This is a genomic window from Actinokineospora inagensis DSM 44258 (assembly GCF_000482865.1).
GTDB lineage: Bacteria > Actinomycetota > Actinomycetes > Mycobacteriales > Pseudonocardiaceae > Actinokineospora > Actinokineospora inagensis.
The window spans coordinates 1-56112 of sequence record NZ_AXWW01000049.1 but is presented as its reverse complement, the minus strand read 5'-3'; the positions used below and the strand labels follow the sequence as shown (position 1 = coordinate 56112).

The following is a 56112-nucleotide window of genomic DNA, read 5'->3' as shown; positions in this document are numbered from 1 at the left end:
CCCGCGGCGATGGCCTCGTCGGTGACGCCGGTCGGGTCGGCCGTGCTGACGACCTCGCCCTCCGCGTCGTCGGTGGTGGTGGCCGCGCCGAGCCGGATGGACGCGAGGTAGGTCTTGCGGTCCAGGGCGAGGTGCCCGAGCAGTTTCGTCGCCCGCTCCACCCCGAGCACCAGCACCCCGGTGGCCATCGGGTCCAGGGTCCCGGCGTGGCCGACCTTGCGGGTGCCGATGATCCGGCGCACCTGGGCCACCACGTCGTGGGAGGTCATGCCGGGGGCCTTGTCGACCACGATGAGACCGGGGGGAACCACTGCTCGCTGAGACACGAGCGGCAATCTTAGGCCAACGCAACTATGAGGCCGCTGCTTCCTGTTCGGCTGGGATGTCCCACGGGCGGCGCCTGATCCGCACCGGGACCTCGTCGCCGCGGGTCTCCGCCGCGAACACCGCCGCCCGCGCCCGCCGCCACCACACCGCGGTGCGCCAGGTTCCGAGCAGCAGAATCGCCGCAACGGCAAGGAAAGCGGTACGGAAGGTGCCCAGCCCGGCGGCCGCGGTGTCGCCGCCGATCAGCAGGCCGACGCCGAGCGCGCTGACCGTGGTCGCGGTGAAACCGCCCACGTTGACCACGCCGGTGGCCGTGCCGACCCGGTGGATGGGGTTGTAGTCGCGGGCCAGCGCGAACGCCACGCCGGACAGCGGGCCGCCGACCGCGAGCACCGCGAACGCCACCGCCACAACGGGTCCCGGCGCCCCCGGCCACCCCAGCAGCACCGCCCACACCACTACCGCGGCGAGCAGGAACCCGGCGACCATCGGCACCCGGCTGTGCGGCCACCGGCCCATCAGTTGGCCGATCACCGGTCCGGTGACCATCGCCACGAACACCAGCAGGCTCAGCACCGATCCGGCCCCGGCGGGGGAGAACCCGTGCGCCTGCACCAGGTACGGGTAGCCCCAGAGCAGGCCGAGCACGCCGGGGGAGAACATCGTCGAGAAGTGCACCCAGAACCCGAGCCGGGTTCCCGGTACCCGCCAGGCGACCCGGACCTGGCCGATGACGTCGCGCAGCGCGGTCGCCGGACGCGGGTGCTGCTCGCCCTCCGGGGTGTCCCGGACCCGCAGCAGGACCACCAGCGAGTACGCCGCGGTGGCCGCGCCCGCGATCGCGAAGGTCGCCGTCCACCCCGCGTTGGCGAGCAGGAAGGTCAACGGGACCGTCGCCAGCAGGTTCCCCAGTTGTCCCAGGGCCGCGGTCACCGACGACAGGATCGCGTACTTGCGCGGCGGGTAGTGCGCGGCGACCAACCGCAACACGCTCACGAACGTCAACGCGTCGCCGAGCCCCAACACCCCGCGTGCCACCAGCGCGAGCGGATAGGTGGTGGCGACGGCGAACAAAACCTGCCCGAGGCCCATGCACAACGCGGCCGCCGTGAGGACCCGGCGCGGCCCGAACCGGTCCACCAGCAGTCCGGTCGGCACCTGCATCGCCGCGTAAACACCGATCTGCAGCACGGTGAACGTGCCCAACGCCGCCGCGTTGATGCCGAACCGGTGCGCCGCCTGCAAGCCCGCGACGCCGAGTGAGGTGCGGTGGAACACCGCCAGCAGGTACACCGCGACGGCGGTGGCCCAGATCACCAGCGCCCCGCGACCGGTGGTCCGCACGGCCCGCTCCTCTCCCACTCGCCCACCCGGACCATACGAGTTGACCTCGCGATTATTAGCGTAGCTAATGGTGTGGCTGGTCACACCCCGTGGACCGGCATCCGGTCGGTGTCGGCTGTGGCCACCCGGGCGGTGCCACTAGGCTTCGAGTCGTGCAGCGTTGGCGTGGTCTGGCGGACCTCCCCGGGGGCTGGGGTCGCTGTGTGGCGACCATCGGCGTGTTCGACGGAGTCCACCGCGGACACCAGGAGCTCATCTCCCGGGCCGTCGAGCTGGCCACCGAGCGCGACCTGCCCAGCGTCGTGGTCACCTTCGACCCGCACCCCGCCGAGGTCGTCCGCCCCGGCAGCCACCCCGCCCAGTTGACCACCCTGCGCCGCAAGGCGGAGTTGGTCGAGGAGCTGGGTGTGGACGTGTTCTGCGTGCTGCCGTTCACCCAGGAGCTGTCCAAGGTGGCCCCGGACGCCTTCGTCCACGAGGTCCTGGTCGAGCGCCTGCACGCGGCCGCCGTCGTCGTCGGCGAGAACTTCACCTTCGGCAGCCGCGCCGCGGGCAACGTCGCGCTGCTCACCTCGCTGGGCCACCGGTTCGGCTTCACCACCGAGGGCGCCAAGCTGGTCACCGCGGGCGAACTGGCCTTCTCCTCCACCTACATCCGGTCCTGCATCGACGCCGGTGACGTCCGCGCCGCCGCCACCGCGTTGGGCAGGCCGCACCGGCTGGAGGGCATCGTCGTGCGCGGCGACGGGCGCGGCCACGAACTCGGGTTCCCCACCGCGAACCTGTCCACCCCGCGGTTCGCCGCCGTCCCGGCCGACGGCGTCTACGCGTGCAAGTTCACCCTGCTCAACGGGCACAAGCGACCGCCGCTGACGGCCGCGACGTCGGTCGGCACCAACCCGACCTTCTCCGGCCGCGAGCGCCGGGTGGAGGCGTTCGTGCTCGACGTCGACGAGGACTTCTACGGGCAGCGGGTGGCGATCGACTTCGTCGAGCGGCTGCGCGCGATGGAGAAGTTCCCGTCCACCGAGGCGCTCGTCGAGGAGATGCACCGCGACGTCGCCCGCACCCGCGACCTGCTCGACCGGCCCACCGAGCCCGACCACCGGCCCACCTAGCCGCACGCTCGGCCCAACGCACAGGTGCCACCCGGTCCAGTGACCGACCCGTCCGCCGGTCCAACCGGGACTGGTCCGACCGGGTGTCCCGGTGGTTCGCCCACGAAACACCCGGGCGGGCCGGCAAGATACACCCGGCGAGTCCGGCCGGGTCCCGGCGCACCGGCGGCTCGGTCGGTGGTCGGCTAGGGGAGAGGCGGCGGGTGGAGGACCACAAGATCGTCCAACGCAACATCGCGTTGCAGCGCGAGTGGTACGGCGAGCCGCTCGGCGACCGGGTGCGCAGACTGGTCGTGGCCTTCGACGTGTCCCAGGCCAACCTCGCCGACGTGCTCGGCATCAGCGCGCCGATGCTCAGCCAGGTGATGAGCGGGCGCCGGGCCAAGATCGGCAACCCCGCGGTGCTGGCCCGGCTGATCATGCTGGAGCGCAAGATCCTCACCCCCGAGGTCGCCTCCGGTCGCCGGGAGGCGCTGCAGCGCGCCCTCGACGACGTGCGCGCCTCCAAACCGGCCGTGACCAGGGACAACCTGCCGGTCGACGTGGGCCGCAGCGCCATCCTCGCGCTGCGCAGGCTGGCCACCGCCGAGGACCTCACCGAGGCCGCGGGCCTGCTCGACGACCGCTTCCCGGACTTGGCCGATCTGCTGCGCCGGGCGGGCAAACGCGCGTGACGCGGCTGTTCTCCGCTTTCGCACTGCCCGACCACGTCGCCGACCACCTGGCGGCGCACCTGCCCCCGCTGCCGGGCGGTCTGCGCGCGACCCCTCGTCACCAGTGGCACGTCACCGTCGGCTACTACCGCGAGGACGACCCCGAACCCCGGCTCGCCCGGCTGCGTTCGCGGGTGGGTGGGCTCCCGGCGCCCCGGCTGCGGATGCGCGGGTCGGGCACCTTCGCCGCGGTGTGCCTGCTGAAAATCGCTACCCCCGATCCGGTGGACTTGCGTAACCTGGCGGAGGCGGCCGACTTCGAGGAGGGCGGCCACCCCGAGTACATCCCCCACGTCACCGTGGCCCGTGCCATCGTCCGCCCGGCGGGGCAGTCGCGCGACTGCGCCGACCTGGCCGCCGCGCTGCGGGGATACGAGGGGCCGGAGTGGGTTCCCGAGGCGCTGGTGCTCTACGCCAGCGACCAGGGCGCCTACACCCCGCTCGGCCGCGTGCCGCTGCTCACCGGGAGCGCCCCCGGGGCAGGGTGCTAGCCTTGGTCTTTGGGTACGGCTGCGGTCCGTGGCGGCCGATACCGACTTCCCAGCACGGCACAAGGCAGCACCGAGGAGTAGACGAGTGGCTCTGTCCACCGAGGAGAAGAAGTCGATCCTGACCGAGTACGGCGTGCACGACTCGGACACCGGATCCCCCGAGGCCCAGATCGCGCTGCTGACCAAGCGCATCAAGGACCTCACCGAGCACCTCAAGCAGCACAAGCACGACCACCACTCGCGGCGCGGTCTGCTGCTGCTGGTCGGTCGCCGCAGGCGGCTGCTGAACTACCTGACCAAGGTGGACATCGAGCGCTACCGGTCGCTGATCCAGCGACTCGGCCTGCGCCGATAGCTCGAAACCCGGGGGGAGCGGCCAAGCGGCCGCTCCCCCCGGGTCCATAACCGAACCGAGAAGGAAACACCGCAGGGCAGCACGCCGCGCCACGGGACCTGGTCGCCGGTCCTCGGTAGTGGTCCCCGCCGAGCCAGAGGGCTCCGGGGGCTTCGATCGAAGACCGGCCTCGTCGCTACCGCGGACCCGTGCCCAGGGCAGTGCGCCCCGCGGCGACAACGAGGAGTAACCGCTACATGACAGACATCGCTGTGCACGAGACCACGGCCGTGATCGACAACGGCCGCTACGGCACGCGCACCGTGCGCTTCGAGACCGGCCGCCTGGCCCGCCAGGCGGCGGGCAGCGTCGTGGCCTACCTCGACGAGGAGACCATGCTGCTCTCGGCCACCACGGCCTCCAAGCAGCCGAAGGACCAGTTCGACTTCTTCCCGCTCACCGTGGACGTCGAGGAGCGGATGTACGCGGTCGGCCGCATCCCCGGCGCGTTCTTCCGCCGCGAGGGCCGCCCGTCCACCGACGCGATCCTCACCGCCCGGCTGATCGACCGGCCGCTGCGCCCGTCCTTCGTGGACGGTCTGCGCAACGAGATCCAGGTCGTCATCACGGTGCAGAGCCTGAACCCGGCCGACCTGTACGACGTGCTCGCCATCAACGCCGCGTCCGCGTCCACCCAGTTGGCCGGGCTGCCGTTCTCCGGCCCGATCGGCGGCGTGCGGGTCGCCCTCATCGAGGGCCAGTGGGTCGCCTTCCCGACCCACGAGCTGCTGGAGAAGGCCGTGTTCGACATGGTCGTCGCAGGCCGGGTCGTCGGGGATGACGTCGCGATCATGATGGTCGAGGCGGAGGCCACCGAGAACGTCATCGACCTGGTGGCCGACGGCGCGGGCGCCCCCACCGAGGAGGTCGTCGCGGGCGGTCTTGAGGCGGCCAAGCCGTTCATCAAGGCGCTGTGCGAGGCCCAGGCGCAGCTCGCCGCGGTCGCCGCCAAGGAGACCCGCGAGTTCCCCACCTTCCCGGCGTACCAGGACGACGCCTTCGCCGCGGTCGAGGCCGCGGTGAGCGACGAGCTGGCGGCGGCGCTGACCATCGGCGACAAGCAGGAGCGCGAGTCCCGCATCGACGAGGTCAAGGCGCTGTGCGTGGAGAAGGTCGGCGCGGTCGAGGGCGGCGCCTTCGACGGCCGGGAGAAGGAGATCGGCGCCGCGTTCCGGTCGCTGAACAAGAAGCTGGTGCGGCTGCGCATCCTGCGCGACAAGGTCCGCATCGACGGCCGCGGCCTGACCGACATCCGGTCGCTCTCGGCCGAGGTCGCGCTGATCCCGCGGGCGCACGGTTCGGCGCTGTTCGAGCGCGGCGAGACCCAGATCCTGGGTGTCACCACGCTGAACATGCTGCGCCTCGAGCAGCAGATCGACTCGCTGTCGCCCGAGACGCACAAGCGCTACATGCACCACTACAACTTCCCGCCGTTCTCCACCGGTGAGACCGGCCGGGTCGGCTCGCCCAAGCGGCGCGAGATCGGCCACGGCGCGCTCGCCGAGCGGGCGCTGGTGCCGGTGCTGCCCAAGCGCGACGAGTTCCCCTACGCGATCCGCCAGGTGTCGGAGGCGTTGGGCTCCAACGGTTCCACCTCGATGGGCTCGGTCTGCGCGTCCACCATGTCGCTGCTCAACGCCGGTGTGCCGCTCAAGGCGCCGGTGTCCGGCATCGCGATGGGCCTGGTCTCCGACCAGGTCGACGGCGAGACCCGCTACGTGGCGCTGACCGACATCCTCGGTGCCGAGGACGCGTTCGGCGACATGGACTTCAAGGTCGCGGGCACCAAGGAGTTCGTGACCGCGCTGCAGTTGGACACGAAGCTCGACGGCATCCCGTCCGAGGTGCTGGCCCAGGCGCTGAGCCAGGCCCGCGACGCGCGCTACACGATCCTGGAGGTCATGGCCGAGGCCATCGACGGCCCGGACGAGATGAGCCCGTACTCGCCGCGGGTCACCAGCGTGAAGATCCCGGTCGACAAGATCGGCGAGGTGATCGGGCCCAAGGGCAAGATGATCAACTCGATCACCGAGCAGACCGGCGCGGACATCTCGATCGAGGACGACGGCACGATCTACGTCGGTGCCGCAGACGGCCCGTCCGCCGAGGCGGCCATCGGCCTGATCAACGCCATCGCCAACCCGCAGTTGCCCAAGGTCGGCGAGCGCTTCCTGGGCACGGTCGTGAAGACCGCCGCCTTCGGCGCGTTCGTGTCCCTGCTGCCGGGCAAGGACGGCCTGGTGCACATCTCCAAGCTGGGCAACGGCAAGCGGATCAACAAGGTCGAGGACGTGGTGAAGGTCGGCGACAAGCTCCGGGTGGAGATCGCCGACATCGACCAGCGCGGCAAGATCAGCCTGGTGCTCGTGTCCGAAGAAGACACGGCCGACACCGCGAACTCGGCGGACCCGGCTGACCTGGACAACGGTGCCGAGGTCTCGGCCGAGGTCGAGGCGGCTCCCGCGCAGTGAGTTCGACCCGCTCGACGGCCGCGGGCGCTTCCGGCGCCCGCGGCCGTTCCACTCCCCAGGGCCACCTGCAGCAGCCCGGCAGCACGGTCACCCTGGAACGCGACGGCGACACCGAGGTCAAGCGCACGCTGCTGCCCGGCGGCCTGCGGGTGATCACCGAGCACGTGCCGGGCGTGCGGTCGGCCTCGGTCGGCATCTGGGTCCAGGTCGGGTCCCGGGACGAACCGGTGTCGGTGGCCGGTGCCGCGCACTACCTGGAGCACCTGCTGTTCAAGGGCACCGCCCGGCGCAGCGCGGCCGCCATCGCCGAGGAGATCGACGCGGTCGGCGGCGAGCTCAACGCGTTCACCGCCAAGGAGCACACCTGCTACTACGCGCACGTGCTCGACGAGGACCTGCCGCTGGCCATCGATCTGGTGTCCGATGTGGTCTTCGACGCCATGTGCGCCCCGGCGGACGTGGAGACCGAGCGGGGCGTGGTGCTCGAGGAGATCGCCATGCGCGACGACGACCCCGAGGACCTGCTGCACGACGCGTTCTGCACGGCGCTGATGGCCGACCACCCGCTGGGCCGCCCGGTGCTCGGCACCGAGCAGTCGATCACCGGGATGACCAGGACCGCGCTCAACGGCTTCTACCGCCGCCGCTACACGATGCCCCGGATGGTGTTGGCCGTCGCCGGGAACGTGTCCCACCGCGGCGTGCTTTCCCTGGTGCGCAAGGCTTTGCGGGACCGGCTCGTCGGTGACCGGTCGCCGGTCGCCCCGCGCGTCGGTCGGGCCAGGCTCGGTTCGGCCGCGCGGCTGGTGCTGCACACCGACGACACCGAGCAGGCGCACCTGATGGTGGGGGTGCGCGCCCTGGACCGCCACGACGACCGCCGGTTCACCCTCAGCGTGCTCAACGCCGCCCTGGGCGGCGGCATGAGTTCCCGGCTGTTCCAAGAGGTCCGGGAGCGCCGCGGTCTGGCCTACCAGGTGTACTCGTCGGTCGCGGCGTACGCCGACACCGGTCACCTCTCGGTCTACACCGGGTGTCAGCCGGAACGGCTCGGCGAGGCCGCGGGCGTGGTCCGCGAGGTGCTGCGCGAGGTCGCCAGGGACGGCTTCACCGACGCCGAGGTGGCCCGCGCCAAGGGCAGCCTGCGTGGCGGCCTGGTGCTCGGCCTGGAGGACACCAGTTCCCGGATGTCGCGCATCGGCAAGGGCGAACTGGCCTACGGCGACCACCTCACCGTCGAGCAGACCTTGGACCGCTACGCCGCGGTGACCGCCGACGAGGTGGCGAAGCTCGCCCGTGAACTGCTCGGCAGGCCCCTCGCCGCCGCCGTCGTCGGCCCCTACGCTCACACCGACGACGTTCCGGTCCAACTGCACGAGGTGAGCAAGTGACGAGCTCCGTTCCCCCCACCCGCTCCGCCGAGAACCCGATCCGGGTGGGTGTCCTCGGCGCGCGGGGCCGGATGGGCACCGAGGTGTGCGCCGCGGTCGAGGCGGCCGCGGACATGGTGGTCGTCGCCCCGCTCGACGCCGGTGACCCGCTGGAGCGGCTGGTCGAGGCGGGCACCGAGGTCGTGGTCGACTTCACCCACCCCGACGTCGCGCTGGACAACGTGCGCTTCTGCGTCGAGCACGACATCCGGCCGGTGGTCGGCACCTCCGGCTTCGACGCCGCCAAGCAGGACGCGATCCGCGGCTGGCTGGCCGCCAAGCCGGAGTTGGGCGTGCTGATCGCCCCGAACTTCGCCCTCGGCGCCGTGCTGTCCATGCGCTTCGCCCAGCTCGCCGCGAAGTACTACGACACGGTCGAGATCATCGAACTGCACCACAACCGCAAGGCCGACGCCCCGTCCGGCACCGCCGCGCACACCGCGCACCTGGTCGCCGAGGCCCGCGCCGCCGCCGGTCTCGGCCGGGTGCCGGACGCGACAACGTCCGAAGTGGATGGTGCGCGCGGCGCGGACACCGAGGGCGTGCGGGTGCACTCGGTGCGGCTGGCCGGTTTGGTGGCGCACCAGGAGGTCCTGTTCGGCGCCCCCGGCGAGACGCTGACCATCCGACACGACTCCCTGCACCGCGAGTCCTTCATGCCGGGCGTGCTGCACGGGGTGCGCGCCATCCTCGGCCGCTCCGGGCTGATCGTCGGCCTGGACAACGTCCTGGACCTCTGATGTCGGCCCGCACGACGTCACTCGCGCTGGCCGCCGTCCTGCTGGTGTATTTCGTCATCCTCGGCGACCGCGCCATCGCCCTGTTCCGCGCCGCCACCCCCCTCACCATCGCCCTCGGCGTCGGTGTCGTCCTGCTCCCACTGGTCGGCGCCTGGGTCGTCTGGTCCACCCTCCGCTTCGGCATCCGCACCCAAACCCTCGGCCGCCGACTCCAAGCCGAAGACGGCCTCCCCGACACCTCCGACCTCCCCCGCCTCCCCTCAGGCCGCGTCAACCGCCCCGCCGCCGACGAGTTCTTCGAACGCTTCCGCGCCGAAACCGAAGCAGCCCCAGAAGACTGGCGCTCCTGGTACCGCCTAGCCGTCGCCTACGACCTCGCAGGCGACCGCCCCCGAGCCCGCGACTCCATGCGCAAAGCCCTCGACCTAGCCGACTGACCCCCGCCACCCACCAGCGGTAACAGCCCCACGCACACAGTGGCGCCCCCACCCCCTCAGACAGCCACCCACTTCCACCTCACCCAATCCAGCGAAAACCACCCCCACCTCTTGACAAGCCACCCCCACCACCCCCAGGGCGGCCCCCACCCTCCCGGGGGCAGCCCTCGATGCCAGTTTACCGAGGTGGGGGCGGGGGAAACAGGTTGACGCTCGGTCTGTGGACGGCGGCGAGCATTGTGGACAACTCAGCGGGGAAGTCGATGCGGGCAGCTTGAGTGTGGTCGTACCGGTGCGTGGGGCAGCGGCCCTTGGTCGCTGGGCGCGTGGAACAGCCCCGCGTGTGCGGGGACGACAGAACGTCGAAGACCTCTACGCCACCGGCCAACGGAACAGCCCCGCGTGTGCGGGGACGACGATCGGGTCCGCGATCACGAGGCGCGCTCGGTGGGAACAGCCCCGCGTGTGCGGGGACGACATGGCCAGCGTCTGCACGTCACGCAGGTACTTGGGAACAGCCCCGCGTGTGCGGGGACGACCACCTGTACTCGTGCGGCGCGATCCGCCACCCGGGAACAGCCCCGCGTGTGCGGGGACGACGGAGCTTCCGGATGACGGTGATGAACTCGTAGAGGGAACAGCCCCGCGTGTGCGGGGACGACGACGCCATCACCCCAGCCGATGCGGTACGTCTGGGAACAGCCCCGCGTGTGCGGGGACGACCGATGGGCGGGCATGGCGCGCCGATCGGGCTCGGGAACAGCCCCGCGTGTGCGGGGACGACCGGGTGGCCGACACGCTCGCGAAGGCGCGACTGGGAACAGCCCCGCGTGTGCGGGACGACTGGTTGTTGGACCTGCGGATCGGTTTGGCCGGGGGAACAGCCCCGCGTGTGCGGGGACGACGTGGTCGCGGTCAAGAACACCGCGTCGGTGGTGGGAACAGCCCCGCGTGTGCGGGGACGACACTTCTTGACCTGCGGCTCTGGAACGCCCGGCCCCATTTCTCATTCACTTCCACCGACCACCGCCACGATCTCCATACCCCTCGACGGCCGCCACCGGGACATCATTCTGTCACCGCTGTGCGTTACCTTCGCGGCATGAGCACGTATGTGTTGATTCCGGGTGCTGCTTCCGGTCCGGAGTCCTGGTGCCTGGTGGCCCCCAAGCTGCGCGAACACGGCCACGAGGTGATTACTCCCGCGCTGCCGTGCGAAGACGACTCGGCCGGTTTCGCCGAGTACGCCGACGCGGTGGTTGATGCTGTGCGCGGCCACGACGACCTGGTTCTGGTGGCTCAGTCGATGGCTGGGTTCACTGCGCCGATTGTGGCGACCCGGGTGCCGGTGGCCGAGATCATCATGGTCAACGCCATGGTGCCCGCTCCCGGGGACTCGGCGGGGGAGTGGTGGGAGACCAGCGGGCAGGCTGCCGCGCAGCGGGCGAACGACCTGCGTGAGGGGCGTGACCCGGATGCCGAGTTCGACGCGTTCGTCACTTTCCTGCACGACGTGCCGGAGGAGCTCTGGCAGCAGCCGCTGCGGCAGTCGGGTACTCCGTTCGAGAAGCCGTGGCCGTTGGACCGGTGGCCGGACGTGCCGACCCGGGTGGTCGCGGCGGTCGGTGACCGGCTGTTCCCGATCGAGTTCCAGCGCCGGATCTCCCAGGAGCGCCTGGGGGTCACGCCGGTCGAGATCCCCGGTGGGCACATGTCGGCCCTCGCCCAGCCGGACGCCCTGGTGGCGGCGCTGTTGTGACCGCCGAGGAACAGACCCGAGAGGACCCCGTGGACCCCAAGATCGAGTACCGGCCCGAGCAGCGGTACGTCTCCATCCGCACCCAGGCCCCGCTGTCCGAGTGGGGCCGGGTCAACGCGCTCATCGGCGAGGTTTACGGCTGGCTCGCGTCGGTGTCGGCCACCCCGGCGGGCCCGCTGTTCTACCGGTACCACTCGGTCGCCGACGACCTGATCGACGTCGAGGTCGGGGTGCCGGTCGACGCGTCCGTCACCGCCGCCCCGCCGGTCGCCGCCGGTGTGAAGCCCGCGGGCGACTACGCCGTGCTCATCCACCACGGCCACCCGGACCGCATCCGCGAGACCTTCGCCGCCCTCGACGCCTGGGCGGCGGCCACCGGCACCACCTGGGACGTCACCGACAACGTGTGGGCGGGCCGGTTCGAGTCGTACCTGGCCGACCCGGCCACCCAGCCCGACCCGGCGACCTGGGAGACGGAGGTCGCATACCGGGTACGGGACTGACCACCCCGGGACCAGCCACTAGCATGTCCCGGTCATCGCCCGCCCCACCGAAGGCGAACCGTGAGCACATTCGAAGTCGAGGACGCACCCGGGGTCTGCCAGTGCCCGGTGTACTCGGACATCCCCGGCCGCCGGGAGCTGCACGACGTCGGCGCCCCGGGCTGCGCCTTTGAGCAGGCCCACGACCAGGAGGAGCAGTTCGACGACTGACCGGCGGCGGGCCGGGCGACCTCGCCCGGCCCGCACCGTTTCGGCCGGTCCGGGGCATGATGGGCGCATGTGTCGAAGCATCAAGACCCTGCGCGCCCCGTTCGTGGACGAAGTCGGCGATGGCGATGTGCGGGCGGCCGCGCTGCAGTACGTGCGGAAGATCTCCGGTTTCCGGGCGCCCGCGCCGCACAACGCCGAGGCGTTCGAGGCCGCGGTGGACGCGGTCGCGGCGGCCACCCAGGAACTGCTGGACAGGCTGGTGGTTCGGGGCCAGTGAGGTGGCGCAAGAGCAGCTTCAGCGGTGACAGCGGCAACTGCGTCGAGATCGCCTACGGTCGCCGTGTGCACGTGCGCGACTCCAAGCGGCCCGCGGCGACGCTGCGGTTCACCGCCGCGGCCTGGGCCCGGCTGCTCACAGGAACCAGCCCGCGAACAGCGCCGGTGACGCCGCCAACGCGCTGAACCGGATGAACCGGCCGACCAGGCCGACGCCGAAGAACGCCGCCAACCGCATCCGGACCAGCCCGGCCAGCACCACCATCGCCATGAACGGCGGCAGCCCGAGCACCGAGCTGATGCTGTAGGTGCCGTAGAGCCAGCCGGGGTGGCGTTCGCAGCGGGCCCGGATCTCGGTGATCCACTCGCGGATCCGCTTGGTCCGGATCTGCCAGGCCGCGCGCCGCGGGGTGAGCGGCTTGGGTTCGCGGCGCCGGTGCAGGAACGCGGGCAGGTGGATCGATCCGCGCCCGGCGAAGTAGAACAGCAGCTTGCCCAGCATCTGCGCCACCGCGACCACCGCGCCCAGCGCCAGCCAGGACACCTGCGGCTCCTGGGCGGCCAAGCCCAGCACGAACAATTCGATACTGACGAAGGGCACGAGGGCGGAGCTGAAGGCGACCCCGAAGGTCACGCACAGCCATCCGAGCACGTGCCGCCCCTTCCGGGTCCGAGCCAGGTCCGACCAGCGACGGTACCCGACGATCACGCCCACGCGGCCCGAGTTGTCCGCGCGGCTCCCCAACCGCCCCCGCCGGGCAACCGTCGGCCGACAAGCCTTGATCGTCGAACCGTCCTGCTCGGGTGGTCATCGCCTCGCCTGGGTGGAGACGCGTGGGTGGTCACCCGAGTTCCGCGCGGGCGGCGGCCGCTTCGGCGCGGTTGTACAGGTCCTTGGCGCGGGTCAGGGCGAACAGCCTGCCGCGCCGGTCCGCGACGCTGTCGGCGACCACCTGCTCCAGCAGGTGCCACGGCACGATCCGCTCGCCGGAGCGGTAGCGGCCCCACAGCGAGGTGCCGGTGCCGAACCGGTCGGACAGGTCGCGGGCGGTCACCCCCGCGGTGAGCGCGCTCAGGTATGCGGCCAACTCGGTGATCTCAGGTGTCGCGCCCTGTGTCATGTTCCCGCCCTCGCTCGAGCGGACCTGGGTCGTCCGCGCCGCACCGCCGCTGACCAGGGGTTCTCCTTGATCGCGGTGAATCCCGTTGGTCAGTATCGCGCGTCCCGGCCGGTGTGGGAACGGTTGGCGGGAGCGGGTCGGGAGCGGTGGAGTCGTTGCGCGGCAAGGCAACCCGGGCGGCTCAGACCAGGTCGAAGGCGAGCGCGCCGGTGACCCGGAGTTCACGCAGCGGTTGCCCGCCCGCGTCGAGGGTGCGTACCACGCCGTCCGGGGTCCAGCCCGCGCGGCGGAAGAAGCCGACCAGGGCGGCGTTGCGTTCGGGCACCCAGCAGATGCCCCTGGTGAGCCCGGCGTCGGCGGCCGCGGCCCCGGCGGCGGCCAACAACCGGCCACCGTGCCCGCGTCGACCCCAGCGCGGCTCGACCAGCAGGGTGCCGACCAGCGCGACCGTCCCGGCGTCCGGCGCGGGCAGGTCGTTGGCCGCGGCCGACTCGGACTCCGGCGACGGACCGGCCACGCAGAACCCGACCGGCCACGGTCCCTCGGTCGCCACGTGCACCAGCGCGGGCCCCTGTGCGATCACCTGGCGCAGTTGGGCGGCGGCCGCGGCGGGGTCGAGGCCCGCCAGCACGTCGGGCGGCAGGAGCCCCTCGAAGCCGGTCTGCCAGGTGCTCACCTGGAGCCGGGCGAGTTCGTCGACGTCTTCAGGGGCTGCGGGGCGCACCGCGGCGTCGGCCATGCGCAGAAGGTAGTGGATAACCGATCTGCCCCCGTCGCCGGTTACTGTCGGGGGTGGCTGCGAGGATGCCGGTACCGCAGACCGGGAGGAGTGCCACCAGTGCTCGAGATGACCGCGGCCGCCGCCCGCCGGACCGCGTTGGCCGCCCAGGGTTTCGCCGACCCGCGCCCCTCGGGGCCGCCCACCCGCAGACACCTGCAGCGGGTGCTCGACCGGGTCCAGTTGCTGCAGCTCGACTCGGTCAACGTCGCCGTCCGCGCCCACTACATGCCGCTGTTCGCCCGCCTCGGCGGCTACGACCAGTCCCTGGTGGACGACGCCGCGTGGGCGCCGACCGCGCGCCGCCCCCGGCTGCTGGTCGAGTACTGGGCGCACGAGGCGAGCCTGATCCCGGTCGCCGACTGGCCGCTGTTCCGCTGGCGGATGGCCCGCTACGAGTCCCGCTACGCCCGGCACATCACCCGCATCGCGCAGAAGTCGCCCGGACTCGTCGACGACGTGCTCGCCACCGTCAAGGAGCTCGGCCCGATCGGCGCGGGCACCCTGGAAGCCGCCCTCGGCGGCGCCGTCCCGCGCGCCAAGGGCGGGTGGTGGAACCGCTCCGACGTCAAGCACGTCTGCGAGTGGCTGTTCGCCGTCGGCCAGTTGACCACCGGCACCCGCCGCGGTTTCCAACGCCTCTACGACCTCGCCGAGCGCGTGTTACCGCCTGAGGTCCTGGCGGCACCACCCGTGTCCGACGAGGAATCCGCGCGGCAGTTGACGTTGCGCGCCGCCGCGGCGCATGGGATCGCCACCGAGAAGGACCTCCGCGACTACTACCGGCTCGAACCCGCGCGCTCGCACCAGGCCGTGGCCGAACTGGTCGACGCGGGCCTGCTGGAACCGGTGTCGGTGTCCGGCTGGCGGCACCAGGCGTACCGGCACGCGGACGCCCGCACCCCGCGCAAGATCACCGGTCGCGCGCTGCTCTGCCCGTTCGACCCGCTGATCTGGGAACGGGACCGCACCGAGCGGCTGTTCGACTTCCACTACCGCATCGAGATCTACGTGCCCGAACCCAAGCGCGTGCACGGGTACTACGTCTTCCCGTTCCTCCTGGACGGTGAGCTTGTCGCGCGCGTAGACGTCAAGGCCGACCGCGCGGCCGGGATCCTCCGCGTACCCGGAGCTTTTCTCGAACCGGGCCAGGACGGGAGCAGGGTTTCCGCCGAACTGGCCGCGGAACTTCGCGTCATGGCCGACTGGCTCGGTCTCGACATCGTTCAAGTGGGTGGACGTGGCGATCTCGTCCCAGCCCTCGGGACGGCGCTGTAACACCGAACCGCGGTGGGACGCTGGAACCAGTGGATGTGTCACCCGGACGAACCAACGGGGATCGCCGGTGTACCACCAGGTGGATATCAAGTGGATGCCCGCATCGATCCGGCGTTTAGTTGCGGTTGAGTCGAACCGGGTATCACTGGCACACCTGGAAGGTGCCCGCCCCGGGCGACCGCCGACCGACCGCTGGAGGACGAGATGACCGACCGGACCCTGGACAGAGTGGACAGACAAGCCGCTGGCGTCATCCCCCTCCCCTCCCCGCGCCCCGAGGTCATCGGCGGCCGGGCCGACTCCTGGCCGGTCGAGGCCCCACCGGAGGACGAGGGCTACGAGCCGACCATCGTCCGCGGCCGCGACTGATCTTCGTCGCAGGAGCGACCGGGTCCGTGGGTCGCGCGGGCGACCGATCCGGTTGGCCCAGCACGAAAGGCCGATGGCGGCGTCCGACCGAGGCCGAACGCCGCCATACCCCCCAACACCCCCGCCGGGCCGCCGACTGTCCAGACCGGACAGTCGGCCCGGCGTGATGTCCGACTGTCGGGCTGTTCCGGAGGACCTGGATCGGATGCGGTCCCCTGCGCCGCATCCGATCCGGCCACGCCCTCCCCGGCGCGGCTGTCCTGTCCGGACTCCGGTCAGCCCAGGTCCTGGGACACGAGCGGGGTCTCCACCCGGCCCCGGGTCGGCAACGGCGCCGGACCGGGCGGCGCCACCGACGCCGCCTGGGTGACCGGCTCCGGTGGGAGCAGGTCAGCGGCGTCGATCTCCGGCCGCAGCCGCGCGCCGTAGAGCAGGCACACCCGCGACCACGACCACACGGGTCACCTCGACGCGGGGGTGACCAGCGCGGAGCCGAGGCCGGTGCGGGCGCGCACCCGCAGGGCCGGGGCGTCGGCGGGTGGCACGCCGACCAGTGGCAGTTCGCTGCGGGCCTCGCCCGAGCCGGAGGAGACGTCGACCTCGGCGGGCGCGCCGGGCCGGATGCCGACCCGCAGCGCGCCGGAGCCCGTGGTCAGCTCGACCTTCCCGGCGACGGCGTCGGCGACGGTGATGTCGCCGGTGCCGCTGCGGACCGTGACGTCACCGGTGATGGTGCCCAGCCAGACGTCGCCGCCGCCGGTGACGACCTGGGTGGAGCCGCCGATCGCGCTCAGTTCGACCTCGCCCCGACCGGTCCGCGCCTGCACCCCGGCGGGCGCCGGGCCGACCTTGATGGCGCCGGTGCCGCTGGTGGCCTGGACCAGCCCGGTGGTCTCGGCGACGTCGATCGTGCCCGCGCCGGTGGTGACCTCGACCCGGTCCGCGACTCCCGCGACCCGTACCGACGCCGCCCCGCTGCGGGCCGAGACCGACGACCCGGCCGGTGCCCGCACGCTCACCGCGATCGGGATGCCGCGCAACTGCGGCTCCTTCGGCGAGCGCACCACGAGCCTGCCGCCGACCAGTTCGATCCGGGTCCGGCGCACCGCCTCGGCGGCAGCGTCGTCCGGACCGGTGGGCTTCTCGGTGCCGAACTGGGTGGTGAACCAGTTGACCAGGTTCGTCATCCCGTCGGCCCACGGGTTGGCGTCCTCCGGCGCGTGCCGGACCTCGACGTCGACGCCCTCGTCCTCGGTCAGCCGCACGTCGATGCGGCCCGCCCCGGTCGCCACGGTGATCTCCACCGGCTCGGTGCCGGTGGCGAACTGCTCCATCCGCGTGTCGCTCATCCCTCGTACCACCCCTGCACTCGCGACGAGCCCGAACCGGAACCCTGGTCCTGCTCGCGGTGACCCTGCTGCCGTTCCTGGTACTTGCGGTGGTGCGCCCCCAGCCCCTGCAGGGCCTGTTGCACCGCCTGCTGCACGTAGGTGTTCAGCGACACCCCCTGCGACGACGCCGCCCGCTCGGCCTTGGACTTGAGCTCGTCGAACATGCGCAGCGTCATCCGGCTCATGTCGCCGCCGAACTTGACGTCACCGGCGTCACCCTCGGCGGTCGGTGGTGATTCGGGTGGTGTCTCGGTGGTGCCGGTCTTGGTGACCACCACCCGCACGTCCCGGCCGTCCAAGCGCACCTCGACCACGTGGTCGGGCAGGTGCGCGGTGACCTCGGCGGCCAGGTCGGCCAGGGCGTTCATGATGGCCAGCCGGGCCGAGGGCTCCAGCGCCGCGGCCAGCACGGCCGCCGACCGCCGGGTGGCCTCGTCGCCCGCGGAGGCGGTGGTGGTCAGGTCGTCGCGGAGGGTGGTGAGGTAGCTGCTCAGATCCATGACACCACTATGACGTCACCGGTGACATCGGTCAAGTCACCCGGTGGTGTCCGATGATGTCGCGTGGTGTCACCACCGGCGGCGGCTACTGTTGCGCCGAGCAGACGAACCGCGCTGACCGACGATGTGAGGATGTGCACGTGACCGAGACGGTGTCGCCGAAGGTGCAGCTCATCGCCAAGACCGAGTTCTCCGCGCCGTCGGACGTGCCGTGGACGACCGACGCCGACGGCGGGGAGGCGCTGGCCGAGTTCGCGGGCCGGGCCTGCTACCAGTCGTGGCGCAAGCCGAACCCGGCGACGGCCACCAACGCGGGCTACATCCGGCACATCATCGAGGTCGGCCACCTGTCGGTCCTGGAGCACGGCAGCGTGTCGTTCTACATCTCCGGGATCTCCCGGTCGCTGACCCACGAGCTGATCCGGCACCGGCACTTCTCCTACTCGCAACTGTCCCAGCGGTACGTGCCGGAGAAGGACGCGGCCATGGTCGAACCGGACGTCATCGCCGCCGACCCGGAGCTGCACGCCAGGTTCCTCGCCGCCGCCCAGGCCGCGCAGGACGCCTACAACGACCTGCTGACCGGCCTGGAGCAGAAGTTCGCCGACGTGCCCAGCGCCACCCTGCGCAAGAAGCAGGCCCGGCAGGCGGCGCGCGCGATCCTGCCCAACGCCACCGAGACCCGCATCGTGGTCACCGGCAACTACCGCGCCTGGCGGCACTTCATCGCGATGCGCGCCACCGAGCACGCCGACGTCGAGATCCGCGGCCTGGCCGTGGAGTGCCTGCGCCAACTGCAGAAGGCGGCGGGCAACGTGTTCGCCGACTTCGTCATCTCGGCGCTGCCGGACGGCACCGAGGTCGCCTCCAGCCCGCTCGTCGCCGAGGGCTGAGCCGTGCGCCGTCTGGTCGTCGACGTGGTGGCGGGCGACTACGGCGTGAGCCGGTTCGACCCGGGGACCGCCGTGGCCGCCGAGGTGTTCGCCACCCCCGGGTTCGTCTCGGTCACCAGCACGCCCACCGAGGTGACCGTGGTCGCGCCGGTCGACCTCACCCCGGCCGGTGGCCGCACCGAGGCCGGGTGGCGGCTGCTGACCGTGCGCGGGCCGCTGGAGTTCACCCTCACCGGCATCATGGCGTCGCTGGCCGGTTCGCTGGCCGCGGCCGGTGTGTCGCTGTTCGCGGTCTCCACCTTCGACACCGACCACATCCTGGTGCACGACTCCGACCTCGACCGCGCGATCACCGCGCTGCGTGCCGCCGGTCACGACGTGCACACGAGTTGACGGGTTCGACCTCCCCCGGCCGATCGGCGGATTAAGATGCCGCCGGCAGAGGGAGGTTTGCCGGGTGTCGCAGGAGCATCAGCAGGATCAGACGGTCGCGCACGGGCCCCGCGTGGTAGCGGGTCGGTACGTGATCCTCAACGAACTCGGCCGCGGCGGCATGGGCGTCGTGTGGCTGGCCGAGGACCGGATGATCGGGCGGCACGTCGCGATCAAGGAACTGCACCTGCCGGACGGGGTGCCGCACGCGGAGCGGGCCGTGTTCGAGGAGCGGGTGCTCCGCGAGGCGCGCACCGCCGGTCGGCTCAACGACCCGGCCGTGGTCACGGTGTACGACGTCGTCCAGGAGTCCGGGGCGACCTACATCGTGATGGAGCTGATCCAGGCGCCCACGCTGTCCGACGTGGTGCGCGAGCGCGGCCCGATGCCCGCCCCGCAGGTCGCCAAGCTCGCCGAGCAGTTGCTCTCCGCGCTGGAGGCCGCCCACCAGGCCGGGATCGTGCACCGGGACGTCAAGCCGAGCAACATCATGCTGGCGGCGAACGGCCGGGCGAAGCTGACCGACTTCGGCATCGCCCAGTCGCTCGACGACCCGCGGCTGACCAGCAGCGGCATGCTCATCGGCTCGCCCACCTTCATGGCGCCGGAGCGGATCCGCGGCGAGGAGGCGGGCGCGAGCTCGGACCTGTGGGCGCTGGGCGCGGTCCTGTTCTTCGCCATCGAGGGCTACAACCCGTTCGAGCGGCCGACCACCGCCGCCACCATGCACGCCATCCTCGCCGAGGTCCCCTACCTGACCAGGGCACAGGGCGCGCTCGCGTCGGTCATCAGCGGTCTGATGGTCGGCACGCCCGCCGCCCGGCTCACCGCCGCCCAGGTCCGCGGCCTGCTCACGCACGTGCCGCTGGGCCCGCCCACCGGCCCGACCCCGGTCAACACCACCGGGCCGACCGCGATGAGCCCCGGCGGCTACCACCCCCAGCGCACCGCCGCGGCGCCCACGCCGGTCAAGAAGGGGCCGGGCGCCAAGGCCCTGGCCATCGCGGGTGCCGTCGTGCTGCTCCTCGGCGCGATCGGCGGGTTCTTCCTGAACCGGGCGATCAACGCGCCCGACTCGACGCAGGCGCCGCAGATCGAGACTTTCAGCTACGGCGACGAGGGTGACTTCGCCCAGTTCTCCCTGTCCGACGGCTACTGCTCGGCGAACTCGCTGCAGAAGGGCGCCTCGTTCGGCTCGTCCGACGACTGCGCCAAGCCGTTCCGCGTCCAGGTCTTCGGCACCCTGGACCCGGCGGGGTCCTCGACCAAGTGGGCCTACGACCGGGATGGCCTGGTTAAGGTCGGCCAGTCCTACTGCGGGTGGTTGTTCGGCACCAAGCGGGTCAGCGACAAGGACAAGACCAACCTCACCTACGCCGTGGTCCTGCCCGCGCAGAAGACCTGGGAGGCGGACGCCAACAAGGGCCGCGACTACACGATCCACTGCGTGCTGCTGCGCAAGGACGGCGGCATGATCACCGACGGCGACCAGATCACCAGCCCGTCCTGACCACCGTACCTGCCGGTACGGTGGTGGCATGGGTGTCGCCAAGGACGAACGCGCCGAGCTCAGCGACCTGTTCGAGCGGGTCGGCCCGGACGCGCCGACGCTGTGCGAGGGCTGGACCACCCGCGACCTCGCCGCCCACCTGGTGCTGCGCGAACGCAGGCTGGACGCGGCGGCGGGCATCGTGGTGAAGGCGCTGGCCGGGCGCACCGAGCGGATCCAGGGCGAGTACGCGAACCTGCCCTGGCCCGAACTGGTCGACCTGTTCCGGTCCGGTCCGGGCAGCTACTCGCCGATGCGGCTGGTCGACGAACCGGCCAACACGACTGAGTTCTTCGTGCACCACGAGGACGTCCGCCGGGCGGCGCCGGACTGGGAGCCGCGCCCGGCCGACCCGGCGCGCGACCGTGCACTGTGGACAGCGCTGTCCCGCACCGCGCGGATGCACTACCGGCGTAGCCCGGTCGGTGTGGTGTTGCGCACCCCGGACGGCCGCTCGGTCACCGCCCACCCGGGGGAGAACCCGGTGACCGTCACCGGCGAGCCGGGCGAACTCCTGCTCGACGCGTTCGGCCGGACGGCGGCACGCATCGAGCGCACCGGCCCGGGGGACGCGGTGGAAGCTGTCCGGGCGCTCAAACGCGGGGTCTAGCGGCTCGACCCGGAATGTTGGTCGCAGGTGGGCAGGTCGAAATGTGGTCAACATTCCGGGTCGAGTCGCTAGGACTGTCCATTTGACTTCGGCCTCGTGCGCAAAATATCCCGAAGGTGGCGGTGGTGGGCGTACTGGGGATGGCCAGCGGGTAGCGTCATCACCATGACCGCATGCCCCACCGCCGCCCCCGGTCGCCCGTTCGGGCGGGTGTTGACCGCCATGGTGAGCCCGTTCGCCGCCGACGGGTCGCTGGACCTCGACCGGACGCAGGCCCTTGCCGAGCACCTCGTGGCGTCGGGCAACGACGGGCTGGTGGTCAACGGGACCACCGGCGAGTCGCCGACGACCAGTGACCGGGAGAAGGCCGACGCGGTGCGGGCCGTGGTCGAGGCGGTCGGGCACAAGGCGACCGTCGTGGGGTCCGTGGGCACCTACGACACCGCGCACACCGTGCACCTGGCCCGCGAGGCCGAGAAGGCGGGCGCGCACGGGTTGCTCGTGGTGACCCCGTACTACTCGCGGCCGCCGCAGTCCGGGTTGATCGCGCACTTCACCGCCGCCGCGGACGCCACCGACCTGCCGGTCATGCTCTACGACATCCCGCCCCGCTCGATGGTGCCGATCGAGGTCGACACGCTGTTCCGGCTGGCCGAGCACCCGCGGATCGTCGCGGTCAAGGACGCCAAGGGCGACCTGCTCGCGGGCAGCCAGGTCATCGCGGGCACCGACCTCGCGTACTACTCCGGCGACGACGCGCTGAACCTGCCGTGGCTCTCGGTCGGCGGCGTTGGTTACGTCAGCGTGATCGGGCACGTGGTCGCGGGCAGGCTGCGGTCCATGGTGGACAGTTACGACAGCGGCGACGTCGCCGCGGCCCGCGAGCTCCACAACGGACTGCTGCCGGTGCTGCGCGCGTTCAGCCGGGTCGGCGGGGTCGTGTTCAGCAAGACCGCGCTTCGGCTGCGCGGCACCGAGGTGGGCGACCCGCGGCTGCCGCTGCCGCCCGCCACCGCCGAGCAGGTCGAGGCCATCGCCGCCGACCTGACCGAGGCAGGCGTACTGCAGGCGCAGGGGGCACTCTCGCCGAGCGCGGTGGGATCGACCATCACCAGCGCCCGGGTGGCGCACGCCGACGCGAACGCCGCGTACGTGCCCGCCACCACGCACACCAGCGCCGGGGCGGTGCACCAGTGACCGTCGTGCTGGTCGAGTCCGGGGCGGTGGGCCGGTGAGGCAGCCGCCGAAGTCAGGCAAGTGGCCGACCAACCCACCGCCCGCGCTGCCCGAGGGCGGCCTGCGCGTGGTGGCGCTGGGCGGTATCGGCGAGGTCGGCCGGAACATGACCGTGTTCGAGTACGCGGGCAGGTTGCTCATCGTCGACTGCGGGGTGTTGTTCCCGGAGGACCAGCAGCCCGGCGTCGACCTGATCCTGCCCGACTTCCGACCGATCGAGTCCCGGCTGCACGAGATCGACGCCCTGGTCCTCACGCACGGCCACGAGGACCACATCGGCGCCGTCCCGTTCCTGCTGCGGCTGCGCCCCGACCTGCCGGTGGTCGGCTCCCGGTTCACCCTCGCCCTGGTCGCCGCCAAGTGCAAGGAGCACCGCCTGGACCCGCGGCTGCGCGAGGTCCGCGAGGGCGAGCACGTGTCCTACGGCGAGTTCGACTGCGAGTTCTTCGCCGTCAACCACTCCATCCCGGACGCGCTCGCCGTCGCCATCCGCACCCCGGCTGGTGTCGTCCTGCACACCGGCGACATCAAGCTCGACCAGCTCCCGCTGGACGGCAGGCTCACCGACCTGGCCGGTTTCTCCCGCCTCGGCGACGAGGGCGTCGACCTGTTCCTGGTCGACTCGACCAACGCCGAGGTGCCCGGGTTCGTCATCTCCGAGCGCGAGATCGGCCCGGTCATCGACAACGTCATCGCGGGCGCCGACCAGCGGGTCATCGTGGCCTGCTTCGCCAGCCACGTGCACCGGGTCCAGCAGGTCCTGGACGTGGCCGTCGCGCACGGCCGCCGGGTCGCCCTGGTCGGCCGGTCCATGGTGCGCAACATGGGCATCGCCGCCGACCTGGGGTTGCTGAACGTGCCGCCGGGCCTGCTGGTCAACCTGGACGAGGCCATGGCCATGCCCGAGGACCAGGTGCTGTTCGTGTCCACCGGCTCCCAGGGCGAACCGCTCTCCGCGCTGTCCCGGATGGCCCGGGGGGAGCACCGGCAGATCTCCATCCGCCCCGGCGACACCGTGGTCTTGGCCAGCTCGCTCATCCCCGGCAACGAGAACGCCGTGTTCGGCGTGGTCAACGGCCTGGTCCGCCTCGGCGCCAAGGTCGTCCACCAGGGCAACGCGAAGGTCCACGTCTCCGGCCACGCCCCCGCCGGTGAGCTGCTGTTCCTCTACAACGCCGTCCGCCCCAGCAACGTCATGCCGGTGCACGGCGAATGGCGCCACCTCCGCGCCAACGCCGAACTCGCGGTCAAGACGGGCGTCCCCACCGACAACGTCGTCATCGCCGAAGACGGCGTCGTGGTGGATCTGGTCGACGGCCGCGCCCGCATCACCGGCCGGGTCGAGGTCGGCCACGTGTACGTGGACGGCCTCTCCGTCGGCGACGTCGGCGAGTCCACCCTCTCCGACCGCCTCGTCCTCGGCGAAGGCGGCTTCATCGCCATCACCGTCGTCGTCGACTCCGCCACCGGCCGCGCCGTCTTCCCCCCCACCATCTCCGGCCGAGGCTTCTCCGACGACCCCAAAGCCCTCGACGACGTGGTTTCGTTGGTGGAAATGGAGCTCTCGCACACCGAGTCCGAGGGCATCACCGACACCCACCGCATCGCCCAAGCCGTCCGCCGCGTAGTAGGCCGCTGGGTCGCCGACACCTACCGCCGCCGCCCCATGATCGTCCCCACCGTCATCCCCGTCTAACCCCCCACCCCAGCACAAAGCACAAGAACAAGAGTAAAGAACAAACATAAATAGAAGCACCACGACCAACCCGCCCCGCGCGCCTCGAAACCCGCCGATACCAACCGCCCGTTGTGGTGGAGTTGTTTTGTTTGGGGGGAGCGGTGGCCTAAGCCGGCTGGCGGGTAAGGCCACGTTTTCCAGTGGCCCCGCCTTTTAGCCTTACCCAGGCTGCCGCTAAAACAACTTCACCACAACGGGCACCCCCGCTTTAATCTGGCGCAATCCAGCGGCGTCGCCGCCAGGCGACAAGCAGTCCCCGAGGCGCAGCCGAGGCCCCAGTGCCCTTCACCAAGATCTTGTACCCTCCCCCCACACCCAGGGGAGGACACATGACCAACCTCAACAGGCGAGCAGCCCTAGCCCTAGCCGCCGCATCGGCGACGGCACTGACCACCGCCACCCCCGCAGCAGCCCAATCCTCATCCCCCGCCCAACGAATCCAACTCGCCTACCGCGCCGCAACCCAAGCAGCAGGCGGCACCTGGCAGGCATTCACCACCCTCAACAGCCAGTCAGTGATCACCGAGAACCCCACCACCCTCACCGAGGCCTACAGCGTCAACAAGATCGCCGTAGCCACCGCCGTCCTCGACAAGGTCGACCGCGGCCTTCTCCAACTCTCCCAACGCGTCGACGTCACCGCCGACATCGTCATCCCCACCGGCGACGGCATCCTCCCCCTCGACGGCGCCTACCCCAGTTCAATCACCATCGGCCACGCCCTCGCCCTCCTCCTCACCGTCTCCGACGACACCGCCGTCCGCTTGGCCGGCCTCGTCTGCCCCGCCAAGGAACTCAACGAGATCTTGGTAGCAAAGGGTTTCCCCAACACCCAGGTCGTCCCCGTCGCCAACCCCAACCGCTTCTACCTCGGCAAAACCACCCCCCAGGAAACCCACGACCTCCTCACCCAACTCGCCGCGGGCACCCTCCTCTCCGCCACCTCCACCGCCTACCTGCTCAAGATCCTCCGCTCCCAGGCCGCTTTCACCGACGGCATCCGCCGCCTCATGTCCTCTGATGAACGCGCCCGGGTCGCCACCAAAGCGGGCTGGTTCAACGACGGCCGCAACGAAGCAGGCATCATCTTCGACAGCGCCGACAAACCAGCACTCGTCTACGCCCTCTTCTGCCAGGGCGCCGGAGACCCCACCAACTTCGGCGGCACCCACCCAGCCGTCCTCGCCCGCGTCGCCCTCGGCCGCGTCTTACTCGACGCAGTCCCAGCGACCACGACGGTGAAAGCCGCGCCCTACCGCCCCACCAACGGCGGATAAGTTCGGGGGACCCAACGGCCCCCCGAACCCCCTACCCCGCTGTCAACGCCTGATCAGCCAACGGGCTGAACCGGTCGCCGTCGAGCATCAGCAGCGCCCCGGACGGGATGTCGAAGAACAGCCCGACCAACCGGACGTCGCTGTCGACCACCTCGGGCAGCCCCGCCAGCCGGTCCAACTGCACCGCCACGTTCACCATGGCCAGTTGGTCGACCTCGGACCACCCGTCGGCCGCCGCCGTGGCGGCCAGCGGGTGGCCGTCGCGCCAGGCGCCCAGGCTCGGCTCGCCCCAGCGCAGCCACCGCGACACCGGGTCGTCGCCGGGCCGACCGGCCAGCAGCGCACCCATGCCGCCGCAGCGGGAATGGCCGCACACCACCAGAGTCGGCGCCGACAGCACTTGGACCCCGTAGAGCACGCCGGCGTGCACCGACTCATCGGCGCCTGCGTCCGGCACCAGGTTGCCGACGTTGCGCATGGTGAACAGGTCACCCGGCCCGGACGCGGTGATCACGTTCGGCACGATCCGCGAGTCCGCGCAGGTGAGGAACACCGCGTGCGGCGACTGCGCCCCGGCGAGCTTGCGCAGGTGCGGCCGCATCGCGGGCGCCCCACTGCGGTGGTACTCGCGGGCACCCGTCACCAACGGCCGCAACACGTGGTCGACGTGCCCGTTCTCCCGCTGCCGCGGGATCACCAGCGCCGCGCCGTTGGTCGCCGTGTCCTGCCAATGCGACCACGGTGAGAACCAGCGCGGCAGCCCGCCGTGCCGGTGCGCGCCGCGGCCGATCTCCTCGACGGTGACCTCGCCGCCGGTGTCCTCGTGCTGCCGCCGCCAGGTGGCCAGGTGTTCATACGCGGTGTGGTCGAGGTAGTCGACCACCAACTCGACCCGGACCGCGGCACCGGCCGGAATCCGGGTGAGCACGCGGGAAAGCCTGGGCACGGACAGGAAGCTCAACGTGCCCTCGACCACGACCGTCCACATCGGAGCGTCGGGGTCGTGCTCCAGCCGCACCCTGGCCCGCACCACCTGGCGCAGCACGCCGAGCAGCGACACGGCGAGCCCGATCAGCACACCCTCCAACAGGTTCAGCGCCACCACACCGACGATGGTCACCACGTACACGTGCAGTTCCCCGTGCCCGCGCGCGGCCCTCAGGTCGGCCGGGCGGACCAGCCGCACGCCCATCACGATCAGCAGTCCGGCCAACGCGGCCAACGGGACCTGTTCGACCAAGCCGACCAGCAGCACGGTGAACAGCAGCACCCACATCCCGTGCAGCACGGCGGAAGCGCGGGTGCGGGCGCCCGCGCGGACGTTGGTGGAGCTGCGCACGATCACCCCGGTGACCGGCAGCCCGCCGAGCAGCCCGGAGATCATGTTCGCGCCGCCCTGGCCGAGCAGCTCCCGGTCGAGGTCGCTGCGGTGGCCGGGGCGGAGCTTGTCCACCGACACGGCGGACAGCAGGCTCTCCACACTGGCGATGATCGTCATGGTGGCCACGCCGACGCCGAACGCGAGCCACTGCCCGTCCGGCAGCCGGGGCAGTTGGATCGCCGAGAGCGGGTTGTCCGGCAGCGCGACCAGCGCCACGTCGAACGCCGCCAGCGCGCTCACCAGGGTGACCAGCACGATCGCCACCAGCGGCGCGGGCGTGCCGCGCACCGGGGCGGGCAGCCGCGGCCACAGCACCAGCATCGCGATCACGACCAGGCCCACCGCGGCCGCGACCGGGTTGAGGGCCGCGACGGTGGCGGGCAGGGTGCTCAGGTTCTCCCAGGCGGTGGACCCCGGCGCCCCACCCAGCAGGACGTGCAGTTGGCCGAGGACGATGGTGACGCCGATGCCCGCGAGCATGGCGTGCACGACGGTGGGGGAGATGGCGAGCGCGGCCCGACCGACCCGGCAGGCGCCGAGCGCGACCTGCAGCAGCCCGGCGAGCGCGGTGATGGCGCAGGTGACCGCCCAGCCGAACTGGCCGACCAGACCGGCCACGACCACGGTCAGCCCGGCCGCGGGGCCGCTGACCTGGAGCGGGGAGCCGCCGAGCGAACCGGCCACGATCCCGCCGACCACGGCGGCGATCAGGCCCGCCATCACCGGCGCGTCGGAGGCGGCGGCGATGCCCACCGACAACGGGATGGCGACGAGGAACACGACGAGCGAAGAGGAGAGGTCAAATCTGGCGTCTTGGCGCAACCAGCGCCGGAAGCGGGGGGAAGGGGGTGCGTGTGCGGGACCGCTGGGGCGAAGCTCGCCCATCGAGACCTCCGGAGTCGAGTGACTGGGGTGATCAGGTGCGTCGGGCTGGTGGCCGGTCGAGCCCCCATGGTGACCGATCGACCACGGTGTGTCGCGTCCGTCGAGTAAACGAAGCTTTACCTACCCTGGTTCCGGTGACGGTCGTGTTCACTCGTCTGTCTGAATTTGGGCGTGACCGTGGTCTCATTTGGTGGGCTGCGGGTCTGCTGGTGTGACAGGGGCGCGGGCCGCGAGCTGAACCAGCAGGGCGCCGCCGAGCAGCACCACCATGCCGACGATCTGGGTTGGGTCCAGCACCTCGCCGAGCATCAGCCAGGCCAGCAGGGTGGCGACGACGGGCTCGGAGAGGGCCAGCACGCTGACCACAGTGGACGGTAGGTCGCGCAGAGAAGCCGTGCTCAGGGTGTACGCGACCGCGGTGCTGAGCGCGGCGACCGTGATCAACAGGACCCAGACGGGGTACTGGTGGTCGCCGAACGCGGTGGTCGCGGTGAGGCGGTCCACCGGGAGGTTCCACGGCGGCGCGGCGACGAACAGGCCGATGGCGCCGACGGCCATGCCCCAGGTGACCATCCCGATCGGGTGTTGCTCACCGGCGCCGCGCTCACCGATGAGGTAGTAACCGGCCGAACACAAAGCGGCAGCCAGGCCCGCGACCAGGCCGATCGTGTCGATGCGCAGGCCTGACCAGACTTGGGCGACCAGTACGAGACCTACCAGGGCCAGTCCCGTCCCGATCCAGGAGAGACGGGGGAGGTGGACGTGGCGGACGAAACGGACCCAGAGGGCGACGAGGATGGGGGACATGTATTCGAGCAGCATCGCCACGCCTACGGGGAGGCGGGCCACTGCAACGAAGAAGAGGAACTGCACGGCGGCTACGCCGATGAGGCCGTAGGCGATGGTTGTTCGCCAGTTGGTGCGGCGGATGTGCAGGATCTGCGGGCGGAACAGGGCTACGGCGATGAGCAACATGATTGCTGCCAGGCCTGCGCGCATGCCTGCGACCTGGGCTGGTTCGAAACCGGCCTGCATGACGGACTTGGCCAGGGGGCCTGAGCTTCCGAACGCGGCTGAGGCGATGAGGATGAACAGGGTTCCGCGGGCCTGGTGGGGGTGCGTAACCGGTGAAGGGGGCTTGGTGGTCACTGGGTCAGTGTGGACGATGTGGGGGGTGGATGATAGGAGGTTTGGGTGACTGGGCCTCGGCTGCGCCTCGGGGGTCGGCCTGGTCGCCTTCGGCGACGCCGGCCTCGGGCGCCAGATAAAGCGGTGGTGCCCGTTGTGGTGAAGTTGTTTTGTTTGGGGCCCCTAGCGGCAGCCTGGGGTAAAGCTAAAAGGCGGGGCCACTGGAAAGCGTGGCCTTACCCGCCTGCCGGCTTAGGCCACCGCTCCCCCCAAACAAAACAACTCCACCACAACGGGCGGTTGGGATCGGCGGGTTTCGAGGCGCGCGGGGCGGGAGTGGCGCTTCGTCGATGTGGGGTGAGTTTCGAGGCGTGCCGTGCCGTGCCGGTTGGTCGTGATGCTTTGTCGATAAGAGGGAAGCGGTGGTGGTGGTGGTGTCTTTATTTTGGGCGCCAGGGGCTGATTGAGTCTAGGGGGCGGGTGGGGTCGTGGAAGTGGGGCTCGTTGGGTTCGGTGGGGCGGAGGGGGATGAGGTTGGTGGTGATTTGGCGCATGATTCGCGAGTGGGCGCGGAATGCGTCTCCTGGCTTGCCTGCTGACAGGTCGGACAGGTTTACGACGGGGCCGAAGTGGACTTTGAAAACGGGGCGGTTGCGGACGGCGCGGAGGAAAGACATCAGGAGGGGCTTGATGTCGGCGAAGGTGGAGACGGTTTCGGTGCCCCAGTAGACGGCCTCGTGGGCGCCCCATTGGCTGATGGTCACTACCGGGACGTTGCCTTGGAGGGCCATTCGGGCGGCGCCGGTTTTGCCGCGTTCGGGCCAGAGGCCGGGGTCGCGGCTGACGCGGCCTTCGGGGTAGAGGAGGAGGGGGACCTGGGCGGTGCGGAGGTTGTCGACGGCTCGGTCGAAGGCGCCTGCGATGTTCGACTTGCCACGGTCTACTCGGAGGTGGCCTGCGGCGCGGAGGAAGTAGCCGAGGACGGGGGCGTCGAGGAGGCCCGCGGTGAGCATGTAGCGGGGGTAGATGCCCATCTGCCTGCAGGCGGCGAGGACGACCATGGGGTCGAACATGCCGATGTGGTTGGCGGTCAGCAGGACCGGGCGGCCGAGGAGGGACGGGGGGAACTCGCCGGTGATCTCAATGCGGCCGACGGTGCGGACGAGGGCTCGGTCGATCGCGCACATGGCGCGCCACACCAGGGGGCTTTGGGCGCGGGAGCCGTTGGTCCGGGGGGCGCTGCGCAGGGCGAACATGCGGGGGAGCATGTCACGGGGCGCGGGGGTGGAAATCGGGCGGGGCCGGCGCGCCTACCTCGGGTGGCGGGGGGCGACCACTACCGTGTGAGCCCATGGCGAGCCGGACGACGACCTCCAAGGGTAAGGGGTCGTCCACCCGTACCCCGGCCAAGCGCGGCGGCACGGCTGCGCGCAAGGCTCCCGCCCGCAAGACGCCCGCTCCGCCGAAGACTCCTGGGCTGTTCGTCGGCGCTTGGGGGTTGCTGGCCAAGGGGGTCGGGTCGCTGGTGCGGATGATCAGCCGCACCAAGGAGCTCGATCCGGCGCACCGGCGGGACGGGGTCGGGTTCTTCCTGGTCGCGTTCGGGGTGGTGCTCGGGGCGGCGGTGTGGTGGCGCGCGGGCGTGGTGGGGCACGGGCTGGAGATCGGGGTGCGCACCGTGTTCGGCGCGTTGACGGTGGCGCTGCCGGTGCTGCTGTTCGCCCTCGGGGTCACGTTGATGCGCACCGACGCGCAGCCGGAGAAGCGGCCGCGCTACACCGTCGGGACGTTGCTCGTGGTGCTGGCCCTGCTCGGTGTGCTGCACATCTTCGAGGGGCTGCCGGACACCAACGACGGCCGGATGTACGCGGGTGGCGCTCTCGGGTACTTCTCCGGGGGGCTGCTCGCCAAGGGGGTCACCGCCTGGGTGGCGGTGCCGGTGCTGTTCCTGCTGTTCGGGTTCGGGGTGTTGGTGTTCACCGGCACCCGCATCCGCGACGTGCCCACCCGGCTGCGGGAGTTGGGGCGCGACCCGGAGGGTGCGGCGAACGACAGCAGTCTGCTCTTCGACGACGAGCCCGAACTGGTCGAGCCGCCGCTCAAGCCGCGCAAGGCGCCCCGCAAGCGCGCCGCCGACGAGGAGAGCCCGGAGGCCACCCAGCCGCCGTTGCCGCTGGACGAGCCCGCCAAGCCGAAGGCGCCGCGCAAGCGCACCGTGGAGGTCAAGGAGACCCCGCAGGTCACCGAGCCCAAACCCGACCCGGACGCGATCGCGGTCACCCGGGTGGTCGACGGCGACTACAAGCTGCCCGAGCTGACCCTGCTGGTCGAGGGGGACGTGCCGAAGTCGCGCAGCAAGGCCAACGACACGATGATCGAGGCGATCACCGGGGTGCTCGACCAGTTCTCCATCGACGCCCAGGTCACCGGGTTCACCCGGGGGCCGACGGTGACCCGCTACGAGGTGGAGCTGGGTCCGGGGGTGAAGGTCGAGAAGATCACCGCGCTGACCAAGAACATCGCCTACGCGGTGGCCACCGACAACGTCCGGCTGCTGGCGCCGATCCCGGGCAAGTCCGCGGTGGGCATCGAGGTGCCCAACGCCGACCGGGAGATGGTCCGGCTCGGCGACGTGCTGCGCTCGACGACCGCGCGCAAGGACACCCACCCGATGGTGGTCGGCCTCGGCAAGGACATCGAGGGCCACATGATCACCGCGAACCTGGCCAAGATGCCGCACCTGCTGTGCGCGGGCTCCACCGGCTCCGGCAAGTCCAGCTTCGTCAACTCGATGCTCGTGTCGCTGCTGGCCCGCGCCACCCCGGACGAGGTCAGGATGATCCTGGTCGACCCGAAGATGGTCGAGCTGACCCCGTACGAGGGCATCCCGCACCTGATCACGCCCATCATCACCCAGCCGAAGAAGGCGGCCGCCGCGCTGACCTGGCTGGTCGAGGAGATGGAGCAGCGCTACCAGGACATGCAGGCCAACCGGGTCCGGCACATCGACGACTTCAACAAGAAGGTCAAGTCCGGGGAGATCACCGCCCCGCCGGGCAGCGAGCGCGAGTACCGGCCGTACCCGTACATCCTGGCCATCGTCGACGAGTTGGCCGACCTGATGATGACCGCCCCGCGCGACGTCGAGGACGCGATCGTGCGGATCACCCAGAAGGCCCGCGCGGCGGGCATCCACCTGGTGCTGGCCACCCAGCGGCCGTCGGTGGACGTGGTCACCGGCCTGATCAAGACCAACGTGCCGTCCCGGCTGGCGTTCGCCACCTCGTCGCTGACCGACTCCCGGGTCATCCTGGACCAGCCGGGCGCGGAGAAGCTGATCGGCATGGGCGACGGGCTGTACCTGCCGATGGGGGCGGCCAAACCGGTCCGGGTGCAGGGCGCCTACGTCAGCGACGAGGAGATCGCCGACATCGTGGCGTTCACCAAGGAGCAGGCGCAGCCGGACTACACCGACGGGGTCACCGCGGCCAAGGCGGGCGAGGCCAAGGAGATCGACCCGGACATCGGCGACGACCTGGAGCTGCTGGTGCAGGCCACCGAGCTGATCGTCACCTCGCAGTTCGGCTCGACGTCGATGCTGCAGCGCAAGCTGCGGGTGGGGTTCGCCAAGGCCGGCCGGTTGATGGACCTGCTGGAGACCCGGGGCGTGGTCGGCCCGTCCGAGGGGTCGAAGGCGCGCGAGGTGCTGGTCAAGCCGGACGAGTTGGACGGCGTGCTGTGGACCATCCGCGGCGGTGGTCCGGCCGACGAAAGCGACGAGCCGGGCGAATAGCGCGCGGCGGCCGCATACTGGGGCGCGATTCCATCTCGAAGCGGTAACGAACCACCCGATCAGGTGCATTGTGCGGGCGGGTTGGTCAGGGTACCGGCGGATCACTGTGCGCCCGCCGCCGCGGCGGGCTTGAGGAAGGACCGGCAGCGTGCCGACGAGCGACTACACCAATCCGACCAGTTCGTTGCCGACGGGCTTCCTCGTCGGCTACGGCATCGTGGTCGGGGCCATCGCCCTCATCGCGATCATCTCGATGTGGCGGGTGTTCACCAAGGCCGGCCAGCCGGGCTGGGCGGCGATCATCCCGATCTACAACACCTACGTGCTGCTCAAGACCGTCGGCAGGCCGGGGTGGTGGCTGCTGCTCCTGCTCATCCCGCTGGTCAACCTGGTGATCGTGATCATCGTGATCATCGACCTGGCCAAGGCGTTCGGCAAGAGCGGCGGCTTCGCGGTGGTGCTGATCCTGTTCAGCTTCATCGGTCTCCCGATCCTGGCCTTCGGCAGCGCCCGCTACGTCGGCCCGGTGGCCGACCCGCAGTTCGCCGCGGGCGGCTACGGCCAGGGCGGCTACGGTCAGGGCGGTGGCCAGGGCGGCGGTTACCCGCAGCCGGGTTACCCCCAGCAGGGCGGTTACCCGCAGCAGCAGTACCCCGCGCAGGGCGGCTACCCCCAGCAGCAGTACCCGCAGCAGGGCTACCCGCAGCAGGGTGGTTACCCGCAGCAGCAACAGGGTTACCCCCAGCAGGGCGGCTATCCGCAGCAGCAGTACCCGCCGCAGCAGGGTGGCGGTCAGCAGCGGCCGTACTGATCCGGACTGTCCCGCCGCGCCGGTGGGAAAACTGGTAAACGCCGGTACTCGGAGCGCTGAGTGATCCGGTGCAACCGGCCCCCTCACCCGTACCGTCTTGTGGACGACGGTGAGGAGTTGCCATGAACAGTCGTGTGATCTCCCGGACCGGTGCCGCTGTCGTCGCCGGGTTCGCGGTTCTCGCCCTGTCCGCCTGCGCGCACAAGGCGGTGGACGCGACCCCGGTGGGCGGCGGCGGCCCCACCACCGGTCCGGAGTCGACGGTCGCCGGGCCACCGCTGGACGCCGAGTTCACCTTGGCGCGCGGCGATTCCGTGACCGTGTCCGGCACCGGCGTCGCGACCGGCGTGGTCGTCCAGTTCCGCGACGTGACCGAGGACAGCCGCTGCAAGCCGGGCCAGGCCTGCGTCTGGGAGGGCGACGCCACCCTCGCGTTGACCCTGGCGGGCGAGCAGGTCCAGGTGCACACGAACAAGCAGTTCCCGACCGAGGCGCAAGCGGGCAGCTACAAGGTCCGCCTGCTCAAGCTGGACGTCCCGGGCACCGCCGCGACCCTGGTCGTTGCCAAGGCATGACCGCGCGGGGGTGGCTGGAGTAGGGCCGGTCACCCCCGGGCGGTCCGCCCTCAGCTATTGCCGAACTGGCGGACGGCGGCGTAGTACACGTCGGCGGTGCGCTGGCAGGCCCAGTTGCCCGCGCAGATCGTGTACAGGTCGGACTTGAAGTTGTTGTCGATGGACAGCCGCGTGGTCTCGGTGAACCGGGACTGCCGCTTGTAGTTGCGGTAGCCGAAATCATGCCGGTAGCAGGCCTTCAGGAAGTTCCAGCCGAGCGGGTTGTCCGGCGCGTGCGAGCAGCCGTCGGAGGACCAGTCGAGCTGGTTGGCGTAGGGCTGCTGGCCGCGGATGGTCTGGAACTGGTTGAGGCTCACCGAGAAGAGGTAGCTGTCCGTGGTGCTGCGCAGTTGCGCCTGGCTCAGGTCGGCGGCCGCCACGCCCGCACCGGTGATCAACGCGGCGCTGACGGTCACGGCGGCGACGGCACCGCGGGCGAGGCGGCGGCGGGTCGAGGTGGGCGTTGAGGTGGGCACGGTGCTCCTCCGGGGACGGGATCGGTGCGACCATTAGGCCCCGTCCGCGCCCGCGCTGGGCACCACCGTTCGGGCTACCCGGGTGGAACTGTCGGTGACCGGCGGCTTTCCCTTGTGCGACAAGGTGTTCCCGTCAACCCCGACCGCCCCCTGAACCAGCGGGTGGCACCCCTGTGGACGGTCCACTGTGGATAGTCAGTCGGCCAGGTAGCGGGCCAGCTCGGCCTCGTCGACCGCCTCGGTCCGGTCCGGGTTGGTCAGCCGCTCGGCCAGGACCGGTGGGCAGCGGCCCGCCCACACCGCCTGCCCCTCGGCGGGCAGCAGGTCGTGCCGCTGCGCGAAGTCCTCGGCGGCGTCGCGGATCGAGTCCCGCAACGCGCCCGCCACCACGGCCTGCGCCGTCTCGGTCAGGTCGACCAGCAGCGCCCGCACGCCTTCCAGGCGGTCGTCGTCCCCGGTGCTGCCCACCAGCGGCGGCCACAGCACGCGTTCGAAGATCCCGGCGAAGTCCGCGGCTATCGCGTTGGTCGCCGTGCACAGCCGGTCCAGCGCGTCGAGCACCTCCGTGGGCGGCACGCCGAGGCGGGCCAGTCGCAGCCCGGTGTCCAGCGCCCAGCGACGGGTGTGTGGCCTGCCGTGCGTCCAGCGCACCACGCCCAGCGACATCGCCCGGCGCAGCAGCCGGGGCCGCAGGTCGCGCACCGAACACAGCTCCCGCAGGTCGGCCACCGCGACCGGCACCCAGTCGTCCGGGCCGCCGGTGCCCGCCAAGCCGAGCACATCGCCGACGCGGGCCCCCAGGTCTCGCGCGGCGATGAGCTCGGCTATCGCGGGCAGCGAGAACCCACGCGCCTGCAGCCGGTGCACCAGCCCCAACCGCTCGACGTGCGTGCGGTCGTACACGGCCGTGCGGCCCGCCCGACGCGGCGGGTGCAGCAGCCCCTTGGTCTGGTACATCCGGATCGTGCTCGTCGGCAGAGCCACCCGGGCGGCCAACTGCTCGACGGTCAGCGCGGTATCCGATCCCACGACACCAGATCCTGGCGCCCGCCGACCGTGCGAATCAAGACTGTTCGAGTGAACACTCGAAGAATCAGAGCTTGAGCAACATCCGGGTGTTGCCCAGTGTGTTCGGCTTCACGTACTCCAGGTCCAGGAACTCGGCCACGCCCTCGTCCATCGACCGGCGCATCTCCGCGTACACCGCCGAGTCGACCGGCGTCCCGTCGATCTCGACGAACCCCAGCCGGGCGAAGAACTCCGTCTCGAAGGTCAGCACGAAGATCCGGCCCAGCCCCAGCTCCCTGGCCACCTCGATCAACCGGGCCACCACCGCGTGGCCGACCCCCAGGCCGCGCACGGCGGTGGACACGGCGACCGTGCGGATCTCGGCGATGTCCTCCCACAGCACATGCAGCGCGCCGCAGCCGACCAGCTCGCCGTCCACCTCGGCCACCCAGAACTCCTGGATGTCCTCGTACAGGGTGACCAGCGGCTTGGCGAGCAGGACCTTGCCGACGTAGGTGTCGATCACGGCCTTCATGGCGCGGACGTCGGTCGCCCGTGCCCGCCGTACCAGGGGTTTCACAACCACTGAATTTAGCCCCGCCCCCGTCGGCGCTGTTCACGGCCGTGGGCAGAATCGGGGTCAGCCGACACCACGGAGGACAGCAAATGCGCGAGGCAGTGATCTGCGAACCGGTCCGCACCCCGGTCGGCCGGTTCGGCGGCGTCTTCACCGGTGTCGGCGTGGCGACCCTGGCCTCGACCGTGCTCACCGAGCTGGTTCGGCGCACCGGGATCGACCCTGCGGTCGTCGAGGAGGTCGTGCTCGGCCAGTGCCACCCCAACGGCGAGGCCCCCGCGCTCGGCCGGGTCGCCGCGCTCGACGCCGGGTTCCCGGTGACCGTGCCCGGCGTCCAGGTCGACCGGCGCTGCGGCTCCGGCCTGCAGGCCGTGCTCGACGCCGCGATGCGGGTGCAGACCGGCGTCAACGACGTCGTCGTCGCGGGCGGCGCGGAGAACATGAGCCAGGTCGAGTTCTACTCGGCCGCCATGCGTTGGGGCGTCAAGGGCACCGGCGTCGAACTGCGCGACCGCCTCGCCCGCGCCCGGGTCACCGCGGGCGGCGCCAACCACCCGGTCCCCGGCGGCATGGTCGAGACCGCGGAGAACCTGCGCCGCGACTACGAGATCGGCCGGGACGAGCAGGACGAGCTGTCCCTGCGCTCCCACCAACGCGCCGTCGCCGCCATCGCCGCCGGTCGCTTCGACGACGAGATCGTGCCGGTCGGCGAGGTCGCCCGGGACGAACACCCCCGCCCGGACGCGTCACTGGACGCCCTCGCCCGGCTCAAGCCGATCATGCGCGGGCAGGACCCGGACGCCACCGTCACCGCGGGCAACGCCTCCGGCCAGAACGACGGCGCCGCCGTCTGCCTGGTCACCACCCCGGAGAAGGCCGCCGAGCTAGGCCTGCGGCCCTACGCCCGGCTGGTCAGTTGGGCCAGTGCCGGTGTCGAGCCCGCCCGGATGGGCCTGGGCCCGGTCCCGGCCACCGCCAAGGCCCTCGCCCGCGCGGGCCTCACCCTCGCCGACATCGACCTGGTCGAACTCAACGAGGCCTTCGCCGCCCAGGTGCTCGCGGTCACCCGCGAGTGGAACTTCACCGACGCCGACTGGGACCGCACCAACGTCAACGGCTCCGGCATCTCCCTCGGCCACCCCCTCGGCGCCACCGGCGCCCGTGTCCTCGCCACCCTCCTGCACGAACTCCGCCGCCGCGACGCCCGCTACGGCCTGGAGACCATGTGCATCGGCGGCGGCCAGGGCCTGGCGGCGGTCTTCGAGCGTCTTTAGGCCTGCTCGGCGTCGAACTCGGCGACGAGTTTCGCCGGGGCCCGGACCCGCCACGCCTCAAGGAGCACGTCCGCCAGTTCGTCCTGGTCGATCACGTCCAGCCGGACCAGGACCGAGGCGTACCCGTCGTAGTGCGGGGTGGTGAAGTAGCGGTCCGGGGCCTCGGCGATCAAGGCGTGCTTCTCCGACTCGTCGGCGACCCAGGCGACCAGGGTCGTCGGGTCCTTGATCCGGGCGAACACCTTGTCCTTCACCCGGAACCCCGGTGTCCCGTAGGAGGGTTTCTCGGTCGTGCCGGGCAGCGCCAACGCCGCCGTCCGCACGTCGTTCTCGGTGACCATGGCGATATCCTCGCCGAGGGGGGCGACAAAAACACCCGACCCGCGCGGGCCGGGTCCGCTCGGGTCCAACCGCTGGACACCGGGCGGTTACCCTTGGGCCGTGTCCTCTCCCACCACGTCCACTTCCACCACGCCCTCGGTGTCCGCCGCGTCCGCGACGCGCCGGGTCGCCATGCTCACCCTCGGCTGTGCCCGCAACGAGGTCGACTCCGAGGAGCTGGCGGGCCGGTTGGCGGGCGGCGGCTGGGAGTTGGTCGACGCCGAGTCGACCCCGGACGTGATCGTGGTCAATACGTGCGGCTTCGTCGAGTCGGCCAAGAAGGACTCGGTGGACACCCTGCTCGCCGCGGCCGACACGGGCGCCAAGGTCGTCGCGGTCGGGTGCCTGGCCGAGCGGTACGGCGAGGAGTTGGCGGCGAGCCTGCCCGAGGCGGACGCCGTGCTCGGCTTCGACCACTACCCCGACCTGGCCGAGCGGCTCGGTGACGTCGTCGCGGGCCACGCGGTCGCGTCGCACGTGCCGGTCGACCGGCGCACGCTGCTGCCGATCTCCCCGGCCCAGCGGCAGGACGCCCGCAAGGACGACGACGTCACCGTCCCCGGTCACGCGTGGGGCCCGGCGGCGCTGCGCAAGCGGCTCGACGACGGCCCGGTCGCCTCGCTCAAGATCGCGTCCGGCTGCGACCGGCGCTGCTCGTTCTGCGCCATCCCCAGCTTCCGCGGTTCCTTCGTCTCCCGGCTGCCCGACGAGATCGTCGCCGAGGGCGCCTGGCTGGCCGCGCAGGGCGTGCGCGAGCTGGTGCTGGTCAGCGAGAACTCCACCTCGTACGGCAAGGACCTCGGCCGCGAGCACGCTGGCCAGGGCGCGCTGGAGGCCGTGCTGACCCGGCTCGCCGCCATCCCCGGCATCGACCGGGTCCGGGTGTCCTACCTGCAGCCCGCCGAGACCCGCCCCAACCTGGTGCGCGCCATCGCCACCACCTCGGGTGTCGCCGACTACTTCGACATGTCCTTCCAGCACTCCAGCGAGCCCGTGCTGCGCCGGATGCGCCGCTTCGGCAACACCGAGAGCTTCCTCGGCCTGGTCGAGCAGATCCGCGCGCTGGCACCGGACGCGGGCATCCGCAGCAACGTCATCGTCGGCTTCCCCGGCGAGACCGAGGCCGACGTGGACGAGCTCGCCCGGTTCCTCACCGAGGCCCGCCTGGACGCGGTCGGCGTGTTCGGCTACTCCGACGAGGACGGCACCGAGGCCGAGGGCCTGGACGAGAAGAACGACGCGGACACCATCGCCGCCCGGGTCGCCCGCGTCTCCGCGCTCGCCGAGGAGCTCACCGCCCAGCGCGCCGAGGACCGGGTCGGCACCGAGGTCGTCGTGCTCGTCGAACGCGAGGAGACCGACGACGACGATTGCGTCGGCCGCGCCGCGCACCAGGCCCCGGAGGTCGACGGCGAGTGCGTCGTCCTCGACGGCGAGAAGTACTCCGTCGGCGACCTGCTGCGCGCCCGCGTGGTCGACACCGAGGGCGTCGACCTGATAGTCGAGGTCGTCGAGGTGTTGCCACGAGCCACCCCGGGGTCGCAATGAGTTCGGCCGCGACCGGCGGACCGGGCGGGGCCGTCGGCGACGAGGACCGGGTCATGCGCCCGGTCACCGGCCCAACCACGGACGTGCCCGGCGTGCCCGCGGTGCCCCTGGTGCGCGCCGTCGACCCGGCGCCCGGCGCCGAACTGCCGGAACCCACCGAGGTCCCGCTGCTCAACGTGGCCAACCTGCTCACGTTGACCCGGCTGGTGCTGGTCCCGGTGTTCCTGCTCGCCCTGTTCACCGGCGGCGGCCACCACACCGGCTGGCGGCTGATCGCGTTCGCCGTGTTCGTGATCGCCTCCATCACCGACCACGTCGACGGCAGGTTGGCCCGCAAGCACGGCCTGATCACCGACTTCGGCAAGATCGTCGACCCGATCGCGGACAAGGCGCTCACCGGCGCCGCGCTGGTCGGGTTGAGCGTGCTCGCCGAGCTGCCCTGGTGGATCACCATCGTCATCGCGGTCCGCGAGGTCGGCGTCACCCTGCTGCGGTTCTGGGTGATCCGGCACGGGGTCATCCCGGCCAGTCGCGGCGGCAAGCTCAAGACCCTCACCCAGGTGTTCGCCATCGGCGCGTTCCTGCTGCCGTTGCCCGGGTGGCTCGTCCCGGTCGCCTGGATCTCCATGGGCGCCGCCGTCGTGCTGACCGTGGTCACCGGTGTCGACTACGTCCTGCGGGCCGTCCGGCTGCGGGCCCGCGGCCTGCGCGCGCTCGCCCCGTGAGCCTCGGCCTGCTCCCCGGCGTCGACCGGGCCCAGGTGGTGGCCGTGGTCACCGCGCTGCGCGAGCGGGGTGAGACGGTCGCCACGGCCGAGTCGCTGACCGCCGGGCTGCTCACCGCGGCCCTCACCAGCGTCCCCGGCTCCAGCGCCGTCGTCCGCGGCGGCCTGGTCGTCTACGCGACCGACCTCAAGCACGCGCTGGCCGGGGTCGATGTTGACCTGCTGGCCGAGCGCGGCGCGGTCCACGCCGACGTGGCCGTGCAGCTCGCCAGGGGCGCCCGAGACCGCTGCGGGGCGACCGTCGGGATCGGCCTCACCGGCGTCGCCGGGCCCGACCCGCAGGACGGCGTCGCCCCGGGAACCGTGCACGTCGCGCTGGCCGGACCGCGCGGCGAGCGGCACCGGGTGATCACCGCCCCCGGCGACCGGGAGGACGTCCGGGCCGCCGGGGTCGCCGCCGCCCTCGCGCTCATCGGCGCGGACCTGGGTACCCTTCCCGGGTGAGCCCGAGGTCACGGTCAGTGCGCGCCCGCGTCCGGATGGCGCCGCGCGGATACCCGGAACGGCCCGGTGGACACCGGGAACCCCGGGGTCGACGTGGTCGTTCGCTCTTGGCGGACTACCCGGTAAGTCGCTGCGCGTTGTCGGGGACCGTGGGTAACGTTGTCGGTGTGACGGCCCCGCGTCGTGCCCGCTCCGGTTCTCGCCCCTGGGCGGGGGCGGCGTGCGGACCGCGGTGCCCGTCGAGGAAGGGAGGTGCGCGATGACCGTGCTGTTGCGCGAGGCGATCGGTGATCGGCTCCGACACGCCCGCACCAACCAGCGGCGCACGCTGCGCGAGGTCTCCCGCTCGGCCAGGGTCAGCCTCGGCTACCTGTCCGAGGTGGAGCGCGGGCGCAAGGAGGCCTCCAGCGAGCTGCTGTCCGCCATCTGCGACGCCTTGGAGTTGCCGCTCTCGGAGTTGCTCTACAACGTCGCCTCGGACATCGGCGCGCTCACCTCGGTCCCGGTCGGCGTGCCCGAGCGGGTCGGCGGCGAGCCGGTGGAGTCGCTGGAGACCATCGAGTCGCTGGAGGGCATCGACGCCGCCCAGCGCGACCCGGCGCCGCGAGCCGCGGCGGAGGGCGGCAGGCTGGTGCCCGCCGTCATCGGTGAACACTTGGCCGACCTGCGCATCCAACCGGTGCTCAGCCACCGCATCGAGGCCCCGATCGGCTCCGGCCGGGCGGGCGCCGTGTTCGCCGCCTGAGCGGGTACCCCCAGGTCAACACGCCCTTGGCCCGGCCGTCGGCGCACGGTCCGGGCCCTGTGGCGTGTCCACGAGCAGGACCGGAGTCCGGGGTTACCCCGGAGGGCGGTCCGGTTCCTCAGGGGTGATCTATGGGTGATCCCTGATTTCTGCTGGGTCCAGTGGAACCGCCCGCACGCACCTGACACGATGGAACCCACAGGAAAGGACTTCCCCAACTTCGCGTGCGCTGGGCCACCCGGGTTACCGGTGTGGAACCAACACCGGCGCCGGGCCGTTGCGTCGGTACGCGGGGTGACGGTGCACCCGTGCGGGGAGCGTCCGGTTGAACTCGGCGCAGGGAATGAAGAGGCAGGCGGAGGACGACGATGGCCAACCCGTTCGTGAAGTTCTGGAAGTACCTCATGGCGTCGTTCTCGTCGAAGATCGATGAGCACGCGGATCCCAAGGTGCAGATCCAGCAGGCCATCGAGGAGGCCCAGCGCCAGCACCAGGCGCTCTCCCAGCAGGCCGCCGCGGTGATCGGCAACCAGCGGCAGTTGGAGATGAAGCTCAACCGCCAACTCGGCGACGTGGAGAAGCTGCAGGCCTCCGCCCGCCAGGCGCTGGTGCTGGCCGACGAGGCCCGCACCAAGGGCGACGAGCAGAAGGCGACCCAGTTCGAGAACGCCGCGCAGGGCTTCGCCACCCAGTTGGTGACCGCCGAGCAGGGCATCGAGGACCTCAAGACGCTGCACGACCAGGCGCTGCAAGCCGCCGGGCAGGCCAAGCAGGCCGTCGAGCGCAACGCGATGGTGCTGCAGAACAAGCTCGCCGAGCGCACCAAGCTGCTCAGCCAGTTGGAGCAGGCCAAGATGCAGGAGCAGGTGTCCCGTTCGCTCAACCAGATGAGCGAACTGGCCGCCCCGGGCAACACCCCCTCGCTGGAGGAGGTCCGGGACAAGATCGAGAAGCGCTACGCCACCGCCGTCGGGTCGGCCGAGCTGGCGCAGAACTCGGTGCAGGGTCGGATGATGGAGGTCCAGGTCTCCACCACCGAACTCGCGGGCCGCTCCCGCCTCGACCAGATCCGGGCGTCGATGAACGGCGGCCAGGTCGCGGGCCAGGTCACCAGCGGCGCCAGCGCGGCGTCGCAGTCGGCCGCCGCCAACATCCAGGCCGAGATCCAGCAGCGGGTGGCCCAGGAGCAGAAGGCCAACCCGCAGTCCGGCGCCTGACGGCCGCGACGGTGGGTCCCGGCCGCAACGAGCTGAGCAGGCTCGCCGAGGAACTGGCGGGCCAGTGGCGCGGCGCGTACGGCCAGCAACTGCAGGTCTACTCCCAGCACGTGCGCGAGGCCATCGCGGGCCTGCGGCGGGACCCACGGGCGAAAGCCGTCCGGCAACGCCGCCGCGCCCTGCGCCGCGCGCGGCTGTGGACGGTGACCGGCGTGACGACCACGACGGGGGCGGTGGTGGTGGAAACCGCCTCCGCCGCCCCCGGTCTGGCCGGTCCGGCGCTGATCGGCGCGGCGGTGATCTCCGGCTTCGCGGCCGTCACCACCGGGTTCCGCTCGTGGCGGCTGCACCGGGAACCGCTGCCCGAGGCCCCGCCCGTCCCGGTCCCGCTGCCGCACCGCAACTCGCAGGCCCGGGAACCCATGTCCCGCTTGGCGGAGGCCGAGGACATCCTGCGGGAACTGCTCGACCAGTTGACCCGCGCGGCGCTGGTCCCACCGGACGCGGTGGTCGAGGCGCGCGCCACCGGCACCGAGGCCGCGTCCGCCTTGCGCGCGGTCGCCGCCCGCATCCAGGTGGTGGAACGCGCCCGTGAGCACGCCCCACCGGTCGACCGAGGCCATCTGACCGACAGTGTCCGCGCGTTGCGGGCCCAACTGGACCAGGGCATGGACGGCTACGGGGCCCTCATCGCGGCTGCCGCCCGCGCCCTGGCCGCCAGCTCGGTCGCCGAACCCCGGCACGACCTCACCGACGCCACCGACCGCCTCGCCGCCCTGGCGCTCGCCCTGCGCGAACTCTCCCTGGGGTGATCCGGGCGGTTGCGGCCGCGCGCGGAGGACACGCCGCGTCACCAGATGCGTGATCGTTCTCACCCGACCGGGCGCATCATGCGGCCCGAACTCACGCGTGTCCTTCACGTCCCTACTTAGGTGCGCTCCGTTCGCGGGGCGCGCTCGGACTCGGGAGGTGCGTCGATGGACGACTGTGGGATCCGCCGCGCGGTGGCGGGGCAGGTAGCCCGGATGGCCGAGTACGAGACCGGGTTCTGGGCGATCGTCGACGGCATGGGGGTCGACCGGCGGCGGGCCGGGCGGATGTTGGACGCCGCGGTGGACATGATCGACCACGGCCGCACCGGCACCGCGGACCCGTACGCGCTGGTGCTGTCCTGGATGCCCCGATAACCGCCGGTCACCTCGCCGCCGTTGACTAGTGCATCGGTGTGAATATCACGGTGTCGTATCGACTCGTCGACTACGTGCTGTGGCACCATGCACGAGCAGGTGGAGCCGGGGGCGGTTCGGGCGGGGTGGAGGCGGCGTTGGCGTTGTGGTCGGTGCACGGCGACGGCCGCCGTGTCCGTGACGGCGCGGTGGTCGCCCCGAACGAGCGGCTGAGCTGGCCGCTCACCGTCGGGTTCGGCGTCCAGCACGTTGCCGCCATGTTCAGCGCGACGGTCCTGGTACCGACCCTCACCCACTTCCCGGTGACCACCACGCTGCTGTTCTCCGGAATCGGCACGCTGCTGTTCCTCGTGATCACCCGCAACCGGGTGCCCGCCTACCTCGGCTCGTCCTTCGCCTTCATCGCGCCGTTGACCGCGGCCCAGGAGCACGGCGTCGCCGCCCAGTTGGGCGGGGTGCTGGTGGCCGGGTTGCTGCTGGTCGGCGTGGGTGTCGCGGTGAAGGCGCTGGGGGTGCGGCTGCTGGAGTCGGTCATGCCGCCGGTGGTGACCGGGGCGGTGATCGTGCTGGTCGGGCTGAACCTGGCGCCCGCGGCGACGGCGGCGTTCGGCAAGCAGCCGGTGATCGCGCTGCTGACGCTGGTGGTGATCGTCGGGTGTGCGGTGGTCGCGCGCGGGCTGCTGTCGCGACTGTCCGTGTTGGCGGGTGTGCTGGTCGGCTGGATCGTGGCCGCTGTGAGCGGTGCGCTCAGCCAGGACCGGCTGACCGCGCTGTCCGACGCCGCCTGGTTCGGGCTGCCGCAGTTCTCCGCGCCGCAGGTCCGGCCGTCGGTGATCCTGCTGGTCATCCCGGTGGTGCTGGTGCTGGTCGCGGAGAACGTCGGCCACGTCAAGGCGGTCGGCGCGGTCACCGGGCGCGACCTGGACGGCTCGGTGGGCGACTCGCTGATCGCCGACGGGCTGGCCACCACGCTGGCCGGGTTCGGCGGCGGCTCCGGCACCACGACCTACGCGGAGAACATCGGCGTCATGGCCGCCACCCGCGTCTACTCGACGGCCGCCTACGGGGTGGCCGGGCTGACCGCGATCGTGCTGTCGATGAGCCCGAAGTTCGGCGCCCTGGTCAACACGATCCCGGACGGGGTGCTCGGTGGCGCCACCATCCTGCTGTACGGGATGATCGCGCTGGTCGGCGTGCGGATCTGGTTCGCCGACCGGGTCGACTTCGCCGACCCGGTCAACCTGACCGTGGTCGCGGTCGCCGTGGTCGCCGGAGCCGGTGACCTGCGGATCGAGCTGGGTGGCGCGGTGTTCGGCGGGATCGCGTGGGGCGCGGTCGCGGTGGTCTGCGGCCACCCGCTGCTGCGGTGGCTGGCCAACCGGGGTGGCGGCGAGCTCAGCGGCCCGCGACCGCGCGGTTGATCCGCCGCACCAGGACCGGTCCCTCGAACACGAACCCGGTGTAGAGCTGCACCAGGCTCGCCCCGGCGTCGAGCATCCGCACGGCGGCGGCCACGTCGAAGATCCCGCCGACGCCGATGATCGGCAGCCGCCCGCCGGTCTCCCGCGCCACGAAGGCCACCACGTCCCGGGCGCGGTCGGTCAGCGGCCGCCCGCTCAGACCGCCCGCCTCCGCCCCGACCGGTGTCTCGGCGGGGGAGAGGCCGGTGCGGGCCAGGGTCGTGTTGGTGGCGATCACGCCCGCGATCCCGTGGTCGGCGCACACCTGCAGGACCTCGCCGATCGCGTGGTCGGTCAGGTCGGGCGCGATCTTCACCAGGATCGGCTTCGGTGTGGCCCCACCCAGCTCCAGCGACTCCTTCCGCAGTTCGCCGAGCAGCACGTCGAGTGCGTCGCGGTCCTGCAGCCCGCGCAGGCCGGGGGTGTTGGGGGAGCTGACGTTCACCGCGAAGTAGTCGCCGAACCGGTAGAGCGCCCGCAGCGAGTACCGGTAGTCGTCGACGGCTTCCTCGACCGGGGTGACCTTGGACTTGCCGATGCTGATCCCCAGCGGGACGCCGACCGGGCCCAGCGCGGCCAGCCGGGCCGCCAGCGCGTCCGCTCCGGCGTTGTTGAACCCCATCCGGTTGATGATCGCCTCGCTCTCCGGCAGCCGGAACAGCCGCGGCCGCGGGTTGCCGGGCTGGGCGTGCCGGGTGACCGTGCCGACCTCGACGTGCCCGAACCCCAGCGCGGGCCAGGCCTTGAGCGCGCGCCCGTCCTTGTCCATCCCCGCCGCCAGCCCGACCCGACCGGGGAAGGTCACGCCGAACGCGGTGTGGCGCTCGCCGCTGCCGAACACCCTGCGCAACCCCGCGACCGCCGGGCGGACCGAGCCGAGCCGGGTCAGCGCCGCCATGGTGCGCTCGTGCGCGATCTCGGGGTTCCCGCCACCGAGGGAGAACAGGGCACGACGGATGAGCTGCTTGTACGCCACCCGCCCATGCTTTCATCCGCCATCATGGACACCGTGAGCGACGTCAGCGACCTCTACGGCCTGCCTCGGGACGAGTTCGTCCCGGCCCGGCGCGACCTCGCCAAGCGCCTGCGCGCGGACGGTGACAGCGCCGCCGCCACCCGGGTGGAGAAGTTGCCGAAGCCGACCACCGCCGCCTGGCTGGTCAACACGCTGGTCCGCCGCGACCCCGGCCTGATCGACGACCTGGCCGACCTGGGCGCCGAGCTCCGCGAAGCGCACGCCAAGGCCGACGGCGCCCGCTTGCGTGACCTGGCCAAACGCCGCGCGGCACTGCTCGGGTCGCTCATCGCCGCCGCGGGCGACGACCTGAGTGAGCCGATCACCCGTGAGCTGGCGGACATGTTCACCACGGCCATCGCCGACGAGAAGGCCGCCGAAACCCTCCGCGCGGGCAGGCTGGCCTCGGTCCGCGATCTCGCCGTCGAGGACACCTGGCCGGGCTTGTCCATCGCCCCCTCGACCACCGCCAAGCCCGAGGCGAAACCGAAGGCCCGCCGGTCCGCGCTCGCCGAGGCCAAGGCGGCCGTGAAGGAGGCGGAGGCCCAACGCACCGAGGCCGACCGGGCGGTCTCCGCCGCCGAAGAGGCCGTGACGCAGGCCGAGGACCGCGTCCGAGAACTCAACGCCGCGCTGGACGAGGCCGAACACGCCGAACTGGAGGCCCGCCGAACGCTGCAGACGGCCCGCCGCGACGCCAAGTCCGCCGAGCGCACCGCCGGTCTGGCGTGGCGCAGACTGCAACAGGTCGAGGCCGACTAGGCCACTGTGCAGAGCCGACTGGGCCACTGTGCAGATCTGGGTGGAGGACAGCCCCCGGGCGTGCTTCCCCGGCCGACAAGGTGGCGGCGGGGTCCGGGTCGGACTGGGCCCGGAAGCCCGGGGGCTGGGTGACTGCCTGGTATTCGCCGACCACACGCCCGCGCGTACGGCATCAGCCCCGGAAGGGCCGTGTCATCCGTGTTGCGAAGGCCGGCACCATCGTTCTCGGATGGGTGGTCCTAGCGGACAGCCACCTCACGAGTCCTATGGGAATACACCGTTGGACCACCTCCTCTCTCGTGTACCGCCCAATTTATGCGCTCCGCCGATGGGCTTCAAACGGTTTAACCGTCGCCCATCCGGGTGCTGCTAGGGTGGCCAACCACAACGGCAGGGTGTGTGAATATCACTCACCACCGGCGAGAGGGGTCTCGTGCCCGCACCGCAGGACCACCCGGGACGCATGGCGATCGGCGTGGTGGTCGGCGTCGCCGCCGCTGCCCTGTGGTACGAGGGATACCTGGCGGCGGGCCCGGACCTGCCGGGCGCGCGTCCGGCGGCCAACGAGGCGCCCCAACCCATCCCGGCCTCCGGGCGGCCGGAACCCAGCGGCGTTCCCGCGCCGTCGCGGTCGACATCCGTCCCGGTGGTCCTATCGACGTCGTTATCCCCGACCTCGACCACCGTCCTCACCCCGGCCACGTCAACGACCACGGTTCCCACGACGGTCGCCACCACCACGGTGCCTTCGGTGTCCTCGGTGCCCAGTGTCACCACGACTCAGCCGAAACCGACCACCACGACACCCCCACCGGTCACCACGACGACGACCACGCGTCCCACGCGCACTCATCAACCGTGCGGTCTGCTGATCTGCTGAACCGGCCCGGGTTGGCACCTCGGGCAGTAGTACGCGATCCGTTCGCGGGTGTCCGGACCCTGGCTCCCCACCAGGACTTCCCCGCCGCAGACCAGGCAGGGTGTGCCGCGGCGGCCGTACACCCAGAGCCGCCGGTCCCGCCGCTGGTCGCCGGTGGTGATCCGGTCGACGACCATCTTGTTGCGGTCCAACAGGTCCCGGCTCAACGCCACCGCCCGCGCGGCGTCCACATCGGACACCGGGGTCCACGGCGACACGCCGAGCAGGAAGCAGATCTCGGCCTTGAACACGTTGCCAACCCCGGCCATCACCCGCTGGTCGAGCAGGGCCACTCCGATCTCGCGGGACGGGTCCGCGGTCAACCGGGCTACGGCGCGCGCGAGATGATCTGGCCCCCACGCCGGGTCGAGCAGGTCCGGCCCGAGGTGCGCGACCAAGCGGTCCTCGTCCGCCGTGTCCACCAAGGCCATCTCCTGCAGCAGGAAACCGATCGCCTGGCGGGACTCGGTGAGCAACACGGCCCTGGCCTGGTGCGCGGCCCGGCGCCACCGCGCGCGCAGCGCGGTGACCTGCCAGATCCCGTCCATCGCGAGGTGGCTGCGGAAGCTCAACCCGGCTGAGAACCGGATGAACAGGTGCTTGCCCACCGACCGCACACCGACAACGGCCCGCCCCGTGAGGTCCACAGTGGACAACCGTGGGTGTCGGAGTTCGCCGCGGGTCAGCACGTGCGGGACCAGCGCGTCGCGCAGGACGGCGGCGGTGCGGAAGATCGTGTCGCCCTCGGGCATCAGGTCATTCGCCCGTTGTTTCGTCCGTCGTCTCGTCCGGCGCGTCCTCGTCGTCCGGCCAGGCGATGGCCTGGTGCCTGCCGCGGCCCCCGGTGCGCAGCACCCGGGCCAGCAGCAGGTTGAACGCCAACGCGACCTCGCGCGCGCCGGGGGTGTGCCAGTTGTGGATCGGCATGCACGCGCCCTGCGCCTGCTGCACCGCCAACCGGTCCGGCAGGGCGACCGGCATCACCAGCGACCCGAAGTTCTCCCGCAGCTCGGCGATGCGGAACTGGTGCTCGTACGAGTGCGGCCGCACCTTGTTGACCACCACGCCCAGCGGCACCAGGTTCGGGTTGTGCTCGCGCCGGGTGTTCTCCACGGCCTCGAACGCGCGCTGCGCGCCGGACACCGCGTACAGGGTGGGTTCGGTCACCAGCAACGCGCCCTGGGCCGCCACCAGCGCCGACCGGGTCAACCGGCCCAGCGACGGCGGGCAGTCCAGCAGCACCAACTGGTACGGCAGCTCACCCTCCGCCAGCAGCGACCCCAGCTCGGCCAGCGCCCGACCCAGCTTCTCCAGCCGCCGCATGCCCGGGTCGGGGTCGTTGAGCGATTCCAGCTCCTCCGAGCCGACCATCACGTCGACCTCGTCGCTCCAGGCGCTCGGCGCGATGGCGGCGCGCAGCACGGCGGCCCGCGGGGTCTCCAGCACGTCGGCGAGGGTGGCCTCGGTCTCGGCGGGGTCCAGCGTCGCGGTGGCGTTGCACTGCGGGTCGAGGTCGACCACCAGGGTGCGCGCGCCCCGGCGCAGCGCGGCCGAGGCCAGGCCGAGCACCACCGTGGTCTTCCCCACGCCACCCTTGAGGCTGAGCACCGCCACCGTTTGCACGACCTAGACCTTAGAGTCTCTACAGTTCGTGTCCATGCGACCGGATGCTGTTCGCCGTGTGCTCGACGCCGAGCTGACCGCCGCCCGCGAACGCCGCGGCGGGGAGCCGCCGCGCGTCCTCGACGTCGGGGGCGGCAGCGGTGTGCTCGCCGTCCCGCTGGCCGTCGCGGGCTGCGCGGTGACCGTCGTCGAGCCCAGCCCCAACGCCCTGGCCACCCTGCACCGCCGCGCCCACGAGGCGGGCGTGGCCGCCCTGATCACCGCCGTGCAGGGCGACAGCGACGCGCTCGCCGAGCTGGTCAAACCCGCCTCCGCCGACCTGGTGCTGGCGCACGGGCTGCTGGAGGTCGTGGACGACCCGGCCGCCACCGTCGCCGCGCTCGCGGGCACCGTCGCCCCCGGCGGGGTGCTCTCGGTGCTGGTCGCCAACCGGTACGCGGCGGTGCTGCAGCGGGCGATCTCCGGCAGGCTCGTCGACGCCCGGCGGTTGCTCGACCACGAGACCGGAGCGCTCGGCCTGTCCGGCGAGGCGCTGCTGCGCCGGTTCGACACCGCGGGCTTGCGCGACCTGCTGGCCGCCGCCGGGCTCACCGTCGAGCTGGTGCAGGGCCAGTCCGTGGTGTCGGACCTGGTCAGCGGCTCGGTGCTGGAGGCCAACCCGGGCGCGGTCGACGCGCTGGCCGAGCTGGAGGCCCTGGCCGCCGTCACGCCGCCGCTGCGCGACATCGCGACGAAGCTGCACGCCATCGCCCGGGGGTGATCTGTCGGTCCGCTGTGGTTGGCTGGGGTCATGGGGCGCAGCGGGGACCTGCCCAGGGGGCTGGTCGAGCGGTACCGGGTTTCCGACTCGGCGGGCCAGGACGGGTGGCCGGAAGACGCGGGCTGCCCGGTGCTGCACGTCGACATGGACGCTTTCTACGCCTCCGTCGAGATCCGCGAGCGGCCCGAGCTGGTCAACCGGCCGGTGGTGGTGGGCGGGGTCGGGACGCGCGGGGTGGTGTCCTCGGCCAACTACATCGCCCGCCGGTTCGGGGTCCGCTCGGCCATGCCGACCAGCCAGGCCCGCCGGTTGTGCCCGCAGGCGGTGTACCTGCCGCCGACGTTCGACCTCTACCGCGAGGTCTCGGCCGGGGTGCTGGCGATCTTCCGGGAGGTCACCCCGCTGGTCGAGCCGCTGAGCCTGGACGAGGCGTTCCTCGACGTGTCCGGCGCGCTGCGGCGGCTGCGGCTGACCCCGGCCGGGGTGGGCGCGCTGATCCGCCGCCGGGTGCAGGCCGAGCACCGGATCGCCTGCTCGGTCGGGGTGGGGCCGACCAAGTTCGTCGCGAAGCTCGCCTCCGGGCTGGCCAAGCCGGACGGCATGATGATCGTCCCGCGGGCCGAGGTGGCCGAGTTCCTGAACCCGCTTCCGGTGTCGGCGCTGTGGGGTGTGGGCAAGCGCACCGCGGAGCGGCTGTTCGACTCCGGTCTGGAGCGGGTCGCCGATGTGGCCGCCGCGCCGCTGCCCCGGCTGCGCCGACTGCTCGGCACCGCGATGGCCGAACACCTGCACGCCCTCGCCCGCGGTCACGACGACCGCGCCGTGGTGCCGGACACCGCCGAGAAGTCGATCGGCGCCGAGGAGACGTTCGAGACCGACCACTTCGACCGCGACCTGCTCCGCCGCGAGCTGCTCCGGCTGTCCGAGCGCACCGCCGCCACCTTGCGTGAGCGCGGCCTGCGCGGCCGCACCGTGTCGATCAAGGTCCGGTTCGCCGACTTCACCACCATCAGCCGGTCGCGGACGCTGCCGGTCGCCACCGACGTCACCCAGGTGATCTACCGCACCGCCGCCCAGTTGCTCGCCGAACAGACCCCACCCGGCGCGATCCGCCTGATCGGCGTCCGCCTCGAACAACTCGCCTCGGACGGCGCCGAACAACTCGCCATCGACACCCCGGCCCAGGGCTGGCGCGAGGCCGACCAGGCCGCCGACCGCGCCCGCACCCGCTTCGGCACCGCCGCCGTCCGCCCAGCCGCCCTGCTCGGCGACCACCCCGGCCGCGTCGGCGGCACCGAACCGAAACCGGACCGCACTCCCGGTCGCTGACCCCTGGTCACCCCTGTGCCCGCCTGCCCGCGATCACCCGTCCGGCCCGCCGGTGCCATGACCGCGTCGTCCGGCGTCCACATCACTGTCGACCACGTGCGGTAGTCAACTGGTGACCGATCCATCGATCACCGGAGGTATCCGCCGCCGATGCGCCGCTTACGCCGCCTGGCCGTCATCGCCGCCAGCACCGTGCTCGCCTGCCTCGCCGTCACCCCGGTCGCCACCGCGGCCCCGGTCGGCGACCTCGACCTGGCCACCCGCTGGGCACCGATCCTCTACCAGGACACCGACTCCAGCGACTACGACGCCGACTACCTCTCCCGGGTCGACTACGACGGCGACTGGAACACGCTGAACAACTGGGAGAACCAGAGCGCCTCGGTCGCCCGCCTCACCGGCGCCGTCTACTACTCCGTGGTCGAGACCAGCACGCACTGGTTCCTGACCTACTCCTTCTACCACCCACGGGATTGGGAAGATTTCCCCGATCCCCTTGGTTTGTTCACGCACGAGAACGACATGGAGGGCGTCCTGTTGACCGTCCGCAAGGACGGCTCCACCTACGGCGCGCTGCAGGCCATGGTCACGGTGGCGCACACCGACTTCTACTCGTACGTCCCCGCGGGCAGCCCGTTCACCAGCGGCCGGGAGACCGTCGACGGCCAACTCCAGACCCAGACCTACAACGGTGCCGCGCACCCCACCGCGTTCGCCGAGGCCAAGGGGCACGGTGTCTACGCCAAGAACGCCGACCACGCCCCCGATGGCGACGGCGTCGTCTACTACCCGTCCGGCACGGCCGAGGTCCCGGCCAGTGGCACCGACAGCTTCGTCGGCTACGCCCTGATCGACGACTTCGCCGCGGGCGGGCTGTGGGCGCGTCGCGACAACTCCGAGACCTACGCGTCCTTCGGCACCTTCCGCGGCGATGACGGCAAGGACAACGCCGCCAACACCGCGTGGGGTTGGGACGACGGCAACGACGGGAGCGACATCCCGCGCGGCTACCTCGCCACCGACCCGGCGTACCTGGTCGGGCAGTACTTCGCGGGCAAGGGCGCCTTCGCGACCGCGTACACCCGGAATTCATTCCGTCAGGCGGGTTTGAAGTCGGGTCCGGTGGGGTAACAAGCAGCAGGGTCCTGCCCCGCGATCTTCTCGCTGTGGGGCGGGGTGGCCGACGGCACGAGTGTGCGAATCCCACCCCGCTCCACATTTTCCCGTAGCGCGGTACGGTCCAGCGCAGCGTCAGGACGGCAGGAGGAAAGCGTGTCTGAGGTCGAAACCAGCCCGGTCGCGCGCACCCACGGGGTGCGCGACGTCGAGGTGCGTGTCTGGGCGGACGCCGAGCAGGTCCCGCTGTTGCGGTCCTTCGCCGCCGACATCGCGATGCGGATGGACTTCGACCTCGACGCCATCGAGGACCTGCGGATGGCCGTGGACGAGGCGTGCTCGCTGCTGGTCCGCGCCGCCGCCCCGGACAGCGCGCTGCTGTGCTGGTTCGAGCCGGTCGACGCCGGGGTGCGGGTGCGCGCCAGGGTCGACGCCGAGCACGCCGAGCCGCCGTCGTCGGACGCGATGGGTTGGCAGATCCTCACCGCGCTCGCCGCCGCGGTCACCGAGCAGGTCGAGGCCGTCGACGGCGGCCACCGGATCAGCGTCGAGCTGTACGCCGTGCCCGGCACGGCCGGGGTTGACCCCCGGTGACGACCACCCCGGCGGGCGACGAGCCCGGCAAGGCCCCGGACAAGGGGTCCGCCGACGTCGACCGGTTCCGCGAGCTGGCCGCGCTGGCCCCGGACGATCCGCGTCGGGCCGCGTTGCGCGGCGACCTGGTCGCCGACCACATGGACCTGGCCCGCAACCTGGCCCGCAAGTTCGACCGGCGCGGCGACCAGTTGGAGGACCTGATCCAGGTCGCCACCATCGGCCTGATCAAGGCGGTCGACCGGTTCGAGGCCGACCGCGGCAACTTCTACGCCTTCGCCATCCCCACGATCATGGGTGAGCTGCGCAGGCATTTCCGGGACACCGGCTGGGCCGTGCGGGTGCCCCGCCAGCTCAAGGAACTGCACGTCACCGTCGCCGCGGGCCGCAACGAGCTGAGCCAGAAGCTGGGTCGCGCGCCGAAGCCCAGTGAGCTGGCCGACCACTTAGGGCTCACCAAGGAGCAGGTCTACGAGGCGCTGGTCGCCAGCGCCGCCAAGCAGGGCACCTCGCTGGACGCCCGGCTGGCCGAGCCCGCGGGCGACCGGTTCGGCTACGAGGACGACCGGCTGGAAGAGGTGGACAACCGGCGGGCGCTGAGTCCGCTGATCGCCGAACTGCCCGAGCGGGAGCAGAAGATCATCGTGCTGCGGTTCTTCCGCGGCATGTCCCAGGCCGACATCGCGCGCCGGGTCGGCGTCTCGCAGATGCAGGTGTCCCGGTTGCTGGCCAAGACGCTGGAGCGGCTGCGGGCCGCGCTCGGCGAGGACACCCTGGCGGGCTGAGGTGGTCAGCGTGCTGCGGGTGCCGAACCCGGCCCAGTACCCGCGCGAACGCGTGGTGTCCTCGGCCATGGTGCGAACGGTGCGAATGACGGCGAGCGCGCACCCGTGGCCGGGTTCCCCGGAGGTCGGGACCCGGCCGGGCGGGCTGCCGTCGACGGGGTCGACGGGAAGGTCAGGAGACCCGCAACGAGCGCCTGCGCTGCGCGATCAGCGTCCTGCGCTCACCCTCGCCCATCGCGCCCCAGATGCCGTAGGGCTCCTGGACGGCCAGCGCGTGCTCGCGGCACTGGGCCAGCACCGGGCAGGCGCGGCAGACCGCTTTGGCCCGCTCCTCGCGGGCGTGCCTGGCCGGGCCGCGCTCGGCGTCCGGGTGGAAGAACATCATGCTGTCCGCCCCGCGGCAGGACCCGTTGAGCTGCCAGGCCCACTCGTCGGACACGGGCTTGGGCAGTCGGGTGATCTCGGCCATGGCATTTCCCTCCTCGGGCCCCGCTCCGCACAGCGGGTTCGACCGGGAACTACCCCGGGGTCCGGCGGCCGAAACGGCTCAGCGCCCCGACCGCGCGACAGCGGCGGCGATCACCGGGTGGGCACCACCACCCGGGTGGCAACTAGGGTGACCTCGGCGTGGACGGCCGCGCGGCGCGCGGCGACACGGCCGCGGTGAGGAAGGATCGACAGTGGAGATCAACAGCGCGGGCACCGACCCGGTCGTCGTCTCGGTCACCGGCGAGGTGGACCTGGCCACCGCGCCCCAGTTGGAGCGGGCTCTCGACACCGCCCTCGCCGAGCCGGGCGGCACCGGCGTGCGGGTCGACCTGTCCGCCGTCGAGTTCATGGACTCGGCAGGCCTGCGGGTGCTCGTCGCCGCGCTGCGCAAGGCCGAGGAGTCCGGTCGCACCCTGGTGCTCGACGCCCCGCACGAGCGGGTCCGCCGGATCATCGAGATCACCGGCTTGGCCGAGGTGTTCGGCTTGGCGGGTTCGCCCGGCCAGGTCTGACCGCCCTCCGCGACCGCTGGTCCCGCCTTGGTTCACCCGGTCGCCGCCGGGGTACCCCACTCGGCGTGAACACAGAGGTGACCGCCGTGGGGCCCGGACCGCAGGGGAGTGCCGCCGGGCCAGTGCGCAGGGTCACCCGGGGGCCGGTGACCACCCGGCCCCGAGGACATCAACGGCGCGCTGGTCGCGCGCGAGGGGTGGTGGCAGGTGACGTGAGCGAGGCAGCGAGCACCGGACGGGTGCGCAGGCTGATCACCCGGCTGCCACCCGCCACCACCTCCGCGGCCGAGGCCCGCGACTTCGTCAGCGCCGCCCTCCGTTCCTGGGAAGTCCCCGACAACGTCCTCTGCGACGTCGTCCTGGCCACCTCCGAACTGGTCACCAACGCCATCGAACACGGCGGCGGAGACATCCGGATGGAACTGTCGCTGACCGCAGGCCAAGTACTGCTACGCGTAGGCGACGACACCGACGACGCCCCGGTGCGCCAAGCCCCCGGCCTGCTCTCCGAACGCAGCCGCGGCCTCACCATCGTGGCCGCACTGAGCGAGGCATGGGGCCACACCCCAGAAGGCCCAGGCAAATGGGTATGGGCCCAATTCGCCCTACCCACCCACACCCCCGCAGGCGGCCTCGCCACAGGCCCCCTGTCCCTGCGCCGGGAATCAGCAGGCTCCCTACCCCTCGACGGCTGACCTCCCCCCATCCCACCGTCAGCAAAGGCCGCCAACCCACCCCGCGCGCCTCAGAATCAAACCCCCGGCCCGTCGACGAAGGCCGCCAGCCCACCCCGCGCACCCAAAACAAACCTCCGGCCCATCGACGAAGCGCCACTCTCGCACCGCGCGCCTCGAAACCCGCCGATACCAACCGCCCGCTGGGGTGAAGTTGTTTTGTTTGGGGGGAGCGGTGGCCTAAGCCGGCTGGCGGGTAAGGCCACGTCTTTCCAGTGGCCCCGCCTTTTAGCCTTACCCAGGCCACCGCTAGGGGCCCCAAACAAAACAACTTCACCCCAGCGGGCACAGCCCGCAAAATCTGGCGCGATCCAGCGGCGTCGCCGCCAGGCGACAAGCAGTCCCCCGAGGCCCAGTGCCCCCTCACACCCCTCCC

62 protein-coding genes and 1 CRISPR repeat array (1 of these 63 only partly in view) are annotated in these 56112 nt (G+C 71.7%); of the genes, 43 read left to right on the top strand and 19 right to left on the bottom strand.

Annotated features, from left to right (window positions below):
- Positions 1–335, bottom strand: the 5' end (the start) of a protein-coding gene (gene truB, locus H504_RS0118820; protein WP_026424039.1) for a tRNA pseudouridine(55) synthase TruB. 565 nt of this gene lie to the left of the window's left edge; only the first 335 of its 900 coding nucleotides appear in the window; it begins with the start codon at positions 333–335; the stop codon falls past the left edge of the window.
- Between the two features lie 16 nt (positions 336–351).
- The gene (locus H504_RS0118815) at positions 352–1671 is read right to left on the bottom strand and encodes an MFS transporter (protein WP_026424038.1); all 1320 of its coding nucleotides are present in this window, start codon (positions 1669–1671) and stop codon (positions 352–354) included.
- Positions 1672–1823: 152 nt separating this feature from the next.
- Between H504_RS0118815 and H504_RS0118810 the strand changes: the two genes are divergently transcribed.
- The 13 genes from H504_RS0118810 to H504_RS40230 all read left to right on the top strand — a co-directional run bounded on the left by H504_RS0118810 (position 1824) and on the right by H504_RS40230 (position 12399).
- Positions 1824–2789: a bifunctional riboflavin kinase/FAD synthetase gene (locus H504_RS0118810; protein ID WP_084467873.1), complete on the top strand. Its 966-nt coding sequence runs from the start codon at positions 1824–1826 to the stop codon at positions 2787–2789.
- Positions 2790–2992: 203 nt separating this feature from the next.
- Complete coding sequence (locus tag H504_RS0118805; protein ID WP_026424036.1) at positions 2993–3463, top strand: hypothetical protein; 471 nt, start codon at positions 2993–2995, stop codon at positions 3461–3463.
- Positions 3460–3993 carry a 2'-5' RNA ligase family protein gene (locus H504_RS35865; protein ID WP_051386019.1) on the top strand — a complete coding sequence of 178 codons (534 nt, stop codon included), beginning with the start codon at positions 3460–3462 and terminating at the stop codon, positions 3991–3993. The genes H504_RS0118805 and H504_RS35865 overlap by 4 nt, the downstream gene beginning before the upstream one ends.
- 85 nt (positions 3994–4078) lie before the next feature.
- The gene (gene rpsO / locus H504_RS0118795) at positions 4079–4348 is read left to right on the top strand and encodes a 30S ribosomal protein S15 (RefSeq protein ID WP_026424035.1); all 270 of its coding nucleotides are present in this window, start codon (positions 4079–4081) and stop codon (positions 4346–4348) included.
- A gap of 236 nt (positions 4349–4584) precedes the next feature.
- Positions 4585–6858 (top strand): polyribonucleotide nucleotidyltransferase, encoded by a 2274-nt coding sequence (locus H504_RS0118790; RefSeq protein ID WP_026424034.1) that lies wholly within the window; start codon positions 4585–4587, stop codon positions 6856–6858.
- 65 nt (positions 6859–6923) lie between these two features.
- Complete coding sequence (locus H504_RS0118785) at positions 6924–8249, top strand: M16 family metallopeptidase (RefSeq protein ID WP_026424033.1); 1326 nt, start codon at positions 6924–6926, stop codon at positions 8247–8249.
- Complete coding sequence (gene dapB / locus H504_RS0118780; protein WP_281173642.1) at positions 8246–9028, top strand: 4-hydroxy-tetrahydrodipicolinate reductase; 783 nt, start codon at positions 8246–8248, stop codon at positions 9026–9028. Before H504_RS0118785 ends, dapB begins: the two co-directional genes overlap by 4 nt.
- Positions 9028–9465 (top strand): tetratricopeptide repeat protein, encoded by a 438-nt coding sequence (locus tag H504_RS0118775; protein WP_026424031.1) that lies wholly within the window; start codon positions 9028–9030, stop codon positions 9463–9465. The genes dapB and H504_RS0118775 overlap by 1 nt, the downstream gene beginning before the upstream one ends.
- A 327-nt stretch (positions 9466–9792) precedes the next feature.
- Positions 9793–10249: direct repeats of the CRISPR family, unit length 29 nt; unit sequence GGGAACAGCCCCGCGTGTGCGGGGACGAC.
- A 318-nt stretch (positions 10250–10567) separates the two neighbouring features.
- Positions 10568–11224: an alpha/beta fold hydrolase gene (locus H504_RS0118770; protein ID WP_026424030.1), complete on the top strand. Its 657-nt coding sequence runs from the start codon at positions 10568–10570 to the stop codon at positions 11222–11224.
- A 29-nt stretch (positions 11225–11253) separates the two neighbouring features.
- Positions 11254–11727 (top strand): GyrI-like domain-containing protein, encoded by a 474-nt coding sequence (locus tag H504_RS0118765; protein ID WP_026424029.1) that lies wholly within the window; start codon positions 11254–11256, stop codon positions 11725–11727.
- A 60-nt stretch (positions 11728–11787) separates the two neighbouring features.
- On the top strand, positions 11788–11937 hold the full coding sequence (locus tag H504_RS41390) for a hypothetical protein (RefSeq protein ID WP_157440505.1): 150 nt from the start codon (positions 11788–11790) through the stop codon (positions 11935–11937).
- A gap of 67 nt (positions 11938–12004) precedes the next feature.
- Positions 12005–12214 (top strand): DUF2277 domain-containing protein, encoded by a 210-nt coding sequence (locus H504_RS0118755; RefSeq protein ID WP_026424028.1) that lies wholly within the window; start codon positions 12005–12007, stop codon positions 12212–12214.
- Positions 12211–12399, top strand: coding sequence for a DUF397 domain-containing protein (locus tag H504_RS40230; protein WP_084467872.1), 189 nt, complete (start codon positions 12211–12213; stop codon positions 12397–12399). The genes H504_RS0118755 and H504_RS40230 overlap by 4 nt, the downstream gene beginning before the upstream one ends.
- On the opposite strand, the gene H504_RS0118750 is transcribed toward H504_RS40230, so the two are convergent.
- The 3 genes from H504_RS0118750 to H504_RS0118740 all read right to left on the bottom strand — a co-directional run bounded on the left by H504_RS0118750 (position 12350) and on the right by H504_RS0118740 (position 14073).
- Positions 12350–12865 carry a YqaA family protein gene (locus H504_RS0118750; RefSeq protein WP_026424027.1) on the bottom strand — a complete coding sequence of 172 codons (516 nt, stop codon included), beginning with the start codon at positions 12863–12865 and terminating at the stop codon, positions 12350–12352. The genes H504_RS40230 and H504_RS0118750 overlap by 50 nt on opposite strands.
- Before the next feature lie 190 nt (positions 12866–13055).
- Positions 13056–13334: a hypothetical protein gene (locus H504_RS0118745; protein ID WP_026424026.1), complete on the bottom strand. Its 279-nt coding sequence runs from the start codon at positions 13332–13334 to the stop codon at positions 13056–13058.
- Between the two features lie 181 nt (positions 13335–13515).
- Positions 13516–14073, bottom strand: coding sequence for a GNAT family N-acetyltransferase (locus tag H504_RS0118740; RefSeq protein WP_026424025.1), 558 nt, complete (start codon positions 14071–14073; stop codon positions 13516–13518).
- A 108-nt stretch (positions 14074–14181) separates the two neighbouring features.
- Between H504_RS0118740 and H504_RS0118735 the strand changes: the two genes are divergently transcribed.
- Entirely contained in the window at positions 14182–15390 is a 1209-nt protein-coding gene (locus H504_RS0118735; RefSeq protein ID WP_026424024.1) for a winged helix-turn-helix domain-containing protein, read from the top strand.
- 204 nt (positions 15391–15594) lie between these two features.
- Positions 15595–15759 carry a hypothetical protein gene (locus tag H504_RS41385; RefSeq protein ID WP_157440504.1) on the top strand — a complete coding sequence of 55 codons (165 nt, stop codon included), beginning with the start codon at positions 15595–15597 and terminating at the stop codon, positions 15757–15759.
- A 275-nt stretch (positions 15760–16034) separates the two neighbouring features.
- On the opposite strand, the gene H504_RS0118725 is transcribed toward H504_RS41385, so the two are convergent.
- Genes H504_RS0118725 through H504_RS0118715 form a run of 3 tightly spaced genes read right to left on the bottom strand, consistent with a single transcriptional unit; the run spans position 16035 to position 17650 of the window.
- Entirely contained in the window at positions 16035–16217 is a 183-nt protein-coding gene (locus tag H504_RS0118725; RefSeq protein WP_026424023.1) for a hypothetical protein, read from the bottom strand.
- A 3-nt stretch (positions 16218–16220) separates the two neighbouring features.
- Positions 16221–17108, bottom strand: coding sequence for a DUF4097 family beta strand repeat-containing protein (locus tag H504_RS0118720; RefSeq protein WP_035304874.1), 888 nt, complete (start codon positions 17106–17108; stop codon positions 16221–16223).
- Entirely contained in the window at positions 17105–17650 is a 546-nt protein-coding gene (locus H504_RS0118715; RefSeq protein WP_026424021.1) for a toxin-antitoxin system HicB family antitoxin, read from the bottom strand. The genes H504_RS0118720 and H504_RS0118715 overlap by 4 nt, the downstream gene beginning before the upstream one ends.
- Before the next feature lie 140 nt (positions 17651–17790).
- On the opposite strand from H504_RS0118715, the gene thyX reads away from it, so the two are divergent.
- The 7 genes from thyX to H504_RS0118680 all read left to right on the top strand — a co-directional run bounded on the left by thyX (position 17791) and on the right by H504_RS0118680 (position 25385).
- Entirely contained in the window at positions 17791–18543 is a 753-nt protein-coding gene (gene thyX, locus H504_RS0118710; protein WP_026424020.1) for an FAD-dependent thymidylate synthase, read from the top strand.
- Positions 18544–18546: 3 nt separating this feature from the next.
- Entirely contained in the window at positions 18547–18936 is a 390-nt protein-coding gene (locus H504_RS0118705; RefSeq protein ID WP_026424019.1) for an ACT domain-containing protein, read from the top strand.
- A 64-nt stretch (positions 18937–19000) separates the two neighbouring features.
- Positions 19001–20485: a serine/threonine-protein kinase gene (locus H504_RS35860; protein WP_035304872.1), complete on the top strand. Its 1485-nt coding sequence runs from the start codon at positions 19001–19003 to the stop codon at positions 20483–20485.
- 28 nt (positions 20486–20513) lie between these two features.
- The gene (locus H504_RS0118695; protein WP_026424018.1) at positions 20514–21134 is read left to right on the top strand and encodes a TIGR03085 family metal-binding protein; all 621 of its coding nucleotides are present in this window, start codon (positions 20514–20516) and stop codon (positions 21132–21134) included.
- A gap of 165 nt (positions 21135–21299) precedes the next feature.
- Entirely contained in the window at positions 21300–22331 is a 1032-nt protein-coding gene (gene dapA / locus H504_RS0118690; RefSeq protein WP_026424017.1) for a 4-hydroxy-tetrahydrodipicolinate synthase, read from the top strand.
- A 34-nt stretch (positions 22332–22365) separates the two neighbouring features.
- Positions 22366–24066: a ribonuclease J gene (locus tag H504_RS0118685; RefSeq protein ID WP_026424016.1), complete on the top strand. Its 1701-nt coding sequence runs from the start codon at positions 22366–22368 to the stop codon at positions 24064–24066.
- A gap of 371 nt (positions 24067–24437) precedes the next feature.
- Positions 24438–25385, top strand: a complete 948-nt coding sequence (locus tag H504_RS0118680) for a serine hydrolase (RefSeq protein WP_035304870.1) — start codon at positions 24438–24440, stop codon at positions 25383–25385.
- A gap of 31 nt (positions 25386–25416) precedes the next feature.
- On the opposite strand, the gene H504_RS35855 is transcribed toward H504_RS0118680, so the two are convergent.
- The 3 genes from H504_RS35855 to H504_RS0118665 all read right to left on the bottom strand — a co-directional run bounded on the left by H504_RS35855 (position 25417) and on the right by H504_RS0118665 (position 30035).
- Positions 25417–27651, bottom strand: a complete 2235-nt coding sequence (locus H504_RS35855; RefSeq protein WP_035304868.1) for a SulP family inorganic anion transporter — start codon at positions 27649–27651, stop codon at positions 25417–25419.
- Positions 27652–27834: 183 nt separating this feature from the next.
- A complete protein-coding gene (locus H504_RS35850) occupies positions 27835–28800 on the bottom strand; it encodes an EamA family transporter (protein WP_035304866.1) in 966 nt (321 codons plus the stop codon).
- Positions 28801–29219: 419 nt separating this feature from the next.
- Complete coding sequence (locus tag H504_RS0118665) at positions 29220–30035, bottom strand: lysophospholipid acyltransferase family protein (protein WP_035304864.1); 816 nt, start codon at positions 30033–30035, stop codon at positions 29220–29222.
- A 95-nt stretch (positions 30036–30130) separates the two neighbouring features.
- Between H504_RS0118665 and H504_RS0118655 the strand changes: the two genes are divergently transcribed.
- The 3 genes from H504_RS0118655 (at position 30131) to H504_RS35840 (ending at position 33958) form a co-directional block, all read left to right on the top strand.
- On the top strand, positions 30131–32572 hold the full coding sequence (locus H504_RS0118655; protein WP_026424013.1) for a DNA translocase FtsK: 2442 nt from the start codon (positions 30131–30133) through the stop codon (positions 32570–32572).
- A 148-nt stretch (positions 32573–32720) separates the two neighbouring features.
- Positions 32721–33383, top strand: a complete 663-nt coding sequence (locus H504_RS42590) for a DUF5684 domain-containing protein (RefSeq protein WP_211239357.1) — start codon at positions 32721–32723, stop codon at positions 33381–33383.
- 122 nt (positions 33384–33505) lie between these two features.
- The gene (locus H504_RS35840; RefSeq protein ID WP_035304860.1) at positions 33506–33958 is read left to right on the top strand and encodes a hypothetical protein; all 453 of its coding nucleotides are present in this window, start codon (positions 33506–33508) and stop codon (positions 33956–33958) included.
- Between the two features lie 50 nt (positions 33959–34008).
- Here the strand turns inward: H504_RS35840 and H504_RS0118640 are convergent, their stop codons facing one another.
- From H504_RS0118640 to H504_RS0118630, 3 genes are all read right to left on the bottom strand, one after another.
- The gene (locus H504_RS0118640; RefSeq protein WP_026424012.1) at positions 34009–34473 is read right to left on the bottom strand and encodes a phospholipase; all 465 of its coding nucleotides are present in this window, start codon (positions 34471–34473) and stop codon (positions 34009–34011) included.
- 195 nt (positions 34474–34668) lie between these two features.
- Entirely contained in the window at positions 34669–35502 is an 834-nt protein-coding gene (locus H504_RS0118635) for a MerR family transcriptional regulator (RefSeq protein ID WP_026424011.1), read from the bottom strand.
- Positions 35503–35566: 64 nt separating this feature from the next.
- A complete protein-coding gene (locus tag H504_RS0118630; protein WP_026424010.1) occupies positions 35567–36061 on the bottom strand; it encodes an amino-acid N-acetyltransferase in 495 nt (164 codons plus the stop codon).
- Positions 36062–36147: 86 nt separating this feature from the next.
- On the opposite strand from H504_RS0118630, the gene H504_RS0118625 reads away from it, so the two are divergent.
- A complete protein-coding gene (locus H504_RS0118625) occupies positions 36148–37332 on the top strand; it encodes an acetyl-CoA C-acetyltransferase (protein ID WP_026424009.1) in 1185 nt (394 codons plus the stop codon).
- Here the strand turns inward: H504_RS0118625 and H504_RS0118620 are convergent.
- Positions 37329–37673 (bottom strand): MmcQ/YjbR family DNA-binding protein, encoded by a 345-nt coding sequence (locus H504_RS0118620; RefSeq protein ID WP_026424008.1) that lies wholly within the window; start codon positions 37671–37673, stop codon positions 37329–37331. The two genes, H504_RS0118625 and H504_RS0118620, sit on opposite strands and share 4 nt — an antisense overlap.
- A gap of 172 nt (positions 37674–37845) precedes the next feature.
- Here H504_RS0118620 and rimO point away from each other — a divergent pair, with 172 nt between their 5' ends.
- The 8 genes from rimO (at position 37846) to H504_RS0118575 (ending at position 45059) form a co-directional block, all read left to right on the top strand.
- On the top strand, positions 37846–39261 hold the full coding sequence (gene rimO, locus H504_RS0118610; RefSeq protein WP_026424007.1) for a 30S ribosomal protein S12 methylthiotransferase RimO: 1416 nt from the start codon (positions 37846–37848) through the stop codon (positions 39259–39261).
- Positions 39258–39986 (top strand): CDP-diacylglycerol--glycerol-3-phosphate 3-phosphatidyltransferase, encoded by a 729-nt coding sequence (gene pgsA, locus H504_RS0118605; protein ID WP_245614346.1) that lies wholly within the window; start codon positions 39258–39260, stop codon positions 39984–39986. Before rimO ends, pgsA begins: the two co-directional genes overlap by 4 nt.
- A complete protein-coding gene (locus tag H504_RS0118600; protein ID WP_026424005.1) occupies positions 39983–40489 on the top strand; it encodes a CinA family protein in 507 nt (168 codons plus the stop codon). Before pgsA ends, H504_RS0118600 begins: the two co-directional genes overlap by 4 nt.
- A gap of 259 nt (positions 40490–40748) precedes the next feature.
- Positions 40749–41234: a helix-turn-helix domain-containing protein gene (locus tag H504_RS0118595; RefSeq protein WP_026424004.1), complete on the top strand. Its 486-nt coding sequence runs from the start codon at positions 40749–40751 to the stop codon at positions 41232–41234.
- Positions 41235–41602: 368 nt separating this feature from the next.
- On the top strand, positions 41603–42451 hold the full coding sequence (locus tag H504_RS0118590) for a PspA/IM30 family protein (RefSeq protein ID WP_026424003.1): 849 nt from the start codon (positions 41603–41605) through the stop codon (positions 42449–42451).
- An 11-nt stretch (positions 42452–42462) separates the two neighbouring features.
- Positions 42463–43263, top strand: coding sequence for a phage shock envelope stress response protein PspM (gene pspM, locus H504_RS35835; protein WP_051386018.1), 801 nt, complete (start codon positions 42463–42465; stop codon positions 43261–43263).
- 165 nt (positions 43264–43428) lie between these two features.
- Positions 43429–43638 carry a hypothetical protein gene (locus H504_RS0118580; RefSeq protein ID WP_026424002.1) on the top strand — a complete coding sequence of 70 codons (210 nt, stop codon included), beginning with the start codon at positions 43429–43431 and terminating at the stop codon, positions 43636–43638.
- A gap of 50 nt (positions 43639–43688) precedes the next feature.
- Positions 43689–45059 (top strand): uracil-xanthine permease family protein, encoded by a 1371-nt coding sequence (locus H504_RS0118575; protein WP_342668786.1) that lies wholly within the window; start codon positions 43689–43691, stop codon positions 45057–45059.
- On the opposite strand, the gene H504_RS0118570 is transcribed toward H504_RS0118575, so the two are convergent.
- Positions 45034–46074, bottom strand: a complete 1041-nt coding sequence (locus H504_RS0118570) for a quinone-dependent dihydroorotate dehydrogenase (protein WP_026424000.1) — start codon at positions 46072–46074, stop codon at positions 45034–45036. The genes H504_RS0118575 and H504_RS0118570 overlap by 26 nt on opposite strands.
- Before the next feature lie 33 nt (positions 46075–46107).
- Here H504_RS0118570 and H504_RS0118565 point away from each other — a divergent pair, with 33 nt between their 5' ends.
- On the top strand, positions 46108–46875 hold the full coding sequence (locus H504_RS0118565) for a hypothetical protein (RefSeq protein WP_157440502.1): 768 nt from the start codon (positions 46108–46110) through the stop codon (positions 46873–46875).
- Positions 46876–47308: 433 nt separating this feature from the next.
- Complete coding sequence (locus H504_RS38830) at positions 47309–47755, top strand: hypothetical protein (RefSeq protein WP_157440501.1); 447 nt, start codon at positions 47309–47311, stop codon at positions 47753–47755.
- On the opposite strand, the gene H504_RS0118555 is transcribed toward H504_RS38830, so the two are convergent.
- Both H504_RS0118555 and H504_RS0118550 read right to left on the bottom strand, forming a co-directional pair.
- Positions 47728–48546, bottom strand: a complete 819-nt coding sequence (locus H504_RS0118555; RefSeq protein WP_026423997.1) for a DNA-formamidopyrimidine glycosylase family protein — start codon at positions 48544–48546, stop codon at positions 47728–47730. The genes H504_RS38830 and H504_RS0118555 overlap by 28 nt on opposite strands.
- Positions 48547–48550: 4 nt before the next feature.
- Positions 48551–49417: a ParA family protein gene (locus H504_RS0118550; RefSeq protein ID WP_026423996.1), complete on the bottom strand. Its 867-nt coding sequence runs from the start codon at positions 49415–49417 to the stop codon at positions 48551–48553.
- Positions 49418–49451: 34 nt separating this feature from the next.
- Here H504_RS0118550 and H504_RS0118545 point away from each other — a divergent pair, with 34 nt between their 5' ends.
- The 5 genes from H504_RS0118545 (at position 49452) to H504_RS35820 (ending at position 54001) form a co-directional block, all read left to right on the top strand.
- Positions 49452–50177, top strand: a complete 726-nt coding sequence (locus H504_RS0118545) for a class I SAM-dependent methyltransferase (protein WP_026423995.1) — start codon at positions 49452–49454, stop codon at positions 50175–50177.
- A gap of 30 nt (positions 50178–50207) precedes the next feature.
- Positions 50208–51506 carry a DNA polymerase IV gene (locus H504_RS0118540; RefSeq protein ID WP_026423994.1) on the top strand — a complete coding sequence of 433 codons (1299 nt, stop codon included), beginning with the start codon at positions 50208–50210 and terminating at the stop codon, positions 51504–51506.
- Positions 51507–51656: 150 nt separating this feature from the next.
- Positions 51657–52637 carry a hypothetical protein gene (locus H504_RS35825; RefSeq protein ID WP_035304852.1) on the top strand — a complete coding sequence of 327 codons (981 nt, stop codon included), beginning with the start codon at positions 51657–51659 and terminating at the stop codon, positions 52635–52637.
- 141 nt (positions 52638–52778) lie between these two features.
- Positions 52779–53216, top strand: coding sequence for an ATP-binding protein (locus H504_RS0118530; protein WP_035304850.1), 438 nt, complete (start codon positions 52779–52781; stop codon positions 53214–53216).
- Positions 53213–54001, top strand: a complete 789-nt coding sequence (locus H504_RS35820) for a SigB/SigF/SigG family RNA polymerase sigma factor (RefSeq protein WP_051386017.1) — start codon at positions 53213–53215, stop codon at positions 53999–54001. The genes H504_RS0118530 and H504_RS35820 overlap by 4 nt, the downstream gene beginning before the upstream one ends.
- A 172-nt stretch (positions 54002–54173) precedes the next feature.
- Here the strand turns inward: H504_RS35820 and H504_RS0118520 are convergent, their stop codons facing one another.
- Entirely contained in the window at positions 54174–54470 is a 297-nt protein-coding gene (locus H504_RS0118520; RefSeq protein WP_026423992.1) for a WhiB family transcriptional regulator, read from the bottom strand.
- Between the two features lie 211 nt (positions 54471–54681).
- Between H504_RS0118520 and H504_RS0118515 the strand changes: the two genes are divergently transcribed.
- Both H504_RS0118515 and H504_RS35815 read left to right on the top strand, forming a co-directional pair.
- Positions 54682–55002, top strand: a complete 321-nt coding sequence (locus H504_RS0118515) for an STAS domain-containing protein (protein ID WP_026423991.1) — start codon at positions 54682–54684, stop codon at positions 55000–55002.
- Positions 55003–55214: 212 nt separating this feature from the next.
- Complete coding sequence (locus H504_RS35815) at positions 55215–55697, top strand: ATP-binding protein (protein ID WP_051386016.1); 483 nt, start codon at positions 55215–55217, stop codon at positions 55695–55697.
- Positions 55698–56112: the final 415 nt, after the last annotated feature.

Excerpts from the sequence above, each read along its gene's own strand:
- H504_RS0118720 (WP_035304874.1), bottom strand. The coding sequence starts at position 17,108 with ATGAGCGACACGCGGATGGAGCAGTTCGCCACCGGCACCGAGCCGGTG.
- H504_RS35825 (WP_035304852.1), top strand. The coding sequence starts at position 51,657 with ATGCGCCGCTTACGCCGCCTGGCCGTCATCGCCGCCAGCACCGTGCTC.
- pgsA (WP_245614346.1), top strand. The coding sequence starts at position 39,258 with ATGAGTTCGGCCGCGACCGGCGGACCGGGCGGGGCCGTCGGCGACGAG.
- H504_RS0118715 (WP_026424021.1), bottom strand. The coding sequence starts at position 17,650 with ATGGATCTGAGCAGCTACCTCACCACCCTCCGCGACGACCTGACCACC.
- H504_RS35840 (WP_035304860.1), top strand. The coding sequence starts at position 33,506 with ATGAACAGTCGTGTGATCTCCCGGACCGGTGCCGCTGTCGTCGCCGGG.
- H504_RS0118595 (WP_026424004.1), top strand. The coding sequence starts at position 40,749 with ATGACCGTGCTGTTGCGCGAGGCGATCGGTGATCGGCTCCGACACGCC.
- H504_RS0118580 (WP_026424002.1), top strand. The coding sequence starts at position 43,429 with ATGGACGACTGTGGGATCCGCCGCGCGGTGGCGGGGCAGGTAGCCCGG.
- H504_RS0118625 (WP_026424009.1), top strand. The coding sequence starts at position 36,148 with ATGCGCGAGGCAGTGATCTGCGAACCGGTCCGCACCCCGGTCGGCCGG.
- H504_RS0118745 (WP_026424026.1), bottom strand. The coding sequence starts at position 13,334 with ATGACACAGGGCGCGACACCTGAGATCACCGAGTTGGCCGCATACCTG.
- H504_RS35855 (WP_035304868.1), bottom strand. The coding sequence starts at position 27,651 with ATGGGCGAGCTTCGCCCCAGCGGTCCCGCACACGCACCCCCTTCCCCC.
- H504_RS0118540 (WP_026423994.1), top strand. The coding sequence starts at position 50,208 with ATGGGGCGCAGCGGGGACCTGCCCAGGGGGCTGGTCGAGCGGTACCGG.
- H504_RS0118770 (WP_026424030.1), top strand. The coding sequence starts at position 10,568 with ATGAGCACGTATGTGTTGATTCCGGGTGCTGCTTCCGGTCCGGAGTCC.
- H504_RS0118620 (WP_026424008.1), bottom strand. The coding sequence starts at position 37,673 with ATGGTCACCGAGAACGACGTGCGGACGGCGGCGTTGGCGCTGCCCGGC.
- H504_RS0118665 (WP_035304864.1), bottom strand. The coding sequence starts at position 30,035 with ATGTTCGCCCTGCGCAGCGCCCCCCGGACCAACGGCTCCCGCGCCCAA.
- H504_RS0118790 (WP_026424034.1), top strand. The coding sequence starts at position 4,585 with ATGACAGACATCGCTGTGCACGAGACCACGGCCGTGATCGACAACGGC.
- H504_RS41385 (WP_157440504.1), top strand. The coding sequence starts at position 15,595 with ATGACCGACCGGACCCTGGACAGAGTGGACAGACAAGCCGCTGGCGTC.
- H504_RS0118735 (WP_026424024.1), top strand. The coding sequence starts at position 14,182 with ATGACCGCGGCCGCCGCCCGCCGGACCGCGTTGGCCGCCCAGGGTTTC.
- H504_RS0118695 (WP_026424018.1), top strand. The coding sequence starts at position 20,514 with ATGGGTGTCGCCAAGGACGAACGCGCCGAGCTCAGCGACCTGTTCGAG.
- H504_RS0118680 (WP_035304870.1), top strand. The coding sequence starts at position 24,438 with ATGACCAACCTCAACAGGCGAGCAGCCCTAGCCCTAGCCGCCGCATCG.
- H504_RS0118555 (WP_026423997.1), bottom strand. The coding sequence starts at position 48,546 with ATGCCCGAGGGCGACACGATCTTCCGCACCGCCGCCGTCCTGCGCGAC.
- dapA (WP_026424017.1), top strand. The coding sequence starts at position 21,300 with ATGACCGCATGCCCCACCGCCGCCCCCGGTCGCCCGTTCGGGCGGGTG.
- H504_RS0118755 (WP_026424028.1), top strand. The coding sequence starts at position 12,005 with ATGTGTCGAAGCATCAAGACCCTGCGCGCCCCGTTCGTGGACGAAGTC.
- rimO (WP_026424007.1), top strand. The coding sequence starts at position 37,846 with ATGCTCACCCTCGGCTGTGCCCGCAACGAGGTCGACTCCGAGGAGCTG.
- H504_RS0118740 (WP_026424025.1), bottom strand. The coding sequence starts at position 14,073 with ATGGCCGACGCCGCGGTGCGCCCCGCAGCCCCTGAAGACGTCGACGAA.
- H504_RS0118655 (WP_026424013.1), top strand. The coding sequence starts at position 30,131 with ATGGCGAGCCGGACGACGACCTCCAAGGGTAAGGGGTCGTCCACCCGT.
- H504_RS0118590 (WP_026424003.1), top strand. The coding sequence starts at position 41,603 with ATGGCCAACCCGTTCGTGAAGTTCTGGAAGTACCTCATGGCGTCGTTC.
- H504_RS0118545 (WP_026423995.1), top strand. The coding sequence starts at position 49,452 with ATGCGACCGGATGCTGTTCGCCGTGTGCTCGACGCCGAGCTGACCGCC.
- H504_RS0118775 (WP_026424031.1), top strand. The coding sequence starts at position 9,028 with ATGTCGGCCCGCACGACGTCACTCGCGCTGGCCGCCGTCCTGCTGGTG.
- H504_RS0118520 (WP_026423992.1), bottom strand. The coding sequence starts at position 54,470 with ATGGCCGAGATCACCCGACTGCCCAAGCCCGTGTCCGACGAGTGGGCC.